Source organism: Granulosicoccus sp. 3-233 (genome assembly GCF_052681095.1).
This window is the reverse complement of sequence record NZ_JBQYLE010000003.1, coordinates 408913-466583: the sequence shown is the minus strand read 5'-3', so window position 1 is coordinate 466583 and position 57671 is coordinate 408913. Positions and strand designations below refer to the sequence as shown.

Sequence of the window (57671 nt, the reverse complement as noted above, 5' to 3'; positions counted from 1 at the left end):
TCGGCCGGCAGTTGCAGCGGCATCAATGCAGTCCTCAGGGCCGTCTGCAGTGACCCACAGGGTAACACTGACCGATCCGGAGCCGCGGGCCGTCGTTTGCAAGGAGCGTGATATTATTGCCGCCATGAACTCAGAGTCAGTCAACATCATGCGTTTCATCAAGAATACGGTATTGGCAGTAGCCGTTGTGTCATTGGCAAGCTGCACCACCATCAAGTACAACACACTTGAAAAGATCGGTATCCACAAGCGCGATCTGCTGGTCGGCAATGTCGAAGACACGCGCGATGCACAAAAGGATGCACAGAAGGAGTTCAAGGACGCGCTGGAACGTTTCGGCTCGGTGGTATCTCTGGAAAACACCAACCTGAAGAAGGCCTACGATCGTCTCAGTGACGAATACGATGACGCCAGAGATGCTGCCGATGAAGTGTCCGAGCAGATCGGAGAGGTGGAAGATGTTGCTGCCGACCTGTTCAAGGAGTGGCGTCAGGAAATCAAGACCTATTCCGATGAAGTGCTGCGTCGTGACAGTGAGAACAAGCTGCGTGACACCGAAGCGCGCTACAAGGAAATGCACAAGAGCATGAAGCAGGCCGAGGCCAGCATGCAGCCGGTGTTGTCATCGCTGCACGATAATGTGCTCTACCTCAAGCACAACCTGAATGCCCAGGCAGTGGGTTCCTTGCGATCCACCTTCAGCAACCTGCAGGGCGACATCGGCGTACTGGTCGAGCGCATGAACCAGTCGATCGCCCGTTCCGACGAATTCATCAAGCAGATGAAATAAGTGGTGTCGAATGAGCGTTAAGGACATGTCAAATAGTGACGATACGGCGCAGGAAGCAGACCTGTCGGAATCGCTGAACGGAGAGACAGCCATCATCGCCTGGTCGGAACTGGTCAGGCATTTTGCTCGCGGTGTCGTGATCCATGTCACCGCAGAACTCGATCTGGTGGAAACCGCTGCCAGTGTGGCCCGTGACGATACATCAGCGGTGCAAAGCTGGCTGGAGAGCGGGCTGATGCGTCGGGCCAGCGACGATGACGCGCGGGACTGGACAGAACGCGAACCGGATTTCTGGTGTGTGGTCACGGCACCATGGGTTCTGGTGCAGGAGAAGCAACCGGAAGCAGCAGACTCCACGCCTCGGGTAGTGCACTAGATACACCTGTGGAGCCATGCAGGGCCGTTGAGGCATGGTTGGTACCGAGATGTTGTTCAGCCTCTGCCATGCCGCTCAGGTTTCGGTTGGCTTCGCCAAGTATCTGTTATTGCGCCGTTACGGATCCTGCGTCATCAACTCCATCGCAGGGTTTGCTGTTCACGCCGTTCGATGAATTCTCCCGTGTCGATCATCTGTCGACGATGCTGGCGCACGTACTGCCAGAGCTGATCCAGCTCGACATCGATTCGTACGCTGCAGGCAACGGCCACCGGTATCCAGCTGCCGTGTGGTGACAGATCCGCGAGGGCTTGTTGATACGTTGCGGTGAGCTGGCTAGCAGGAGGCTCGCTGCTTCCGTCTGCCTTGATCACGGCAATGATATCGGCCATGGTCAGTGGGCTCTCCCGCATGTTCGGCGATTGATCGTCGACGACGGATGAAACCAGCACCAGACAACAGTCCACCATCTCGGAGACCAGGCTGTGGGTAGGATCGTCATCAGCGGTTTCCACCAACACCACATCGAATCCCGCAGCCTCGCATAACAGCAGCGATGTGCGCGTCACCCGAGTCACGCCAGCCGAACACCCGTCGCGCGCCGAACGGTGAACGAAGGCCTCATCTTGTGGCGACAAGTCCCTCATGTGTGTCTGCTGACTCGGCGTACTGCCACGGGGGTGCTGCCTGCCGGGATCGATTGCCAGGACGGCCACCCGGTGCCCCAGTTCGATCAGGCGCAAGCCCAGCGATTCGATGAAAGCGTTCCTGTTGGCACAATGGGTACCATTGACACTGATGCGTATGGCTTTGCCGGTGCGCGACAACAGACGCTGCACGGCGTCCTGTACCAGTGTCTGATGTGAGGCGCTAGCGGATTCGGCAAGGGTGATGGCGTGAGCGAGCATGGATCGGTCACGCGCCAGTACGCCATGCGCCAATGTCTCGCTGCTGACTTCGGGGTCCGTCATCAGGATACTGCAGCCTCAGGCAATACTCTCGTCATCTCGAGACTGCAATGCTTCAGCGGTGATGCTGTCGTGTTGATCATCGAATCGATCTCGAGTTTTCTGGTGGCGCAGTATACCGTTTGCCTATTTCACCGGCGTCCTGAAGGCGTAATCGATCCAGCATCCGAACTCTGACAACGGTGAACTCGGCCATTGCAAGCTCGAGTAGTCGGTTCGAATCAGCGCGTCACTCCCAGAAAGTGCTGGTGCAGTTGACCCTCCAGCTCGCGATTGAAGTGTTCTGCCGATTGCATGTGTTCGAGCATGAGTTGTCGGGCGGCAGCAGCATCCCTGGCGCGCAAAGCGTCGATCAGCTGCCTGTGATAGACCAGATTGGCGCAGGAGAATTCCCGCTGCTCGGGCAGTGCCGATTTCTTGAAGATGACCAGGTCGCGAATCATGTCATTGATGAACCGTCCGATGAAGGCCAGCATGGCGTTGCCACAGCGCTGTGCGAGCAATACATGGAAGTCGAGTTCGGCAATGCGCTGATCGATGCGCTCTTCCAGAGTTTCCGGAGTCACCTCGCAGCAGCGAACCAGCGCTTCCAGCGTTTCCAGATCGTCTTCGGTGATACGGGGGGTGGCGAGTGCGGCTATTTCCGGCTCTATCAGCGTGCGCAAGGCGTAGATCTCCGGTCCGGACGGCTGATCGAAGTGCAGGTAGTTGCGTAGCAGTTCGCTGGCTTTTTCGAAGGGCACCCGTTCGAGAATGGCGCCCCCATTGGGTCCGGTGCGAATGGTGACCAATCCCTGTACTTCCAGTGATTTCAAGGCCTCCCTGACCGTGCCTTTTGAACATTCGAACTGTTCCATCAACTCGCGCTCATTGGGCAGGCGTTCACCCGGTTCCATCCGGTTCAGCGCTACCCAGCTCTTCACTGACTCGACAATCTGGTCAGATCGCTTTATCCGCTTGGGAATCCGCAGGCTCTTGTCGTTCATCTGATGGGAGGGTCACCGGTTGAAGAGGCATTCTGCCATAAGGGAAATCGCTATCTTACTTTAGTTCAATCAACCTATTTATTATTATAAATAGTATGATTTATCGCCAGTCGGACTCGGATCCCTTGCGTTCGGCTCGTGGACACTCAAACGTCGGAGATTGGAAATGTCACACTCATCAGGTTTCAACTGGGATGACCCGCTGTTGCTCGATCAACAACTGAGCACGGAAGAGCGTCAGATCAGTGAGGCTGCCCGTGCCTACTGCCAGCAGCAGTTGCAGCCTCGTGTGCTGGCTGCCTATCGTGAAGAGCGCTTCGATCGCGAGATATTCGTTGAAATGGGTGAAATGGGATTGCTGGGTGCAACGGTGGCCGAGCAGTACGGTGGTGCGGGGCTCAATCACGTGGCCTACGGATTGATTGCCCGTGAGGTGGAACGGGTGGATTCCGGCTATCGTTCCGCCATGAGTGTGCAGTCTTCTCTGGTCATGTTTCCGATCGAGTCCTATGGCTCGGAAGAACAGAAGATGAAGTATCTGCCGCGCCTGGCCAGTGGCGAACTGGTAGGCTGTTTCGGTCTGACCGAGCCTGACCACGGCTCCGATCCCGGGTCGATGATCACGCGAGCCAGCAAGGTCGATGGCGGATATTCTCTGACCGGTCAGAAAATGTGGATCACCAACAGTCCGATTGCCGACCTTGCCATTGTCTGGGCGAAATCGGAGGCTCACGAAGGCAGGATTCGCGGCTTCATCGTCGAGCGTGGCGACAAGGGCTTCTCGACGCCCACGATTGAAGGCAAACTCAGCCTGCGCGCCTCCGTCACCGGTGAAATCGTGCTGGACAATGTCTTCGTGCCGGAAGAGAACCTGTTACCCGGTGCCAGCGGTCTGGCCGGTCCGTTCGGCTGCCTGAACAAGGCTCGCTTCGGCATTGCCTGGGGCACACTGGGTGCCGCTGAATTCTGCTGGCATGCAGCGCGTCAATACACTCTGGACAGAAAGCAGTTCGGTCGCCCGCTGGCGGCAAACCAGCTGGTGCAGCTCAAGCTGGCCAACATGCAGACAGACATTGCCCTTGGCTTGCAGGCGGCGTTGCAGGTGGGCCGCCTGATGGACAGTGGCAACTGGGCGCCGGAAATGGTGTCGCTGATCAAGCGTAACAACTGCGGCAAGGCGCTGGATATCGCCCGACTTGCTCGAGACATGCACGGTGGCAATGGCATCTCTGATGAATACGGCGTCATGAGGCATATGGTCAATCTGGAGACCGTCAATACCTATGAGGGTACCCACGATGTGCATGCGCTGATTCTCGGTCGCGCGCAGACCGGCATTCAGGCGTTTTGCTGATCGCCTGTATCAGGCTCTGGCGGTTACGCCCCGTCTGAGGTCACGGAGCCGGAAGCGCGCCGGGTTCAGCAGATCCGCCCAGTCGCTGTCGGCCTCCGGTTGTGTCGGTTCGTCGTCTTCCTGCATCAATCGGTCGGCGAGCCACTCGGCTGCCAGGGGGGCGGTGATGATGCCCCTGGAGCCCAGTCCGCCCAGCAGATAGAGACCGGAATGGCAGGGTAGCGAGGGGTAATGCGCAGGTGATCTGCCGTGTCGCAGGTCGGCATAGACTTTCTCTACACGGGGCAGATCCGGTGCAGGTCCTGCTACCGGCAGTCTGTCCGGTGTGGTTGTTCGCACACCGGCGCTGCCGGAAAGCGCCTTGTCGTGAACCCGGATGGCGGGGAGCATCGAGCGCAGTCCTGTCAGATTGTGCGCATGATCTTCGGCAAGAACGTGATCGTGGCAGATGTCGCGTTGGAAGCTGGCGCCTACTACAATAGTGTCACCGTCCGGGATCAGATAGTGCTTGCCGTTGATGACGCAGCGAGGGCGTGGCGAACCGTCACGCAGGGCAAAACGACTCAGCTGTCCGCGGGCAGGCACCAGTGGAAGTGATCGGGTCTGCTCGAAACCTTTCAGTGCGGTTCCGCAGGCCAGTACGAGGCGCCTTGTCCAGCAATGGCTGTCATCCTGCAAGCCGAGCCGCCACAGTGGATCGCCCGAGTGCACACCCTGGTTGCTGAATTCGAGTACCCGTGTGCCAAGCTCCAGGTCTATGTTCGGATGTGCGACCAGTGAGCGACACAGTTCCCCGGGATTCAACCAACCTCCGTCTGCGAAATGCAGGGCGGGACTGCCGACGGCAAACCCGGCCATACCCGTCACCTGATCGGCATTCAGGGACTGGTAGTGCGGTGAAGGAGGGTAGGCCTTGTTGACCAGTTGCAGTACACCGCATTCGGTCAATCGCCTTGTGCCGGACGCCGTTCGGGAAAGCCCGGTCAGCGTCTGCAGGTGTCGTCTCAGGCAGGTGTGCGCCTGTACATGGAAGTCCATGGCCCGGCAGGGGCTGCGCGTGACGTGGGGTTTGGCGATGCCTGCCGGGTTGCCGGAGGCGCCATTTGCCACGGTGTCGCCGGCTTCCAGCAGTCGGACGCGTATGCCACGTTCTGCCAGCAGTCGAGCCAGCCAGCAACCGGCCAGACCTGCTCCCAAGATGATCAGTGGATCGAGTTGTGCCCGAGGTCCGCGTTCGGGCAAGGGGCTTGTCTTGTCCGAGGCACGAAGAGCCGATGTCGCCGTGTGGAAACGGTTCCAGGGCTTGCATGTCGGCCTCACGGGCTGTCCGGGATGTTTCCCGGCAGGTCGTCAGGCACTCTCGCGCTGATAATTGCGCTTCACGTAGTCGTAGACGATCTGCTGGAATTCCTCGGCGATGTTGTCGCCCTTGAGGGTCATGGCCTTTTCGCCATCGATGTAGACAGGGGCAATGGGGCGCTCACCCGTGCCGGGCAGACTGATGCCGATGTTGGCGTGCTTGCTCTCCCCCGGACCGTTCACCACACAGCCCATGACAGCCACCGACATATCGGCAACTCCCGGGTGTTCCGCTTTCCAGTTGGGCATACTGTCACGCAGGTAGGTCTGAATGCGGCTGGCCAGCTCCTGGAAATAAGTGCTGCTGGTGCGCCCGCAACCGGGGCAGGCAGTGACCATGGGTGTGAAGGAGCGCAGGCCCATGGTCTGCAGGATTTCCTGACCCACCACGACTTCGCGGGTGCGGTCCCCGCCGGGCTCCGGAGTCAGCGAGATACGAATGGTATCGCCGATACCCTGTTGCAGCAGAATGGCCAGTGCCGCGGTGGAGGCCACGATGCCCTTGGAGCCCATGCCAGCCTCGGTCAGGCCCAGGTGCAGGGCGTAATCGCACTGAGAGGCCAGCGTCTCATAGACCTGAACCAGATCCTGCACTCGACTCATCTTGCACGACAGAATGATCTTGTCCTTCGGCAGGCCGAGTTCCACGGCGCGAGCAGCACTGTCCACTGCCGACTTGATGACCGCTTCGCGATTGATCTGTTCCAGCGGCTTGGGGTGGGGCTTCGCCGCGTTCTCGTCGAGCATGCGTGCCAGCAACTCCTGATCCATGCTGCCCCAGTTGGCACCGATGCGCACCGGCTTGTCGTTCCTGGCCGCAATCTCGATCATCTGGGCAAACTGCTCATCGCGCTTCGAGCCGCGTCCGACATTGCCCGGATTTATGCGGTATTTGGCCAGTGCAGTGGCACAATCAGGCACAGCCGACAGTAATTTGTGGCCATTGAAGTGAAAATCACCTACCAGTGGTACGTCGAGGTCCATGGCCAGCAGCCGGTCGCGAATCTCCGGCACGGCATTGGCTGCGGCTTCGGTATTGACGGTGATGCGCACCAGCTCGGAACCGGCACGATACAGGTCAGCCACCTGAGCGACGGTGCGTATGACGTCCTCGGTGTCGGTGTTCGTCATCGATTGAACCACGATCGGCGCGGTTCCTCCGACGGTGACTGGGCCGACTTGGACAGATCGTGTGGTTTTACGTGGCATTGGGGGAATTAAATGCTTGATCGGAAACCTGATGAGCCTTAGTTTATCGTTCTTGGTGCCATAGTGACGACTCTCGGGTACCCAATTGTCATATAGACCAGGAAAGCACTCTGAAGTGAGACAGATTTCATGACAGCCAACCCGGTGTATGAATTCACCGAGCGTGAACAGCACATACTGAAGCTGCTCGTCGATCACTATATCGAGCAGGGTACGCCTGTGGGATCAAGGACGATATCACGGCTTCCGGGTATCGATATCAGCGCTGCCTCGGTGCGTAACGTGATGGGTGATCTGGAACACATGGGCTTGTTGAAGTCTCCCCATACCTCGGCCGGCCGCGTGCCCACCTCCGCCGCCTTTCGTGTCTTTGTCGACAGCCTGCTGGAGGTCAAGCCGCCGGATGAAGGCACGGTCGAGCATATCCGCACCTTGCTGGATCCGTCCCTGAGCGATCAGGCTCTGGTCAAGATCGCCTCCAATTATCTGTCAGGATTCACTCGCATGGCGGGCATGGTGACGGTACCGCGGCGGGAGGAGAAGCCACTCAAGCAGGTGGAGTTCATGCCCCTGTCCGACAGGCGTGTTCTGGTGATACTGATCATCAGCGACGACGATATCCAGAACCGCATCATTCATGTGGAGCGGGATTATTCCAAGGATGAGCTCGCCGAGTTCGCGCGCGAGCTCAATGCCGTTTATCTGGGCCGTCCGCTGGTCGAGGTCAGGGATCGATTGCGCCAGGATCTGGAAAGTACCCGCAAGGACATGAGCAACTCCATGCAACGCATGATCGATGTTGCCGGGCAGGTCTTCGGGCCCGAAGAAGGTGATGACGACGAAGACAGCATGGTCATGGCTGGCGAGACCAATCTCATGGGACATGCCGATCTGGGGGATGTCGACAAGCTGCGCAGTCTGTTCGACGCGTTTCAGCAGAAGCGCGATATCTTCCATCTGCTCGAGCGCTGCATCTCGGCTGACGGCGTGCAGATATTCATTGGCCGTGAATCGGGCTATGACGCTCTCGGAGAATGCAGCGTGGTGACGGCACCGTATGAAATAAACGGTAAACTACTGGGTGTTCTCGGCGTTGTCGGCCCCAAGCGCATGTCCTATGCCCAGGTCATTCCAGTGGTGGATGTCACCTCCAGATTGCTCAGCGCCGCCTTGAACCTGCGCAATTAGCACCTACTATTGGCGCCAATACGTCCACTACTGCAAGAGAGTTTCAAATCAATGATGCCAGACAAGACTGAAGCGTCTGACAACGCGGTCAATGAATCGCTTGGCGACAAGGCAGCCGATATCAGCGACGACAGTGTGGTCAGTGAGCAGAATGGTGCTGCTTCCGTGGATAGTGATGCAACGGCAGCTGCCGACGCCGAGCAGGCGGCTTCCGGCAACGGCGAAGAACAGCCTGTCGGTGCCAATGCTGCAGACGAGAATGATCCCCTGGGTTTCGGTGATGAGCGCATGGGTACGCCGGAAGGCGAAGCCGACGACGAGCTCGGACAGTTGCGCGCCAGATTGGCCGAGGCGGAAGCTCAGGCTTCTGACCACTGGGACCGTCTGCTGCGTCTGCAGGCTGAAATGGAAAACCAGCGCAAGCGAGCTCAGAACGATGTGTCGAAAGCTCGCAAATTCGCCCTGGAAGGCATCGTCGGCGATCTGCTGCCGGTCAAGGACAGTCTGGAGATGGGACTGGCTGCGGCCCAGGCTGAAGATGCAGACCCCGAGGCCCTCATCAAGGGTGCGGATCTGACGCTGAAGATGCTCGCTCAGGTGTTCGAGAAGAACAACATCGTCGAGATCAATCCGGTTGACGAGAAATTCGACCCGGAATTTCATCAGGCGATGTCCATGCAGGAGATCGAAGGCAAGCCGTCCAACACGGTTACTTCGGTCATGCAGAAGGGCTACACATTGAACGAACGGCTGGTGCGACCGGCTCTGGTCATGGTGGCCAAGTAGCCACCGGCCAAAGGCTGTGGCAGATTGCCCGGCCTGCTCTGTAAGGTCCTGTTCCTGCAACAGAAAGTCAGCCCGGAACAGGGCTGTACAGGCGACCGGCTCAATGCCACTAATTGGTTGACAGCTATTGAATTTCGGTTCGGCCGCCACATCATGATTGCAACGAACAGAATGCCTCTCAGAGGGTTCTGGCTTTCCAAAAATCTGATCTTAAAGTAAAGGATTCAAAACATGGGTACCATTATCGGAATCGACCTTGGCACGACGAATTCGTGTGTCGCGGTCATGGAAGGGGGCAAGCCCCGAGTCATAGAAAACGCTGAAGGCGATCGTACTACGCCATCCATCGTGGCCTTCGCTGACGACGGCGAAGTCATTGTCGGTCAGCCCGCCAAACGTCAGGCGGTAACCAACCCCAACAACACGCTGTACGCGGTCAAGCGTCTGATCGGTCGTCGTTTCGATGAAGAGGCCGTGCAGAAGGATATCGAGCTTGTCCCGTACAAGATCATCAAGGCCGACAACGGCGACGCCTGGGTAGAAGCTGCCGGCAAGGGCATGGCTCCCCCGGAAGTCTCCGCACGCATCCTGATGAAAATGAAGCAGACGGCCGAAGAATACCTGGGTGAAACGGTCACTGAAGCCGTCATCACGGTGCCAGCCTATTTCAACGATTCGCAGCGCCAGGCTACCAAGGACGCCGGCCGTATCGCCGGGCTTGAAGTCAAGCGCATCATCAACGAGCCAACCGCAGCAGCCCTTGCCTATGGCATGGACAAGCAGCGCGGTAACAAGACGGTTGCGGTCTACGATCTGGGTGGCGGTACATTCGATATCTCCATCATCGAAATTGCAGAAGTCGATGGTGAACACCAGTTCGAAGTACTGTCAACCAATGGTGACACCTTCCTGGGTGGTGAGGATTTCGACAACCGTCTGATCGATTACCTCTCCGATGAATTCAAGAAGGAATCTGGTATCGATCTGCACAGCGATCCGCTGGCTCTGCAGCGTCTGAAGGAAGCCGCTGAAAAAGCCAAGATCGAACTGTCCAGCACTCAGCAGACCGACGTCAACCTGCCTTACATCACGGCTGACAGCTCCGGCCCCAAGCACCTGAACATCAAGGTGACTCGCGCCAAGCTGGAATCACTGGTCGAAGACCTGGTGCAGCGCACCATCGAGCCGTGCAAGCTGGCTCTGAAGGACGCCGGACTGTCTGCTTCCGAAATCCAGGATGTGATCATGGTCGGTGGCCAGACTCGCATGCCCAAGGTGCAGGAAACCGTCAAGAACTTCTTTGGCAAGGAACCTCGCAAGGACGTCAACCCTGACGAAGCCGTTGCCGTCGGTGCTGCCATCCAGGGTGGTGTACTGGGCGGACAGGTCAAGGACGTGCTGCTGCTCGACGTGACGCCTCTGTCTCTGGGTATCGAGACGCTGGGTGGTGTCATGACCAAGCTGATCGACAAGAACACGACCATTCCTACCAAGGCACAGCAGGTATTTTCCACTGCTGACGACAATCAGACAGCGGTTACCGTGCACGTGCTGCAGGGTGAGCGTGAAATCGCCAATGCCAACAAGTCTCTGGGTCGATTCGATCTGGCGGACATCCCACCGGCTCCACGGGGCGTACCGCAAATCGAGGTCATCTTCGACATCGACGCCAACGGCATCATGAATGTCTCGGCGAAGGACAAGGCAACCGGCAAGCAGCAGTCCATCGTGATCAAGGCGTCCAGTGGTCTGTCTGATGAAGAGATCGAGGCCATGGTGCGTGATGCTGAAGAGCACGCGGCTGACGATGCCAAGTTGCGCGGCCTGATCGACAAGCGCAACCAGGGTGAGCAGCTCATCCACGCGGCCGAGAAATCTCTGACCGATCTGGCCGATCAGATCGAAGAGAACGAGAAGAAGGACATCGAGGCCAAGATCAGCGAACTGCGTGAAGCCATTGCCGGTGATGATGAAGAAGTCATCGACACGAAACTGGCGGCACTGGGTGAGGCGACCGGGAAACTGGCAGAACGTGCCTACGCCAAGCAGAACGTCGATGGTGCGGCTGCTGAAGACGGCAAGCCGGCAGCGTCGAAGGATGGTGCTGACGATGCAGTCGATGCCGAATTCGAAGAAGTGAAGGAAGACAAAGCCTCGTGATGAGGGTCCAGATCACCACACCGTGATCCGGATGCTAGAAGGTCGGAAGTCTGATTGGTCGTTTTGAGAAAGTGCTCCGGCACCGATTGAACAGCTGATCATGACTTTCGACCTTTTTGTCGTTTATTCTTGTCAGTTTTTTGTTCCACTATTTTTCGGGCTCGGATGTTTCCTTCGAGTCCCGGTATCGTTACATCAGGTCGATAATTCATGGCGCAGCGGGATTACTACGAGGTTTTGGGCGTGTCGAAAGACGTGTCCGAAGCAGAACTGAAAAAGGCTTATCGCCGACTTGCGATGAAATTTCATCCCGATCGCAATCCGGACGATGAGGCAGCTACCGAGAAGTTCAAGGAAGCCAAGGAAGCCTTCGAGGTTCTGAAAGACAGAGAAAAACGAGCCGCTTACGATCAATTCGGTCATGCCGGGGTCAACAACCAGCCCGGCGGTGGTGGATTCGGCGGTGGCGCTGACATCAATGACATCTTCGGTGATGTCTTTGGCGATATCTTTGGTGGTGGGCGTCGAGGCGGCGGTGGCGCCCGTGTCTATCGTGGAGACGACCTGCAGTACAACCTGGAAATCAGTCTCGAAGAAGCGGTGTCCGGGACTTCCACCGAGATCAAGATTCCGACCATGGTCGGGTGTGATGTCTGTGACGGCAGCGGTGCCAAGCGTGGTACCTCCCCATCCACATGCTCTACCTGTCACGGTGTGGGTCAGGTTCGCATGCAACAGGGCTTTTTCTCCGTGCAACAGACCTGCCCGGCGTGCCGCGGCAAGGGAAAGGTCATTACCGATCCTTGTCCCAAATGCCGAGGTCAGGGCAGAATCCAGAAGGAAAAGACACTGTCCGTGAAGATTCCGGCAGGTGTCGACACCGGTGACAAGATACGTCTTTCCGGTGAGGGTGAGGCCAGTGACAGTGGTGGTCCGGCAGGCGATCTCTACGTGGCCATCGTGGTCAAGTCGCATCCGATATTCCAGCGCGATGGCGCTGATCTGCTCTGCACGGTGCCGATCAATTTTGCAACCGCGGCTATCGGCGGTGAACTCGAAGTGCCAACCCTGGATGGTCGCGTCAAGCTGAAGGTACCTGCCGGTACGCAGACCGAGAAGACATTCCGTTTGCGAGGCAAGGGTGTCAAGCCGGTGCGTGGAGGCGCCGTAGGTGATCTGCTGGCCAAGGTTCGGGTAGAAACCCCTGTGAATCTGAGCAAGGAGCAGAGTGATCTGCTGATGCAGTTCCATGACATGATCAGCGGTGACAATGCGAAAAAGCACAGTCCGCAGGCGCACAGCTGGCTGGGTGGCGTGAAGAAATTCTTCGACGAGCTTCGCGGTTGATTGCAGCCTCCAACGCTCCTGCAAGCAGTTCTCTCGAGCGGCTGACGCTCGAGAGAACTGTCTGGTCACAGAGGACAGTCTGATCGCGGAGGGATGTCAGGCAGCTTGCGTCTCGTTGATTCTCTCGCGATAGACGATGTACAAGCCGCTGCCGATGACGATGGTGGCCCCGATCGTCGTACTCATGGGTGGCGCGATCTGCCAGATGAGCAGATCAAAGGCGAGTGCCCACAGTACTGCCGTGTATTCAAAGGGCGCGATCAGCGATGCTTCGGCGAGGCTGACTGCGAGCGTCATCAGATGGTGACCCGACACGGCGAACAATGCCAGACACAGCAGCAGTCCATATTGTTCCAGAGGCTGCGGTTGCCAGAAGAATGGCAGCAGGCTCAGGCTCATCACGCCGACTGTCAGATTGAAGCTGAATACCAGGGATGACACCGATTCGGTCTCGGACAGATAGCGGCCGCAGATGAACAGAATGGCGTAGGCAAGGCTTCCCGTCAGAATCAGTGCATAGCCCAGCAGATCGCCGCCCCCCTTGGGGCCGATCACCACCATGACCCCGATGAATCCGGTCAGGATGGAAGCCCATCGATGGACGCCGACTTGCTCTCCGAGAAAGATGATGGACAGGATGGTGATGAGGAAGATGGCCGAAAAGGAAACCGTTACGGCATCCGTCAGCGGAACGAATTGAATACCCAGAAAAAAGGACAGTGGTGCGACGAAGCCTATCAGTCCCCGGCAGAGATGCCATAGCGGGCGAGTGGGTCTGAGTGAGCCCAGTTTTCCCCTGACGGCAAATACCGTCAGCAACAGGGGGATGATGATGAGGCTGCGCAGAGCCAGGATCTGAACCGCCGGCATGCCACCTTGCATCAATATCTTGGCGATGGCATCCATCCCGGATAACAGGCCGATGGCGATCAGCATGAGTGCGATTCCTTGCATCGGCTTTCCGAAGGGGCTGCGATCAGTGTTGCATCATATCAACAGTTCGAGCGGGGGGTCTGTTTACAATGCGCAACCCCGGTGTTCAGGGGGGACTGTTGTTCGATGGTCAGCGTTTTTCAATGCGCAACCCCGGTGCTCAGGGGGTCTGTTGTTCGATGGTCAGCGTTAGTTCATCGGTGTCCGCCACGAGGATTTCGGAGACTTCGCCAAACCAGTCCCCGCTTTGTGCCAGCGCATTGCCCGACGCTGAAACACGGGCCCCAACGGTGACGCTGGGATAGGACGACAGTGTCATGCCGGGAATCATTGCCATGGAATCGTCCAGCGTGATCGTGATGGGCAGGTCACTGACAGCGACTCGTCTTGCAGCCAGTGGCATGGGCGGGCCTTCGCTGGCACGTGCGTAGATGAAGACGGCACTGTCCGCCGAGACCGCATTCAAGGCAGCTTCACTCAGTGACACGCTGACGCGGATGCTGGCCTCGTTGTTGGTGGCTGTCGTGCCGTTGGTGGAATCGTCTGTAGACGCGGTCGATGGCGCATCGATCGTGCCTGCAGTGTCTGCAATGCCAGCTGTGCCTGATGTGCCTGATGTGCCTGTCTCGGAAGGAGCATCCGCGCCGACGGCCGGTGATTGCGTGTCGGTGTTTGCGGACAGCGCCGCGAGCGAACGGCTGCGCATCTGATCGATGGTGGCCAGAGCGTCAGGGTTGTCCCGAGACATGGCGGTCAGCCGATCAAAACCTTGCAGGGCTGCCTCATGATCGCCGGCTTGCTGCCGTGCGATGGCCAACAGCCAGAGTGTGTGCTCGTGGTCGGGGTCCAGGGCGTTGGCACGTTCGAGGTAGCTCAGCGGTTCACCGGCCAGATCACCGTCCTGTTGCATGGCGATCGACTCGGAGAGCTGAGCCAGAGTGGCGACGTCGTCTTCATCCAGGGCGAGGGCTCTTTCGAAGGCGCTGCGAGCCCGGGCGAATTCATTGACCGACAGATAACTGCGGCCAAGCAATCGCCAGCCTTCGATGTCATCGGGCGAGGTGGCCAGGCGTTGTTCGAGTTGTGGCAGCAGATCGGCCAATGCCGGCGCCTGTGCGTTCGCAGCCGGCTGCGGTGCATCAACCTGAGTGATCGCCGTCGGGTTGCCCAGTTGCAGGTACAGGGCACCCGCGGCCACCGGAACAAAGATGGCGACCACGACTGCAGCAGCGATATTGCCGGTCTTGCGCGTCGCCTTGCGTTCGCTCTCGAGCTTCAGGTCCGATGCCAGATCGTATTCGAGCTGCTCGCGTTCATAATCATGGCTCGCCTGGTCGATCGAGCCATCCGCCAATGCATCATCGAGCACCTGGCGTCGCTCGCGTGCCAGGGTGATATTGACTGCCTCCTGATCCGTGCTCGAATGGCCCGAACGGAACAGGCCGTACAGTAGCCATGCGAGGCATAACGCAACCAGCAGGGCTGCGGAGATGAAGAACATGATCATGCTGGGATCCGTACAGTCTCTGGCGGTGATCTGGGACGTGGGCCGAGGCCTTGACCGCAGATGCGATCAGGCAATTTTACAGCTTAATGCTCTGCAGGTGCCTCAGCGGTCACGGTGTGGAATACAGTGTGACATCAGGCAGGCTGTATAAGATCCCAGAGATTACCGTATAAATCCTGAAATACCGCTATGGTGCCGTAAACCTCTTCGCGCGGCTCTTCATTGAAGATGACGCCGGCTTTGCTCATGGCCTGGTAGTCTTGCCAGAAGTCGTCCGTATGCAGAAAGAACATGACACGCCCGCCGGCCTGATTGCCGACGGCCTGAATCTGCTTCTCGCCACTGGCCCTGGCCAGCAACAGCGTGGCACCGCCACCACGGCCGCTGCTTGCCGGTTCTGATGAACCCCCTCCCGGGCTGATCAGGACCCAGCGCTTGCCGTCATCGCCCAGAGCGCTGTCCTCCAGCAGGCTGAAGCCCAGTTTCCGAATATAGAAGGCAATGGCTTCATCGTAGTCGTGTACCAGCAGGCTGATGGTGTTGATCGAGCGCATCTACGGATATCCGGTGAGGGGAGGATGTGTCTGCCGTGAAGACGAGTGACGAAAAGTCATCCTTAGAAGTGCGGTTGATCAAGCCTCGGGCTTGACCTCTTCCAACTCGATCAGGGTACCGTGAAAGTCTCCCGGGTGCATGAACAGTACAGGGTTTCCATGCGCACCGATTTTGGGTTCACCATTGCCGAGAATGCGTGCCCCCTTGGCAATCAGATCATCGCGGGCCTCGACGATATCCTCGACTTCAAGGCAGATGTGATGCATGCCACCACCTACGTGCTTTTCCAGAAAACGGCTGACTGGGGAGCCGTCGCCGAGCGGTTCGAGCAATTCGATACGGGTGTTGGGCAGATCGATGAACACGACCGTCACGCCGTGCTCGGGCAGGGCTTGTGGCTCTGACAGTTGTGCACCCAGCATGTGTTGCCAGCTACTGCAGGCGGCGTCCAGGTCGGCGACGACCAGGGCCACGTGATTGAGTCTTCCTATCATGCTCGTTACGTCCTATTCGAATTCCATGATGACAGCGTCGACTGCCAGACTGTCGCCTATTCCGGCAACGATATCCGATACTGTGCCATCGACACTGGCCGTCAGGGTGTTTTCCATTTTCATGGCCTCGATGATGGCCAGGTCCTGACCGGCGGTGACCTTGTCCCCCTTTTCAACCAGAATCTTCATCAGCAATCCGGGCATGGGAGAGAGCAGATAGCGTGACAGATCCTGCGATTGCCTGACAGGCATGTGTTCCATCAGGTCGGCAATGTGTGGTTCAAGCACCATGAACTCCCGGACAGAACCTCCCTGACTCAATCGCCACCAGTTGCCGTCGCGCTCGACCCCGACACGGATGTCGATGTCATCAATGGAACCTTCGAACAACCAGTCTCCCGGCTGCCAGTGGGTGATGATACTCGTCAAGCGGTTCATCGACACATCATGGCGAACCTCGGCGGAGATGACCGAGAGTACTTCCTCCAGTTCGTCCGACGATTCGATGCGGGTTTCCAGGTCCTCACCCAGAGCCGTCATCACCGATGAACGTGACACCATGGGGGCGTCCACGACCTTGCGATCTCGCAGTCGACTGCGCCACTCGATCCAGGCAGCGACCATTGGCAGGATCTCGAAGGTCTCACCTTCATGCTTGCGACTGTCGAAACCTTCCGGGAAATGGTCGTCGATGAAGCGTGTTGTCAGATCGCCCGCCTGCAGGGCCGGGTGGGCAAACAGGGCTGCCAGGAAGGGCAGGTTGCTCTGAACCCCTCGAATGCGATAGCTGTCAATGGCTTGCTGCATGTGTTCGATGGCCTGCTGACGATCAGGTGCCCAGGTGACAAGCTTGGCAATCATCGGGTCGTAGAACATCGAGATCTCGCCGCCGGCGTCAATGCCGGTATCGACGCGAGTGTAGGCACCGTTCTCACGCACCCCGGTGTCCGGCGGGGCATAATGGGTGATACGCCCGGTGGATGGCAGGAAGCCGCGATCCGGATCTTCGGCATAGACACGCGCCTCGAACGACCAGCCATTGATCTGCACGTCTTCCTGCGTCAGAGGCAGAGGTTCTCCGGCGGCAACCTGAATCATCAGTTCTACAAGGTCGACACCGGTTATGCATTCGGTCACCGGGTGCTCTACCTGCAACCTTGTGTTCATTTCCAGAAAGTAGAAATTCTCCTGCGCATCAACGATGAATTCGACGGTGCCTGCGGAGCAATAGTCTACCGCTGCAGCCAGTGCGACTGCCTGCTCTCCCATGGCCTTGCGCGTTGCATCACTGATGAAGGACGAGGGAGCCTCTTCGATGACCTTCTGATGGCGTCTCTGTATGGAACATTCGCGCTCTCCCAGATAGATGCAATTGCCGTGAGCATCGGCGATCAGCTGGATTTCGATATGCCGTGGCTGTTCGATGAATTTCTCCACGAACACGCGATCATCGCCGAAGGCGTTGCGCGCCTCGTTCTGAGCGGCAATGAATCCGTCGCGTACCTCATCGAGGGTATTGGCAACCCGCATGCCCTTGCCGCCACCGCCAGCGGATGCCTTGAGCATGACCGGACAGCCGATCCGGGCCGCTACTTCATGGGCCTGGTCGGCATTGTCCATCGCATCGGGGTGCCCGGGCACCGTGTTGACACCGGCAGAATCAGCGAGCTTCTTCGACTCGATCTTGTCTCCCATGACCTCCATGGCCTTGACGCCGGGGCCGATGAAGATGATGCCAGCCTCTTCCAGTGCCGTGGCGAAACGGGCGTTTTCGGACAGGAAGCCGAATCCCGGGTGCACGGCATCGGCGCCGGTCTGCCTGACGGCATCGACAATGGCTTCGATACGCAGATAACTGTCCGCGGAGGCATTGCCACCGATGTGGACCGCTTCATCTGCCTGGCGTACATGCAGTGCCTTTGCATCGGCATCGGAGTAGACGGCAACGGTTGCGATGCCCAGACGCCTGGCTGTACGAATGACGCGACAGGCGATCTCGCCACGATTGGCGATGAGTATTTTCCGGATTTCAGTCTTCATCGCAATCGCCTCAGAGGGGAATGTTGTCGTGTTTCTTCCACGGATTGTCCAGCTGTTTGCTGCGCAGCATGTCCAGATCGCGGCAGATATGTGCACGGGTACTGTGCGGCATGATCACGTCATCGATGAATCCCAGTCTGCCGGCCACGAAGGGATTGGCAAATTTCTCGCGGTACTCGTTCGTACGTGCCTCGATGCGTTCGGGGTCGTTGCGATCGGCCCTGAAGATGATTTCCACCGCCCCCTTGGGGCCCATGACAGCTATCTCGGCAGTCGGGAAGGCATAGTTGATGTCACCGCGCAGGTGCTTGGATGACATGACGTCATAGGCGCCACCATAGGCCTTGCGTGTGATGACCGTGATCTTCGGCACGGTTGCCTCTCCATAGGCAAACAGCAGTTTGGCGCCATGCTTGATGATGCCACCGTATTCCTGGGCGGTGCCTGGCAGAAATCCCGGCACATCGACAAAGGTCACGATCGGAATCGAGAAGGCGTCGCAGAAACGCACGAAGCGTGCTGCCTTGCGGCTGGCATTGATATCCAGACATCCGGCAAGAATCATGGGCTGATTGGCCACGAAGCCCACGGTTTCGCCATTCATGCGGCCCAGGCCTATGACGATATTGGCGGCGAAATCGGCCTGTATTTCGAAGAAGTCCTCTTCGTCACAGACTCGACTGACCAGTTCCCGAATGTCATAGGGCAGGTTGGGGTTCTCGGGAACGAGTGTGTCCAGCGCGGGGATCTGACGTGCCGGATCGTCTCCGCTATCGCGTCTGGGCGCCGGTTCCCGATTGTTCGACGGCAGAAAATGCAGAAAGCGGCGCACTTGCAGTAATGCTTCGATGTCATTGTCGAAGGCTGCATCGGCCACCGAGCTCTTGCTGGTGTGTGTGCCGGCACCGCCAAGTTCTTCCTGAGTGACTTCTTCATGCGTTACGGTCTTGACCACCTCCGGTCCGGTGACGAACATGTAGGACGTATCGCGAACCATGAAGATGAAATCCGTCATGGCGGGGGAATAGACCGCGCCGCCAGCGCAGGGTCCCATGACCAGGGAGATCTGCGGAATCACACCGGATGCCAGGATGTTTTTCTGGAAGACATCGGCATACCCTCCCAGAGAAGCCACACCTTCCTGGATACGCGCACCACCGGAATCATTGATGCCGACTACCGGGGCCTGGACCTTCATGGCATGGTCCATCAGCTTGCAGATCTTGCGGGCATGCGCCGCCGACAGCGAGCCGCCGAGTACCGTGAAATCCTGACTGAAGGCGAATACCAGCCGTCCGTCGACACGGCCGTAGCCGATAACGACACCGTCACCGGGGACACGGTTGTCCTGCATGCCGAAATCGTGGCAATCGTGTTCGACGAACATGTCCCACTCGCGAAAGGTGTGGGCGTCGAACAGTACGGCCAATCGTTCGCGAGCCGTCAGCTTGCCCTTGGCGTGCTGCGCATCGACACGTTTCTCGCCACCACCGGCAAGAGCCGCTGCCCGCATGTGTTCAAGTCGTGAATGGATGGTGCTCATTGTGGTTTCCTTGCCAGTCCAAGCGAGCGCAGGCTCTGGGTGATGTCATCCAGCACGGTGGGGTCCTCTATGGTTGCGGGCATGTTCCAGTCGGTAGAGTCGGCGATGGCACGTAGCGTTCCTCGCAGGATCTTGCCGGAACGGGTCTTGGGTAGCCTGTCGACGATGGCGACGAGCTTGAAGGCGGCAACCGGTCCGATGTCGTTACGCACTTGCTGGATCAGTTCGGCACTCAGATCTTCGTGCGATCGGGTGCAGCCGTCGTTGAGTATGACCAGTCCCACGGGCAATTGTCCCTTGAGTTCATCACGGACTCCCATGACTGCACACTCGGCAACGTCCGGATGATTGGACAGGGCCTCTTCCATGGCACCGGTTGACAGACGATGACCGGCGACATTGATGACATCGTCGGTTCGCGCCATGACATACACATAGCCGTTCTCGTCGATGAAGCCTGCATCACCGGTTTCGTAATATCCGGGAAATCGATCGAAATAGGCTGAGCGGTATCGCTCTTCCGCCCCCCAGAGGTTGACGAAGGTTCCTGGTGGGAGGGGCAGTCTGACCACGATGGAGCCGATCTCGCCGTTGGGTACAGGCTGGGCATCGTTGTCCAGTATCTGTACGTCATAGCCGGGTACAGGCACGGACGGGGAGCCGGGTACGATCGGCAAGCGTTCGATTCCCTGGCAGTTGGCGCAGATGGAATAACCGGTTTCTGTCTGCCACCAGTGATCGATGACCGGAATACCCAGATTGCTGCCGGCCCAGTGCAGGGTGTCCGGGTCGCAGCGTTCACCGGCCAGAAAGAGCGTTTGCAGACTGGACAGGTCATGGTTTCCCATCAGTTCACCATTCGGATCGACGCGTTTTATTGCGCGAAAAGCCGTGGGGGCTGTAAACAGCACCTTGACGCGATGTTGTTCGATCACACGCCAGAAAGCAGCGGCGTCCGGTGTGCCCACCGGCTTGCCCTCATACATGACCGTCGTGCAGCCCATGAAAAGTGGGGCATAGATGATGTAGGAATGGCCAACGACCCAGCCGATGTCCGAGGCCGCCCAATAGACATCGCCGGGCTGAACATCGTAGATGGCTGACATGGTCCATTTGAGCGATACGACCGAGCCGCCTATGTCCTTGACGACACCCTTTGGCGATCCGGTGGTCCCGGAGGTGTACAGGATGTAGAGCGGGTCGGTGCTTTTCAGCGGTACGCAAGCTGCGGGGGTGGCGGACTCCATGGCAGCATGCCAGTCCTTGTCGCGACCATCCTGCATTTCCCAGTGAGCCTGCTCGCGCTGGAACACAATGCAACTGCTGACCGGCACGGAAGCCAGCTGAATGGCCTCGGAGACCAGTGGCTGATATTCCACCACCCGGCCGGGTTCGATGCCGCAGGATGCGCTGACGATTATTCCGGGGCTGCAGTCGTTGATACGCACTGCCAGCTCTCTGGCGGCAAAGCCGCCAAATACCACGCTGTGGATCGCACCGATTCGTGCGCAAGCCAGTACGGCGATGACCGCCTGCGGAATCATGGGCATGTAGATCAGTACCCGGTCACCGGGCTTGATGCCTTCGGATTGCAGGACACCGGCGAACTGCGCCACCTGATCACGCAATTGGCGATAGCTGAAGGTTGATTGGCTGTCCGTCAGGGGGCTGTCATGGATCAGGGCCGCCTGTTCGCCGCGACCGTTATCCACATGAACATCGAGTGCGTTGTAGCAGGCATTGATTTCGCCGTCGGCAAACCAGGTATTGAATGGTGACTGGCTGGTGTCGACGCCTTGCGTGGGCGCCTTGTACCAGTGAACATCCCGGGCTCGTTCCAGCCAGTAGGCGGATGGGTCTGTCAGCGAACGTTGATACTCTGCACGATAGTTGGCCATGGGGTGTAGCTTCCTCCAAGTCACCGGAACACGCTGTGGTGGGCAGCGATACGATCAGTATAAGTGCTCGTTTCGGAAAAGGCTCCCCCTGCACCCTCCCGCTACCGACCACCCTCGCGAGCGGCGGACTCGGGCATGCCAGCACGGGTTCTGCGTAGCAGCAGAGCCAGTGACCCAGCCAATACCATCAGCCAGCCGGCACTGCCTGCGCGGACAGCGACTTGAACATCATCGTTGTAGAAGGGCTCATCCGAACCGGGCCATTCATTCGTCGGTTCGTAGAAGCGGTCATCGTATTCGTTCGATTCCAGGGGCAAGGCGTGCAGATTGGAAAAATCGCTGGCATCGACCCTGTCCAGCGTCTGGTGGTTGTACGCATCGCGCAGTTCGATGATGAGATCGTAGTGATCTGGCACATGGTTGCTCAGCAGCTCGATGTCGATGCGGTATTCGTCGGCAGCTGATTGGCCGTAGAGCGGGAAGACGTGACTGATGTGCAGTCGTTCGACAGGATGCAAGGCCCGCTGCATATCGATTGACAGATAGACATCCGTATCGGTGTAGATGGAGTCGGCATCGACGCTCAGGCTGAAACCGGCAAAGTATGCGTCATCGTCCGCATCGTTGTACAGCAGCACACCGATGTCAGTGATCCAGGTGTCCTGAAGATACCAGTCATCCTGCAGGTGGCTGGCGGTCTGATTGGCGTTCTTGCGCCGAGTCAGGGCGGCGGCCGGGTCGGGTAGTGTGGGCAGGGACAAGGCTTCGCCGATCTGTGCCGCTGTCCATACCGGGCCTTCCTGACTGCGATAGGAACCGTCTGAAGCATCCGGCGCTGCCGTGTCGGCTACCGCGGGCTGCGCCAGGCCCAATGCAAGCAGCAGAGCACCGCTCAGGATTGTCAGTGAAGACCTCCTGGCATCGATGAGAGGATCCAGGGTGCGATTGGCAGCTGAAAGGGTATCTTGAATGCGAGTCATGGGGTCTGTTCCCGTGCGTTTGAGGCAGAATCGCAGGTTAATCAAGGCTCACTTAACCATGACTTAATGGGGCTCGGGTGCTGATGTACAGTGTGTTTCAGTGCTCGTCCGGGCACCAGTCATGCACATGTCATTGACACGACGCCGAGGTACAGGTCACAATCAGGGTTCTGTTCCCATACTGCCGAAGCCCTTGCGAGTCTGGAACCCGCACGGGCTTCTGCGTGAATAAGCACATCCCGTTAGGATATAAGAAATGGCGAAAGGGCAGTCTCTTCAGGAACCTTTCCTGAATACCTTGCGTAAAGAACGCATTCCCGTCTCGATCTACCTGGTTAACGGAATCAAGCTGCAAGGACAGATCGAGTCATTTGACCAATTCGTCGTTCTTCTCAAGAATACCGTCAATCAGATGGTCTACAAGCATGCCATTTCGACTGTCGTGCCCAGCCGGCCGGTGAAGATCGCCATGCCGGGCGATGAAGACAGCGACGAGTAACAGCCATCCGGGCGCTCTGCCATTTGTCAGGGGCCTAGCCCGGCAGAGGAGTCAGCCCCCGATTGTTTGATCGTCCCGACAGTGGAGACAATGCGCTCCTCGTACATATCGATATTGCGCAGTGGCGTAATGCCGCCGCGCGTTCCGGACACGGCCCCGTCGAACATGCGACGGATATCGACGACGAACGTGCGGAATTCATCGAGCTGGCAAGGTCTGCGGGTCTGAATGTCATGGATGTCGTGGTGGGGAGTCGTTCGAAGCCCTCTGCCCGCCATTTCATCGGTTCAGGCAAGATCGAGGAGATCAAGTTGCTGCTGGCCGAGCATGAGCCTGATGTCGTTCTGTTCGGCCAGACATTATCGCCCAGTCAGGAACGGAACCTCGAGAGCGAATTCAAGGTCAGAGTGCTGGATCGAAACAGTCTGATACTCGATATCTTTGCACAACGGGCGAGAACCTTCGAAGGCAAGTTGCAGGTCGAGCTGGCGCAACTGGTTCATCTGTCGACTCGGCTGGTTCGTGGCTGGACGCATCTGGAACGACAAAAGGGCGGTATCGGTCTGAGAGGGCCGGGTGAGACTCAGCTGGAAACCGATCGTCGTCTGCTCAATGAGCGGGTCAGGGTATTGAAGAAGCGGCTGGCGAAGGTCAGGCAGCAGCGAGAGCAGGGTCGCAGCAAGCGCGGCAAATCGGGCATTTCCACGGTTGCCCTGGTGGGTTACACGAACGCCGGTAAATCCACCTTGTTCAACCGGCTGACCGAGGAAACCGTCTATGCTGCCGATCAGCTGTTCGCGACGCTGGATCCGACGCTGAGGCGACTGGATCTGCCGGGTGGGGTCAGTGCGGTTCTGGCTGATACCGTCGGCTTCATTCGCGATCTGCCGCATGAGCTGGTGGATGCTTTTCGATCTACTTTGACCGAGACTCTTGAAGCTGATCTTTTACTGCATATTGTAGACGACAGCGATCCGGAACGAGAGCAGCGCAGGGATGACGTTGACAAGGTATTGCTCGGTATTGGTGCGGACAAGGTGCCGCAATTGATGGTGTTCAACAAGATTGATCTGTCGGGACATGCCGTACGTACCGAGCGATCGGAAAACAACATGACCCAGGCGGTCTGGCTGTCAGCTGCCACCGGCGAAGGGGTGGACGAGTTGATCACGGCAATCGGTGATCGGCTTTCCGTTCAGCGAACCAGCGGTTGGTTGCTGGTAGACCCATCGCAGGGGAGGCTCAGAGCGCAGCTGTATGCGGCGTCGGCTGTCCTGGAAGAGGTAACACAGGAAGATGGCAGCGTCAGTTTGCTGCTTGATATCGACACGACTGAATTTGCTCGAATTGCGCGCGAACATCAGTTGACAGACGAATCTATCGTGCCTGATAGCCGACCACTTGCGGTCAGTCATCGAGGTTAATAAAATCGCCGGCTAATCGGCTTTGGAGTAGAGAACCTTATGGCTTGGAATGAGCCAGGCGGAAACAACAATGACCCTTGGGGCAATCGCAACAAGGACTCAGGTGGACCGCCCGATCTGGATGAAGTATTCAAGAACCTGAAAAAATGGTTTGGTTCCGTTTCCGGCAACAAGGGCGGTAACGGCGGCTCTCCTCGTAGTGGTGGAGGTGGTGGACTGCCCGGTGGCAACATCGGCAGCAAGGGCATCGGGTTGATTCTGGGTATTGTCGGGATCGTCTGGCTGCTCTCCGGTATTTACGTCATTCAACCTGCGCAGGCGGGTGTCGTGACTCAGTTCGGGGCGTTTGTCAAAACCACCAATCCGGGTCCTCACTGGCGTCTGCCATGGCCTTTTCAGACCGTGGAAAAAGTTGAGGTCGAGGAGATTCGCAGCGCCAAGCTCACCAACCAGCAGATTCTGACGCAGGACGAGAACATCGTCGATATCGATCTGGCGGTGCAATACAACATCAAGAGCGCCGAGGACTATCTGTTCAATGTCCGTGGTCCGGACAGGACTCTGGAAGAGGTCGTCGAGAGTGCCCTGCGAGAAGTTGTCGGCTCTACCGTGCTCGAATCCGTGCTGACCACCGGTCGGGACGTCGTCTGGAATACCACACTCGACAATCTGCAGGCCGTGCTGGACTCCTATGAGGCCGGTATCTACATCACGGCAGTGAACCTCGAGCGCGCTCAGCCGCCAGAGGAAGTACAGGAAGCATTCTCCGATGCCATCAAGGCTCGAGAAGACAAGGAGCGATTCGTCAACGAGGCCCAGGCCTACAGTAACGAGGTTCTGCCGCGTGCTCGTGGTGACGCGCAGCGTGCCCTGGAAGAATCGGAAGCCTACAAATCACGTGTGGTGCAGGCAGCCATCGGTGAATCCGAACGTTTTCTGTCATTGCTGGGTGAATATACCAAGGCACCCGAGGTGACCCGGGAGCGACTGTATCTGGAAGCAATGGAAACCGTGTTCAGTCGAACCAACAAAGTGCTGATGGACGGTGGTGACGGCAACAGCCTGATGTATCTGCCGATTGATCAGCTGGTCAACAAATCACGCGATAATACCGATTCAGGTGCGCTTGGCGGAGAATCACCCTTGAACAGTCTGAGCAACGATTCTCCCCGTTTTTCAGACCTGCCAAATGAAATCAATCTGCCATCACGCGACGACATTCGATCACGTGATAGAGGGACTGTCCGATGAACCGTCTGGCCAATCCATTAGTACTCATTGGTATAGCGCTGTTGCTGCTGCTGGGCAGCTCGATGGTGTTTACCGTCGATGAGCGTGAGCGTGCCATCAAGCTGTTTCTGGGGGAAATCACCGAATCGGAATACGAGCCGGGTCTGCATTTCAAGATCCCGCTGGTCGAGCGCATCTACAAGTTCGATAGTCGAATACTGACTCTCGATGTGCAACCGGAACGCGTGCTGACCAACGAGAAGAAGAACCTGATCGTCGATTCCTTCATCAAGTGGCGTATCGAGGACACCGGCGTTTTCTATACGCGTCTGGGTGGTGTCGAGTCTCGGGCCAACAGCCGCCTCACTCAATTCGTTCGTGAAGGTGTCAAGGATGCCTTTGGTCAGCGAACCATCAAGGAAGTGGTGTCTTCGGCTCGTTCGAGCCTGCGTGAAGAGATACTGGCATCCGTGGATCGTCAGGCAGAAAACCTGGGTATCAAGATCGTCGATGTGCGCGTGAAGAAGGTGGAACTGCCGGGTGATGTTCGTGAATCCGTGTTCCGCAGAATGGAGCAGGATCGGGCCAAGATTGCCCGCGAGATTCGCTCTCAGGGTGAAGAGGAAGCCAAGAAGATTCGCGCTACCGCCGATCGTATTCGCGAAGAGTTGCTGGCGGAAGCCTATGCACGTGCCGAGCAGACCCGCGGTACGGGAGATGCGGAGTCGGCAAGAACCTATGCGGAAGCGTACACGAAGGACCCGGACTTCTACAGTCTGTATCGCAGTCTGAGCGCTTATCGTTCGGCATTCTCCGGCAGCGGGGATGTGATGCTGCTGAAGCCGGATTCCGAGTTCTTCAAGTACTTCAACGGTGCGACCATCACTCCTCCAACGGAGTGATAGCTGCCGAGACCAGCCTGACCGGTCTCCTGTCTGACCCCGTCCGCTGTCCGGCGACGGGGTCTTGCCTTGTCTGCCGTACCACTTTCATGCCATCGTAGTCATGCTTGTCGAGATACTCACTGCCGTCAGTCTGGTACTCGTACTCGAGGGCTTGCTGCCATTCATCAACCCGGCCGGATACAAGAACGCCATCCGTGTCATGCTGGAACAGCCCGATAGCCGCATGCGGATCATCGGCTTGTGCAGTATGATTGCGGGCGTCATCCTGCTAACACTAGTGCGCTGAGCTTTGAAAACCGCAAACGATCCGCGTACCGAACGCTGGCTGCTGCCCGATGGCGTCAATGAATTGATGCCGGAGGACGCCTGGCGCGTGGAAACCCTGCGCCGGCAGATCATGGACAACAACTATCGTTGGGGCTATGAGCTGGTAATGCCGCCGCTCATCGAGTATCTCGACAGTCTGTTGACCGGTACGGGTGAGACCCTGGATCTGGAGACCATCAAGTTCATTGATCAGCACAATGGACGTTCTCTGGGTGTTCGTGCCGACATGACGCCACAGGTTGCGCGTATCGACGCGCATGCCATGCGCAATGAATTGCCCAATCGGCTTTTCTATGTGGGAAGCGTCTTGCGCGCACGCAGCGACGGTGCCGGTGGCAGCCGTACACCTCTGCAGTTCGGTGCCGAACTGTTCGGGCATCCGGGGCCTGCCAGCGATGCGGAAATCATCCAGTTGATGCTCAACAATGTGTTGCTGTCAGGTGTAGGCAGCGAGGCGCTGCTGCTGGATCTGGGGCATGTCGGTGTCTTTCGTGGTCTGATTCAGGACACTGGCCTGGATGCAGAACTGTCGGAGGCACTGTTTCAGGTTCTGTTGCGTGGTTCCTTGCCGGAAATGCAGGAACTGCTCGAGGCTGCCAGCGTATCGGCAGAAGTGAGCCGCTATTTTCAGGATCTGGCAGGTCTTGCGGGGGAGAGTTCGGTCGTATTGCTCGAAGCCCGTGAGGCGCTGACGGGTGCCGGTTACGCGGTACAGGAGGCGCTCGACAACCTGCAGTCAGTAACCGATGCCGTCAAGGTCATCCATCCCGAGCTGGAGTTGCACATTGATCTGGCCGAGTTGCGTGGTTATCGGTACCATACCGGTATTGTCTTCACGCTCTACGACAAGGCCGGATTCGAGCTCGCCCGCGGTGGACGTTACGATGCCATTGGCGAGCTGTTTGGTCGCGCGCGACCTGCGACCGGATTCAGTGGTGATCTGATCAACCTGGCCTTGGCCGGGTACGCCAGAAGTGATGACATGGCCCCGGCAAACCGGGGCATCTGGGTGGATTCCACCATGGATCATGAATTATGGGTGCGGATTTGTCAGCTGAGGCAATCCGGAGAGCGGGTAGTGACGGCATTGGCGGGATCTTCCATGGCAGCCGTGGACTGCCAATGTGATCGCGTACTCGTTCATCGCGACGGAAGTTGGCAGATTGATGCCATCGAGTCGTGATTCAGCTTGCCTTGGTGATACGGTCGTGGGACGTATCGACATGTTCAGGCGGCGCAGCATTATCATAAACCCCATCAGTCAATAGAAATTCGAGACAGTAAGCTATGGCAAACAGTGTGCTCGTGCTTGGCACGCAATGGGGCGACGAAGGCAAAGGCAAATTTGTCGATGTCCTGACAGAACAGGCCTCTCTGGTGGTCCGCTTTCAGGGCGGTCACAACGCAGGACATACCCTGGTCATCGGTGAGGAGAAGACTGTCCTGCACCTGGTACCCAGTGGGGTATTGCGTGAAAACGTCATGTGTGTCATCGGTAATGGTGTGGTGGTATCACCGGAAGCACTGTTCAAGGAGATGGACATGCTGCGTGAGCGGGGTGTACCTGTCGAGAATCGCCTGCGAATCAGCGGTGCCTGTCCTCTGATCCTGCCGTATCACATCGCGCTGGACCAGGCGCGTGAGAAGGCGGCTGGCAAGCATGCCATTGGTACTACAGGGCGAGGTATCGGTCCGGCGTATGAAGACAAGGTCGCGCGGCGTGCCATTCGCGTACAGGATCTGCTGGTTCTCGAGCGGTTTGACGAAAAGGTGGACATTGCCTGTGCCTATCACAACGCCACACTGGTCGGGCATGGCATGCCGGAAGTGGATGCAGAAGCCATCAAGCGTGATGCGCGCGAGCAGGCTCGTCGCCTGGCTCCGCTGATTGACGACATACCGGGCATGATCGATTCACATCGTCGGGCAGGCAACCGCATCATGTTCGAAGGTGCGCAGGGAACCCTGCTGGATGTTGATCACGGCACCTACCCCTTTGTCACCTCATCCAACACGGTGGCCGGGGCCGCTTGCAGTGGTAGTGGGTGTGGCCCTGGCATGATCGATTACGTGCTGGGCATTACCAAGGCTTACACCACGCGTGTTGGCGCGGGTCCGTTCCCGACCGAGTTGTTCGATGACGTGGGCGAAGTGCTGGGTGAGCGAGGTAATGAATTCGGGGCCACCACGGGCAGACAGCGTCGGTGCGGCTGGTTTGATGCCGTGGCTGTACGCAGAGCGGCCATTCTCAATGGTGTCACGGGCTTGTGTCTGACCAAGCTGGATGTCATGGACACACTGGAGACCATCAGCATCTGTATCGGCTATGAACTCGATGGTCAGCAGATCGATCATCCTCCCATCGGCGCTGATGAATTCGATCGCTGCAAGCCGGTCTATGAATCCATGCCTGGCTGGAAATCGAACACCGAGGGTGCCACGGCCATGTCTGATCTGCCTGTCGAAGCGCAGAATTACATCCTGCGTCTGGAGGAGCTGACAGGAGTTCCGGTACATCTGGTATCAACAGGGCGCGAGCGTAACGAAAACATCGTGATCGAATGGCCCTACGGAGACCTGCCGGAATCGGTCTGATCGATCAGGCCTGATGTCGTTCCTGCAGCGCGTGTCGATGCGCTGCAGGAATGTATCACCTTGTGTTGTCCCTTCAGGCTTCTTCGACCTCTGTTCTGGGCGCAGTGGGTAGGGTCGAGAGAGCGTTGTCCAGCTGGCGCTTGACCTTGTCCAGGTCCTTCTCGAGTCGCTGCCGTTCGGCTCGTTCGCGACGCGCGATCTTTTCCGCAATTCTCTGTCCATGTCGCGCATGGCGCATTACCGATATTGCGTCCTTGACCACGACCTTCGTTCTGTCGTGTGCCTGTTTCTCGGCGTCGATAACCGCCTTTTGTGCAATGACAAGCTTCTGCAGCTTCATCTTGTCGGACCGCAGCCTGACAACCATCTCGGCCAGTTCCGCGCTGCTTCTGGCTGGCAGGTTTTCGCGTGAATAGTCCCGGATGGCAGGTTCTTCCAGAATTCCCTCTCGGGCTATGGCGATGGCCTTCTCCAGTGGATTGAAAGCCTCTCCGGGTGAACTGCCCGAGTTGGAAGAATATTCTTCGTTGCCGATATCGTGAAAGTCGACGAGCTCGTCGAGCGTCTCCAGTTGTTCTCCGACGCTGAGAGTCTGGTCGAGCGCCGACTCATTGCTCTCGCTTTCCTGACTGTGCAGGCTGGTGGCCGCCATTGCGTTGTTGTCCTGCAGTGTCTTCTCGCGGCCTGGCAAGTCGCCTGTCGCTTCTGTGGTCGTGTCTTTGGTCTCTGCAGAGTGTTCATGCCGCTCATCATCCGCGTGAGACTGTTTGCTGCTGCCAGAGGTCAGGCGCACATACAGTGCGTAGATTGCAAACGGAATCATCAGGGCGGTGGCAATGAGGACTCCCTGAACCAGAGAAGGTAGTCCGGGTAGTGGCCAGAACCTGGTGATTGCCGTTGCCACAAGCAGACTGACGACGAGAGCGCGAAAGAACAGCACTCGACTTCGTATCCGTCGCTGAAAGCGTCTGGATCTGTATTGGAGATTGCCTCTGACTGTGACGAGTGATCCTTGCAGCAGAATCACGAAAGCCAGAGCCGGTAGCAAATACAAGGCAGAAAACGTCATGTTCAGATGTCCCTGTTCTGAATCGGTGGCGCATGGACCCCGACAGAACGATCTGCAGAATAGGGCCCTCGGACAGCCATGCATCAGATGGATCGATTGGCAAGGATCCAGATGTTACATTCGAGGGGTCAGGCTGCGATTGTAGCGCCTGTTGACGTGAAGGTGTGGGAGTTGAGACCTGATGGTCAATTTCAGGCTGTTGATTACCTGATGCACGCTCCTTGATGAAGAGCGTGGTGCCGAGAAGAGGACTTGAACCTCCACATCCAAAGGATACATGCACCTGAAGCATGCGCGTCTACCAATTCCGCCACCTCGGCCCGAAGTGTCGCCCAACTCGTCGTTGGGAAGCGCGTAATTTACACAAGCTTTTTGCTTTAGTCAACAACCCTGGCAAAACAATTACAGTGGATGCCTACTTGAACATGACGCTTTGGCGTACCCTTGGACACATCATGACTTTACATCGAGCACAATGAGTACAAAAAAACGCGGTAGATCAAGGGCTGACAACGATCCACACCGTTCTCGCGAGCAGTCTCGCTACGACTCTCCGATCGCGAGTCGTGAATTCATCACAACTGTTTTGAAGGAAGAGAAAGGACCAATCGATTACGAAACACTGGCAGAGAAGCTTTCTCTGACCGGCGATGCGGATGCGATGGAGGCACTGCGTCGTCGAGTGGGTGCCATGTTGCGTGACGGGCAGTTGATCCAGAACCGCAAGCGTGGGCTGGTGCCGGTGGACACCGAGGCCTTGATCGCCGGACGCATCAGCGCTCATCCCGATGGTTTCGGTTTTCTGATCACCGATGACGATGACAAGGATGTCTATCTCAATGGCAAACAGATGCGACAGGTGCTGCATGGTGATCGCGTGGTGGTTTGCATAACTGGTACCGATCAGCGCGGACGCCGCGAGGGTCGTATCGTCGATGTGGTGGAGCGCGCCAACAAGACACTGGTCGGACGGCTTTCCATCGACAGGGGCACAGTTGTAGTGTCTCCGGACAACAAGCGTATTCATCAGGACCTGCTGATCGCAGCGGGGGAGTTGTCCGATGCCGTACACGGCGACATGGTGGTTGCCGAGATCATCGAGCAGCCAACGAGACGTCATCAACCGGTAGGTCGAGTGGTGGAAGTGCTGGGACAGCATCTTCGGCCCGGAATGGAGATCGATGTGGCCCTGCACAGCCATGGCATACCATCGGAATGGCCGGAGGCGGTGGTCGAGCAGGCATCGGCGTTCTCCGCGACGGTCAACGAACATGCGGCGGGCAATCGCAAGGATGTTCGACAGCTGTCACTGATTACCATTGATGGGGCGGATGCGCGGGACTTCGATGATGCTGTCTGGTGCGAAAGACTGGACAAGGGTTGGCGCCTGATCGTGGCGATTGCCGATGTCGCCCATTATGTCGATCCCGGATCACCGCTTGATCAGGAAGCCATCGACCGCGGTACCTCTGTCTATTTCCCCGGTCGCGTCGTGCCGATGCTGCCGGAGGTACTGTCCAACGGTCTGTGTTCGTTGAATCCGAACGTCGATCGACTTTGCATGCTGTGCGAGATGACGCTGGATGAAGAGGCCGTCGTGACGAAGACTCGTTTTCACAATGGCATCATGCGCTCTCATGCCAGACTGACTTATGACCAGGTCAGTGAAATGCTGAGCGAACCGGCTTCCCCGCTGCGCGACAAGCATCAGCCTCTGGTGCCGATGATCGAGGAGTTGCATCGGCTGTACAAGGCGTTGGCGCAAAAGCGCAGGAAGCGAGGAGCCATCGAATTCGATTCCAATGAGACTCACATCATTTTCGATGAGAACAAGAAGATCAGAGAGATTGTGCCCATCCAGAGAAACGATGCACACAAGCTGATCGAAGAATGCATGATTCTGGCGAATATCGAGGCTGCGGCATTTCTCGAAAAGCATGAAATTCCGGCCTTGTATCGCGTGCACGCTGGTCCCAAGGCCGAGCGCCTGGTTGACTTGCGAGCCTTTCTGGCGCTGCGTGGTCTGACGCTGGGTGGCGGCGAGTCGCCTACCGCTCTTGACTACGCTGCGCTGGCAGAAGATATCCGGGATCTGCCCGATCGCAGTGTCATCCAGACCGTGATGCTCAGGTCGATGCAGCAGGCGGTGTACCAGCCAGCCAATGAAGGCCATTTCGGTCTGGCGCTGGAACAGTATGCTCACTTCACGTCGCCGATTCGCCGCTACCCGGATCTGCTGGTGCATCGAGCCATCAAGCATCTGATATCACGTCGCAAGGTGAGCGATTACCGCTACTCTCGCGAGGCCATGCAGGCCCTGGGTGAGAGTTGCTCGATGACGGAACGACGCGCCGAAGAGGCGTCTCGCGAGGTGGTTGCCTGGCTGAAGTGCGAGTACATGCAGGAACATGTCGGCAGTGAGTTCAAGGGTGTCATTTCTGCCGTGACCTCCTTCGGCCTGTTTGTCGAGCTGACAGGTATACATGTCGAGGGTCTGGTGCATATCACGAACCTGTCCCGTGACTACTACCGCTTCGACCAGGCAGCGCAGTCTCTGACGGGTGAAAGAACCGGCAGGCAATACCATCTGGGGGATGCCATCGTCGTTCGCGTGGCTGCCGTGAATCTCGAGGATCGCAAGATCGACTTCAATGAGGTCGAGCACCGGTCATCCCGCGGCAAGGCGGCGAGGCGCAAGGCGCCTGTCAATGCCGTGCAGTCGAGCGCCGTGCAGCCGAGTATTGCGGCGGCTGGGCAGGCAGCAGAAGGTCAGCAGCCGAAGAAGATCAAGTCAGCCGAGCAGCGGCGCAAGGAGAAGCGACGTCGCAAGCAGAAACGACGCGACCTGAAGCGAGCCGAGCAGCGGGCGGCGAACAGGGCTGCGGCGTCTGCGCAAGGTCAAGCCGAGGCAATGACCGGCGCACCGGAAACGGTGCCACAGGGCAAGGCATCGCTCATTGACCCGGTCATCACCAATACCACGGGCAGACAGAAGGGCAAGATGGCCGAGAACGATTCGGCACGAGAGCTTCACATGGAGACGGAGCAGAAGGCAGCCAGCAGTGCGGTGTCGAAGAAGACCACGACCCGGCAGGCAGCGGCGAAACAGGCAGTGTCGAAGAAAGCGGTGGCGAAGAAAGCTGCGGCGAAGGAGGTGGTCTCGAAGACAGCCGCGACGCCGGTTGCCGTATCGAAGAAGACTGCCGCGAAAAAGGCCATCACCAGAAAGGCTACCTCGAAAAAGGCTGTTGCGAAGAAGGCCGCAGCGAGTATGGCTGTTGCAGAGGAGGCCGTGTCCTCGCAAGTCGCTGCTTCAGACACGGTATCGAGTACAACCGCTGCCGCCAGCACGGTGGTCGCAGGGAAAACGGTGACGAAGAAGTCGGTGGCGAAAAAAGCCGCTACGAAGAAGGTGGCTACGAAGAAATCTACGGCGAAAAAGTCCGCCGCGAAGAAGGCCGTCACGAAAAAGGCTGCGGCGAAGAAGGCGGTTGCGAAGAAGGTGGCTACGAAGAAAGCTGCGGCGAAGAAGGCAGTCGCCAAAAAAGCCGTGACGAAGAAGGCTGTTGCGAAGAAGGCAGTCGCCAAAAAAGCCATCACGAAGAAGGCTGTTGCGAAAAAGGCAGTCGCCAGAAAAGCCATCACGAAGAAGGCTGCGGCAAAAGGGGCTGTTGTCAGAAAGGCCGTCGCGAAGAAAGCAGCCGGCAAGAAGGCCGTGGCGAAGAAGGCGGTCACGAAAAAATCCGTGTCGAAGAAGGCTGCAGGAAAGGCGGTATCGAAAAAGGTGGCGACCAGAAAGAGCGCTGCCAGCAAGGCTGTAACCGGCAAGGTGACGTCGAAGAAGGTCGCGGCCGGCAAGGCAGTTGCGAAGAAGGCTTCAGCAGGCGGGCGTCACGGCGAGTCGAGCGCCGGTCGCAAGAAATCGGCATCGCGCGGCAAGGCGACTGCGGGCAAGACATCCGGAGACGCATCCTGATGAGGTGTTCGGATTCATGACTGAGCAATATGTGGGTGGCCTGCACAGCGTGAAGGCTGCTTTGAAGAGCTCCGCTGGCGAAATCGATTGCCTTTTCGTGCAGAAAGGGCGTCGTGATACCCGGTTACGGGATCTTCAGGTTCTGGCTGGCAAGCACGCCATCGAGGTGCAGGAGGTCAATCGGGCGACGCTCAATGAGCTGGTTGCCGACGTTCAGCACCAGGGGGTTGTCGCTCGGCTCAAGGGCAGCTCTGCAGGAGTTCGCCGGAATCTGGGTGAATTCGTGCAGCAGTTGTTGTTCGAGGAGCGGGACAGCAGTCTCTTGTTGCTGGTGCTGGATGAGGTGCAGGATCCACACAATCTGGGAGCCTGTTTGCGCAGTGCAGACGCCGCGGGGGTTGATGCTGTGGTGGTTCCTGCCGATAACAGTGTCGGCCTGACGCCCGTGGTACGAAAAGTGGCTTCGGGAGCTGCCGAATCGGTGCCGTTGTTCCAGGTCAGCAATCTGCAGCGAGCGCTGAGCGAGCTGCAGGATCTGGGGGTCTGGGTGTTTGGGGCTGCCGGTGAAGCCAGTGACAGTCTGTTTGATCTGGATCTGACCGGTCATGTTGCACTGGTGATGGGGGCGGAAGGGCGTGGAATGCGTCGTTTGACTCGAGAGCGCTGCGATCAGCTGTACCAATTGCCCATGAAGGGGGCGGTCAGCAGTCTGAATGTGTCAGTGGCTGCAGGTATCAGTCTTTTCGAGGTCGTTCGGCAGCGGGGTTGATCCGGCCGCAATTCGCGTTACGACAGGGCAGGCGAGTGGCGTGATCCGCTACTCGATTGCTTGTCACGTATTGAAAAACAAGTTATGATTGAAAGGCTTTGTCAACCGGCAAGGTAAACTTCCTCGTCCAGTCCTGTATCTCCTCGGTATCGGGGCGGGCGTTAATCCACAGGGAGCAATAATGCGCCATTACGAAATCGTGTTTCTGGTCCACCCTGACCAGAGCGAGCAGGTGCCTGCGATGATCGAAAGATATCGCGGAATCATCGAAGCTCAGGACGGTGTCATTCATCGTCAGGAAGATTGGGGACGTCGTCAGCTCGCGTATCCCATCAACAAGATCTACAAGGCCCATTACACACTCATGAACATCGAGTGTGGACAGCAGGCGCTGGACGAACTGACCAGTGCATTCAAATTCAATGACGCCGTCATCCGCCACATGGTTCTGTTGCGTGACGAAGCGATCACGGAAGCCTCACACCTGATCAAGAAAGAAGAATCTCGTGGTGACGAAGAGCGTCGCGCACGCAGCAGCGACGATGATTCCGGTAGCTCGGATGCAGAGACTGCAGCACCTGCCGCTGCAGCTACTGACGCCGCCAACTGATCCCACCAGGAGAATTCATCATGTCACGTTATTTTCGTCGCCGTAAATACTGCCGTTTCACTGCCGAAGGCATCACTGAAATCGACTACAAGGATCTTGAACTGCTCAAGGGTTTCGTTACCGAAACCGGCAAGATCGTTCCCAGTCGCATCACGGGTACCAAGGCTCGCTATCAGCGTCAGCTGGCCACGGCCATCAAGCGCGCACGATACGTTGCCCTGCTGCCCTATACCGATCAGCACTAGAACTTTCGAATCTGGCGGCAAGTCGGAATGCATGTCTCCGATGGTGAGTCCGTTCAGCTGCCAACGAGCAGCTGGACCGGTTTTTTCGGAGATTCCGACTGACGCAACAGGGGTGACGTCGATGAGGTCGTTCAACAGGGTTGGCAGATCATGATAGGTCTGGCCAGAATTGCCGATCGAGGGCCGTTTGTCGCGGCCGCTCTGGCAGCTGCCCTGTTGCTGGCGGCCTTGTGGCTGCCTGCATTGGTTGCAGCTGGCAATATGTCAGGAATGCTGATACTGGCGAGCATGGCTTCCATGTTCTTCCTGATCGCCAGTGCGGCGGTAGTGGCCTTTGTCGCGTTGCGACACGGGGAACTTTCCGCGATTCAGGTGGTGGGCGGTTGTCTTGTCATGCTGATCGTGGTGTCCATCGTGTTGTACCAGTCGCCGATCCATGTACCGCTGGTGGCCAGTGTGTTCTGGTTGCCGGCAATACTGGCGGGCATGGTGCTGGCGCGTTCGGTGAAGCTCGATTATGCCGTTCTGACCATCGTCGCCTGTGGTGTGGTGGTCGTCATCGGTCTGAGCCTGATCACCGGCGACAGCACCGAGTTCTGGCGTTCCCAGTTCGGTAGTGCGGTCGTGATGGAGGAGGATGCAGCCGCGCTGAGTGTCGAGCAGCAGGAAGCCTTCATGACCACCATGGCCAGAATGATGACAGGGGCTCTGGGTGTTTCTGTGGTCAGTATCGCGCTGGGTGCATTGTTTCTGGCGCGTTCCTGGCAGGCGGGTCTGTTCAATCCGGGCGGATTCCAGAAGGAGTTTCACGCACTATCGCTGGGCCGCAATGCAGCCTTCGCATGTGTCCTGATCGTTGCTCTGGCCATCATGATGGGTGGGCAACTGGCCGGGGCCATCGCAATGGTCGTGATATTCGCTTTTTTCGTACAAGGGCTGGCCGTGACTCACGCGTTGGTCAAACAACGCGGCATGCACCGCTACTGGCTGCACGGAATCTACGTGCTGCTGCTGCTGCCGCATACTTTGCTTTTACTGGCAGCGCTGGGTCTGGCGGATAATCTGTTCAGCCTGCGGCGCTCCAAGAATGTCTGATTGGAGAATTTATAATGCAAGTCATACTGCTTGAGAAAATCGACAAGGTCGGTCTGCTGGGTGATTTGGTAGATGTGAAGGCCGGTTACGCACGGAACTTCCTGCTGCCACAGGGCAAGGCTGAAATGGCCACACCTGACAACCTTGAAGCATTCAAGCAACGCCGTGCCGAGCTGGAAAAGCAGCAGGAAGAGGCGCTGTCCGAGGCGAATTCTCGCAAGGCCGCTCTCGAAGGCACTACCGTGAGCATCACGTCACGTGCCGGAACAGAAGGCAAGCTGTTCGGTTCCATCGGAACCGAGGAAATTCGTGCGGCGTTCGAAACAGCTGGCCAGACTGTCGAGAAGAAGGAAATTCGTCTGCCTGAAGGTCCGCTGCGCAACGTCGGTGAGCATCCCGTCACACTGCATCTTCATGCTGATGTGGATGTTGAAGTCATCGTCAACGTGGTTGGCGAAGAAGTCTGATTCTAATCTGTCGGTCCCGGATGACGATCATCTGATCGTCGCCGGTGATACCCTGTGGTGGGATGCCGGGGTGTTGGATGCAAGATTGCGTCAGGCTCGCAGTGTACGATGCCAAGCGTGTCTGACCATGTGACACTCGCATGGGAAATGGGCGGATAATCCTGATCTGTTCGGGGATTGAGTGCCCTTCAGTCACCTGATTATCAGCGCCAAGCCGGAGTAACTTGCAGATGGTTCATACGCCCGAAGATTTTGGTTTTCCTACGGCGATGGAGCAGGATGAGTACGGTGCGCCTCTGGATGCGTCACCGGAGGATTTTGGTGTGGATCTGGCGGCTTTTGGCCCCCCGGAAGCACCCCCCAACCCCCATCCGGGGTATGGTGGCGCGCAGAACGATAACTGGCAGGGCGGCGGTTCACGTTCCGGCAAGCGTTCCACGAAACAGTTGATGGAGCAGCTGGCCAAGCGTCGCAACAACGAGCCACCTCAATCACTTGAAGCGGAACAGGCGGTTCTGGGTTGCCTGATGCTGGAGGCCAACGAAGCCTTCGACAAGGTGTCGGAAACGGTCAGTGAATCCGACTTCTATCAGTTCAATCATCGCCTGATATTCCGTGCAGTCTCGGCACTGGCCATCGAAGGGCGGCATCCCGACGTGGTGACCGTGACCGGCTGGCTGCAGACACAAGGGGATCTTGAAGATGCCGGTGGCCTGAACTATATCGGTGCACTGGTGGAAGTGACTCCCAGTGCCAGCAACATCAAGGCCTACGCCGAGATCGTGCGTGAACGATCAGTGCTCCGACAGTTGATTGCGGTGGCCAACGAGATCGCAGACAGTGCCTATGATGCGGGCGGCAGAAGCTCGAAGGACCTGCTGGACGAGGCCGAGACCAAGGTGTTCGCGATTGCCGATCAGACGGCCAGGGGCGGCGGCGGCTTTCATGACATCAAGAGCGTCCTGTCGGGCGCCATCGAACGCATCAACATGCTGTTCGAATCCGATGACGCGATCACTGGCTTGTCGACCGGATTCACCGAGCTGGACGAGAAGACCAGCGGATTGCAGAAATCGGATCTGATCATCGTCGCGGGGCGTCCTTCCATGGGAAAGACAACATTCGCGATGAATCTTGCGGAAAATGCGGCCATGGTGTCGGATGCACCGGTTGCCATCTTCAGCATGGAAATGCCGGCCGAGCAACTGGGCATGAGGATGATCTCCTCGCTTGGGCGGGTGGAGTTGCAAAAGCTGAGAACCGGCAAGCTGATGGAGCAGGATTGGCCAAGGATCACCTCGGCCATCACCTTGTTGAACCAGAAACGCAATGTCTACATCGATGATACGCCAGCCCTGACGCCAACCGATCTGCGCGCTCGCTGTCGGCGTCTGGCGCGTGAGCATGGCATCAGCCTGATTGTCATCGACTATCTGCAGTTGATGCAGATTGCCGACAGCAAGGAGAACCGAACCAGTGAAATATCGGAAATCTCTCGCTCTCTCAAGGCACTGGCCAAGGAATTGCAAGTTCCTGTCATTGCATTGTCCCAGCTCAATCGAAGTCTGGAGCAACGTCCGGACAAGCGCCCCGTCATGTCCGATCTGCGCGAGTCCGGCGCCATCGAGCAGGATGCCGATGTCATCATGTTCATCTATCGCGATGAGGTGTACAACCCCGAAGATGAAGCCAGCAAGGGGCGGGCGGAAATACTGATCAGAAAGCAGCGAAATGGACCGGTCGGGACAGTGCATCTTACCTTTCTGGGGCAATATACCCGTTTCGAGAACTATTCTCCGGAAGTCATGACAGGTGAATTTTCCTGATGGGTGGTAACGTTTGATGGCACATGAATTCATGGCTTCACGCGAATTGGGTCAAGGGTCCGCGGACTTGAACAGACGGTCGGTCACCATCACGGTCAATCTGCCGGCCTTGCGTCAGAATCTGGCCACAGCCCGACGACTGAGCGGCGGTTGCCGGCAGTTTGCCACCATCAAGGCCGATGCCTATGGGCACGGAGCGGTGGCCGTCGCACATGCATTGTCACCGCGAGCCTCGAAGCGTCAGTACAGTGAACCGGCATCGGCGACCAATGAGCCAACCGTCGCAGTGGCTGATGGCTTTGCCGTCGTGACACTGGAAGAGGCGCTCGAACTTCGTCAGTCCGGCATTCGTCAGGCGATACTGGTTCTGCAAGGGCCGCAGAACGGGGAATCCGCATCGCAGATGAAGCGGCATCAGTTCTGGCCAGTGATACATGATCGGCATCAGTACGAATGGTTCCGGCAACATCCCGATTGCGGTGAATTGCGCGCCTGGTTGAAGGTCGACAGCGGTATGGGTCGCCTGGGTTTCCAGCCGGAGGAGGCCGCTCGCATTCTGGCTTCAGACGACAAGGTGTTCTGGTCAGGTTTGATGACCCACTTTGCCTGTGCTGATGAAACCGGCAATCCGTTCACCGAGCAACAGGTCAGCCGGTTCAACGGCGTGCAGCCGCCCATGGCGCTGCAACGCTCCATGGCCAATTCCGCAGCCGTACTGGCATGGCCGATCAGTCGAGCCGACTGGGCGCGGCCAGGTATCATGCTGTACGGATGCAATCCGCTGGATCGTGAGCTGGCCAATGACGTTGTGCTGCATCCGGTCATGACCGTGGAGGCGCCATTGATCTCCGTGAAACTCATGAAGCGAGGAGCCGGCATCGGGTATGCGCAGGCATGGCGGTGCCCGGAAGACATGCCCATCGGTTACGTGGCAGCGGGTTATCGAGATGGCATCCCCAGGGTTCTGGATGAATCTGCCCGTGTGAGCATTGCCGGATGCCAATGCCCTGTGGTCGGACGGGTATCGATGGATTCGTTTGCTGTTGATCTGCGCCAGGTTCCGGAGGCGCGAGTGGGCGACGCAGTGGAGTTGTGGGGAAAGAACAATCCGATCGATGAACTGGCCAGAGCCGCCGGTACCATCAGCTATGAATTGCTGACATCGATTCGTGGCAAGCGCATCTATATCGATAGGTGACCAGAGTTCAGTACTGTTTTTTACTTTTTTGCAACACCCTGCTCATGAAACTCTGGGTATCCTAACCTTCGTTGTCGTGACAGTCGGACCTGAATCGCTCCCGTTCCAGCTTCGGGTACCTTCTGAGCCTCAACTCTGACTGCCCGTGGAACGTGTCATGCACGTAACGGGCAGATGATAGGGATAGCTGAAAACAGTCAGGCTGTATGGATCAACGCTCCAGATATTGCAATTTGTCGGTCTTGCCCTCCCACTCCTTCGCATCTGCCGGAGGATCTTTCTGTACAGTGATGACCGGCCATACGGCCGATAGTTCGGCATTGAGCGCCAGAAAGGGCTCATCTTCGGGTTTCATGTCCTCTTCGGCAACGATGGCGTCAATCGGGCATTCAGGCTCGCACAATGAGCAGTCGATGCACTCTTCGGGATCGATGACCAGAAAATTGGGACCTTCATGGAAACAGTCGACAGGGCAGACTTCCACGCAATCGGTGTACTTGCACTTGATGCAGTTTTCGGTAACCACGAAGGTCATGAGCAGGTCTCTTTTTTTGGCTTGACTGTTGCAAATATTAGCAAATTCGCGGGTTTTGGTATGACCCACGTGTGTTGCTCCTTAACACCCGATGATACCGTAGGGACACCAGGGCAGTCATCGGAATGGATCTATAAAACATTATGAAAGCGATCAAGAAGGCAGTATTTCCGGTAGCAGGCATGGGCACGCGTTTTCTGCCGGCAACCAAGGCCAATCCGAAGGAAATGTTGCCGGTAGTGGACAAACCTCTCATCCAGTATGCGGCAGAGGAAGCAGTAGCTGCGGGTGTCGACACGCTCATCTTCGTTACGGGCCGCAACAAGCGCTCGATCGAGGATCATTTCGACACGGCCTACGAGCTGGAGCGCGAGCTCGAAGCCAAATCCAAGGACAAGATGCTCGAGGTACTGCGCAGCATTCTGCCGAGTCATGTCAATTGTGTATTCATACGTCAATCGCAGGCGCTGGGCCTGGGCCATGCGGTGTTGTGCGCACGCCCCGTGGTGAATGACGAGCCCTTTGCCGTCATCCTGGCGGATGATCTGATCAATGCCGGTGACAACGAAAAGCCTTGTCTCAGCCAGATGGTGGACCTGTTCAATTTTCAGCATTGCTCCATTCTGGGTACCGAACAGGTGCCGAAGGAAGACGTCAGCTCCTACGGTATCGTGGACGGCGTGGTGGTCAAGCCGGGCCTCATGGAAGTGTCGGGCATCATCGAAAAACCTCCGGTGGACAAGGCGCCCAGCAATCAGGCTGTCGTGGGACGCTACATTCTGACGCCGCGAATTTTCGAATTGTTGGAAAATACCAAGCGCGGTGCCGGTAACGAGATTCAACTGACTGATGCGATTGCCGATCTGCTCAAGGAGCAGCGCGTACTGTCGTACAACTTCAAGGGTCGCCGCTTCGACTGTGGCAGCAAGCTCGGTTATCTGAAAGCGCAGGTGGAATTTGCTCTGGAGCATGAGGAAGTCGGCGTTGAATTTCGCGAATTCCTGAATACGCTCAGTGCTCGCGAAGACCAGAAGGTTGTCGCCCTCAAGAAGTGATGAACAAGCGGGTCGTCACGGCGATCACGGCGACGGTTTGCTGATTCAGGACAGAACCCGTCCGATCCTGCTTCGCAGTCACAAGCTCGGATTGTGACTGCGAAGTCGTCAAGAGAGTATGCTGCGGGGCCTCGTCGTCTCTTCTGGCACGTTTTCCATGCAGTCGCGCAAGGCCTCTCTGGCCATCTTCGGTGTGTTTTTCTTCGAGTCCTCGGTCCTCGGTCAGTGGATTCCGCGCATACCTGATATCAAGAACGCACTCGGTCTGTCGGATGGCAGTCTGGGGCTGGCGCTTCTGATGATGCCATTGGGCACACTGATCGGATTCTCCGTGGCAGGGCGTATTGTCGAGTGGTCCGGACTGCGCAATGCCTGTCGGATTTTCCTGCCCCTGTGGGCCATTCTCTTCGTGGGACCGGCTCTGGCCGCCACATTCCTGCAACTCAGTGTGGCGCTGATTCTGAGCGGGCTGGCAATCGGCATGATCGAAACGGCGATGAATACCGAGGCAGCGCGAATCGAACGCGTGGCAGGCAAGCGCCTGATGTCCCGGTGTCATGGATTCTGGAGTCTGGGGACCATGTTCGGTGCCCTGATGGGTGGAGCACTGGCGCAAGCCGGTTTTTCCGTGTCCATGCATTTTCTGTTGGTCATGCCGCTGATCGCGCTTTGCGGATACCTGGCCGCTACCGCCTTGCCCCGTCTTGGCGGTCGCCCGTATGGGGTGTCAGCCGAGGATGCTGCGTGGACAGGCGATCAGGACCGTCTTGCCGAGGCAGCACTGGCAGAGGAAAGTGGATTGACGCCGAAGGAGCCACGCCTGCCGGAACTGGCCGATGATGGCGCTGGCGCAGGTCTGTTCACCTTGCCATCTTCTGCCATGGTGCTGCTGTGTCTCATGCCACTGGGCATCATGATGGTGGAGGGGGCCTTCATCGACTGGTCTGCCGTATTCATGCGTGACGTGCTGGCCGCCGGACCTCTGGTCATTGCCGTGGCCTACTCGTCCTTCTCGCTGGTCATGGCCGCGGTACGTCTCTCCGGAGACTGGCTGGCGACTCGTTACGGGGATGAATTGATCGTGAAGGTGTCAGGACTGGCAGCTTGTGTGGGGATCACGATGTTCGCTCTGGCACCGTCTACACCCTGGGCCTTTGTCGCCGCAGCGTTGTCCGGAGCGGGGGTTGCCATCGTGTTTCCTCTGGCGGTGAGTGCTGCGGCCAATCGCCCTGGCAGGTCTTCGGCAGGGAATGTGGCCTCGCTGAACATGATTTCCTTCAGTGCCTTTCTGGTCGCGCCACCCGTGATCGGTTTTGTTTCCGAACTGCTCGGCTTGCGAATCGCGCTGCTGTGTCTGGCTCCGCTGGCATTTCTGACATTTCTGTTGGCAGGTGAGGTTGCCGGGAAACGGCCTCAGACTTCTATCAGGTGATTCGGCAGTTCATCCGGATTGCCCTCGGGGGCGGGGAAGTGTTCCCATAACAGCGTCTGGCACTGATCAAGCGCACCATCAAAGCCGGCAGCGATATCACCTCGTTGCACCTGCGCGATGAAACCCTGCACGATTGCCTCCCAGCGCTGATTGTCGATCACTTCGGCCACGCCGGTATCGACGATGATCTCGACATAGTGCTCGGCGACCGATACGAATATCAATACTCCGGTGCGTTCTCGAGTCAGATGCAGTTTCTGCAGAAAGAACTGCTCACGAGCGTGGCGAGCCGCTCGTTGTTGCTTGACGGAGCGAGGAATCATCCAGAGCCTTGCCTGAGGCAACTGGAACAGCACCCCCAGACCGAGAAAGGTCAGAACCTGTGCCGGATAGAGCCAGGTCCAGGTAGCGGAGGCAAGGTCGGAATCCTGAACCGTCCAGGCGCTGCCGGCAATGCTGTTCCAGAGGTAATGCAACCCCGGAACACTCAGGGCGAGCAATGCAGCCCACAGCATGGGAATGTATCGGTAACCGTCGCTCTGTTGTGCAATGACGGTCACGACTTCGGCATGGGTACGCGATTCTGTCTGCCGGATCTTGTCGGCCAGTCTCTCTTTTTCCGCATCGTTCAGAAACGCCATGTCAGCTGTTCTCCACACTCACGCCTACCATCCCCCGGATGCACCGCCGCCGCCAAAGCTGCCACCACCACCACTGAAACCGCCGCCTCCCAGGCTGCCGCCACCACGAAAGCCGCCGCCTCCGATATGCCCGGTACGGCGGGTTCTGCCGGTACCGCCACCGCCCTTGCCAGAGCCCATGAAGTAGACAAAGAGAAAGGCGACAACCGCTGCCGCCAGGCCGATCAGAAGGTTGCCCGAGCCCAGTGTGACCGCCAGTCCCGCAAAACCTGCCGGAAAGGCGCCGTTGGCAGCCTTGCGATGGCCCGTCTTGCGGAGCAGGTGCGGGACTCCCACCATGGCAATGAATATCAGTGGTATGAAATTACCGATCTGACGACTGACGGAGTCGGATCGACGTTGCTTGCCACCACTCTCCGCGGCAGTGTATTCGCCCCGGATTGCCTGCAATATGGCATCGACACCTTGCTGGATGCCGGTCGAAAAGCTGCCCTGGCGGAAGGCGGGCAGTATCTCGCGCTGGATGATGATGCTGGACAGGGAATCGGTCAGGGCTCCTTCCAGTCCGTAACCGACCTCGATGCGCACCTTGCGTTCATTCGGGGCCACCAGCAGCAATACGCCGTTGTCATTCTCGGATGTGCCGATCTGCCAGAAACGGCCCAGGCGGTTGGCATAGTCCGCGATGTCTCGACCATCGAGTGATGTGATGGTTGCGATGACCAGCTGATTACCGGTTTCCTGCTCATGTGCTTCGAGTTGGGCGGTCAGCGAAGTCTCTTCCGAAGCATTCAGCAGCTCTGCCTGATCCACGACTCGACCGGTCAGCACTGGAAAATCGGCCTGCGCCTGCACCAGGCCGGCAAGACACAGCAGGTAAAGCGCAAGCAGCAGACGGACCGGGCTTGCGAAATTCGTACTCGTGGTGGAAGTGATCGAGATTGCAGCCATGTCTATCTGCCCGAGCCGGAAGGAGGCGGCGTGTGCTGCCGAAATCAGTTGCTGTTGAATTCAACTGTCGGATTGACGGCATCAGCTTCGCTGATCGTGAAATTCTCCTTGGGCTGCATGTCCGAATACATGAAACGATGCCACCAGCGACCGGGGATCGTGCGCAGCTCCGTATTGTAGGTCTGTACCGCCTGGATGTAGTCTCGTCGAGCGACACTGATCCGGTTCTCCGTGCCTTCCAGCTGTTGTTGAAGTGCCAGAAAATTCTCGTTCGACTTCAGGTCGGGGTAGGCTTCAACGACCACCATCAGACGTTGCAGGGCAGAGCTCAGTGCGCCCTGATTGGCCTGGAACTGCTGGAAGGCTTCCGGGTTTGTCAGAATTTCCGGAGAGATGTTCATCTGTGAAACACGCGTGCGGGCCTCGGTGACTTCGGTGAGCACATCGCGCTCCTGAGAGGCAAACCCTTCAACGGTATTGACCAGGTTGGGAATCAGGTCTGCACGTCGCTTGTACTGGTTCTGGACTTCGCTCCAGCGACCGTTGACCGCTTCGTCATAGGTGGGGATGTTGTTGATACCGCAACCGCTGAGCATGACCAGGGCTGTCAGGACACAAAGGGTTCGAAAGGACTTGCTGATCACGATAATGTTCTCCGGTGTGATGCTGCGGATGATAGCAGAAGCGTTGTCGGGCCCCGCGTGAGGTAGCGGGACAGCGCCTTTGTCGTCGGTGAAACATCGTGTCATGGAACGCTTCAGCAAACGAATGAGTCCTTGCGGCTCAGGAGTGCGTAAAATGCGGGCATGCTCAGTTTCAATGATGTCGCCTGTAGACGCGACGGTAAACGCCTGTTCGGCGATGTCGACTTCGTGATACATGCTGGCCAGAAAGTCGGCTTGACCGGCGCCAATGGCACAGGCAAATCGAGCCTGTTCGCGATGATACGTGGCGGCCTCGAGCCGGACACCGGCAGCATCAGTCTGCAGCAACAGGTGGGTATCACGCATGTAGCGCAGGAAACGCCGTCCTCCGATCGTTCTGCACTGGACTATGTCATCGACGGCGATGAGCGTATCCGCTCCCTGCAGTCTGCCATCGAGGCTTGTCCGGATGACCAGGGTGAGCGCCTGGCGAGCCTGTTGGCAGATCTTGAACAGGCCGGAGGCTATACCGTGCATTCCCGTGCCGGCGCATTGCTCAACGGTCTGGGTTTTGCCACACAGCAGCACCAGTGGCCGGTATCGCGATTTTCAGGCGGATGGCGCATGCGGCTCAACCTCGGGCAGGCACTGATGAGCCCCAATGAGCTGTTGCTGCTGGATGAGCCAACCAACCATCTGGATCTGGATGCCGTGTTGTGGCTGGAAAGCTGGCTGCGGCAACGAGAGGGAACGCTCATTCTGGTATCTCACGATCGTGAATTTCTCGATGCCGTAACCAACATGACCCTGCATATCGAATCCGGGGAAGTGACACTGGTCAGCGGCAATTACACCGCCTTCGAGCGCTGGCGTGCTGCGCGTCTCGTCAACCAGCAGGCCGCCCATGAGAAGGCGCAGGCGCGACGTCGCGAGTTGCAGGGGTTTGTCGATCGCTTCCGCGCCAAGGCCAGCAAGGCGCGACAGGCGCAAAGTCGCCTGAAGATGCTCGAGCGGCTGGGTGAAACCCAGGCCGTACGTCCCGACTCGCCGTTCACCTTCGGATTTCGCACGCCCGATACCATGCCGAGTCCGTTGGTGGTGCTGCAGAAGGCCGATCTGGGTTATGCAGAGACCACGGTACTGAACAAGGTCAACCTGACCGTGCAGAGCGGTGATCGCATCGGATTGCTGGGCGTGAATGGCGCGGGTAAATCCACTCTGGTAAAGGCTCTGGTCGGTTCCCTGGCATTGCAATCGGGAAATCGTGTGCCGGCACAGAAGCTGCGAATCGGCTATTTCGCACAGCATCAGGTCGATCAGCTGCGCGGCGATCAGACGCCGCTGCAGGCGCTGATGAGTCATGATCCGACGTTGAGTGAAACCCAGGCTCGGACTTTTCTCGGCACATTCGGCTTTTCCGGCGAACGTGCCTTGCAGATTACCGGCACACTGTCAGGTGGTGAACGTGCCCGCCTGGCGCTGTCTTTGATCGTTCAGTCACGACCGAATCTGCTGCTGCTGGATGAACCTACCAATCATCTCGACATTGTCATGCGACAGGCCCTGGCCGATGCACTGGTGGCTTTCGAAGGTGCCTTGCTGGTGATATCACACGACAGAACGATGCTGCGGGCAGTGGTCGACGACTTGTGGCTGGTGGCAGGCGGTGAGTTGAAGCCCTTTGATGATGATCTTGATGGCTATGCCCGCTGGCTTGCCAATCAACGGCAGAGTATGGCTTCAGAGTCGGATCAGGTGTCAGAGACCGACGCCGGTTCATCCGCCACAGGTCAAGCAGGCAACGCCGTGGCAGTCAATGCACCTGCGGTTCCGGATCGGCGTACGCAGAAGCGCCTGGAGGCGGAACGTCGAACGCGACTGGCACCCTTGAGCCGTGCCGTTGCCGATAGCGAAAGAATCCTGGACAAGGCGAGTAACCGTCTGGCAATGGTGCGTGAGAAGCTGTCCGATGAAGGACTATACAATGAGGACAGGAAAGCGGAATTGACCGACCTGCTCGCAGAAGAGCTTGCTGCGCGACAGGAAGTGGACAATGCGGAAGAGAAATTGCTTGAGAGCATGGAATTACTCGAATCAGCCAGCCAGGCATCAGAGGAAAAACAATGACTTTCACGAATTCACGCAAGACGGTAACCGGTGCCACACTGGTGCTGGGCTCGATGATGATGGTGCCCGGTGTACTCCAGGCTGACTCACTGGGGGCGCTGGGTAATCTGGATCAGACACGTTTCGAAGAGCTGGCAGAAAATCTCGGGGCAGCCACGCACTACAAGAGCGTCACACCTGCCGAAGGACTGGGCATCATCGGTTTCGATGTGGGATTCAGTCTGTCGAGCTCGGATATCGACAGTGAGCTGTTCGATGACGCCAGTGAAGGTTCATTCGACGCCAGCGATTTCAACCTGGCGCGCGTTCAGGTTCACAAGGGTTTGCCCTTCGGCCTGGATATCGGTGCGTCGATCGCCAGAGGTATCGATAACGATGCGACAGTGCTGGGGGCGGAATTGCGCTACGCATTGCTCGATGGCGGGATCGTTTCGCCAGCAGTCGGGCTGCGCGCCAGTTACAGCCAGATGGAGGGAATCGATGATCTTGACGTGAACAATGCGGCGCTGGAATTGAGTATTTCCAAGGGTTTTCTGGTACTCACGCCCTATGCCGGAATCGGGATCGTGCGAACGAAGGCAGATCCGGCGGCAGAGACCGGCCTGATGGAGGAGTCGGTGGATCTGGAAAAGCTGTATGTAGGTCTTACCATCAATCTGGGCCTTGCGGTAACGCTGGAAGCCGATCAGACTGGTGATATCAACACCTACACTGCCAAGGCAGGAATACGTTTCTAGACGTCAGGATGGCCGCCGCATGCGGCGGCTGCAACTGGCTGGAGAAGATGATTCAGATGACAGATGCACATGACCCGTCAGCTACTGCACCGACACCTGACGCTGTTCCGGCGTCGAGGCAGGAGGAGCAATCTGCCGCGCGTACCGGAACCGGGTTCTGGCAAATTGCCCAGAGCGTGGGGGCAGGTCTGATCGGTGTTCAGTCAAGAAAGAATCGCGAGCGTGATTTCACCCAGGGCAAGCCGATTCATTTTCTGATTGGCGGTGTGATCGGTACTGCGCTGTTTCTGCTGTGTGTCTGGCTGCTGGTTCAATACCTGCTGGCGACGAGCTGAAGCGCGACGCTGCGCGTTCGGGGAACTTGCGGCGCGTCGCCGCATTCGCCGTGTTGTCAGGGCTCGAGCCATGGCTCTTTCAAGCGATACGATGCAATGATGGATGGGCTCTGATGGGTCACACGCGCTGCCCATGGGGTACAGCGCGTGTGTGACATTGGCCTCTGCCTACATGGCAGCAATGCGTTCCCGTTGTTGCTCCAGCTGCTGCAATGAAGCCTTGGCATCATCCAGCTTGCGTTGCTCGCCTTCCACCACACTGGCTGGCGCCTTGGCCGTAAAGCCGGGATTGCTCAGTTTGCCAGTCAGACTGGTGACCAGTTTCGTCAGCTTGTCGATCTCTCGTGTCAATCGAGTCAGTTCGGCTTCCTTGTCGATCAGACCGGCCATCGGAATCAGCAGCTTCAGCTGATCGACCAGTGCAACCGCCGATTCCGGAGCTTCGGCATCGGCATCCAGTACCGTGATCGTGTCGAGTCTGGCCAGGAATGTCAGCAGCTCGGAATGCCGTTCCAGCCGTTCCTTGTCGACGGCAGAGGATTCTGCCAGATACAGCGGCAGGCGTTTGCCCGGATTGATGTTCATTTCGGCGCGGATGCGTCGAACGCCCATGACTACCTGTTTGACCCACTCGATTTCATCAAGCGCCTGTTCATCCACCAGCTGGCTGTCGCTGATCGGGTAGGGCTGCAGTGAAATGGTAGGTCCGGACTTGTCTGCCAGTGGCGCGACCTGCTGCCACAGTTCTTCGGTAATGAACGGCATGATCGGGTGGGCCAGCCGCAGAGTGGTTTCCAGCACACGAACCAGGGTAGTGCGAGTGGCCTGCTTCTGCGCCTCGCCGGTTTCACCATTGAGGACAGGTTTGGCCATTTCCAGGTACCAGTCGCAGTATTCGTTCCAGATGAACTCGTACAGCGCCGTGGCGGCCAGATCGAAGCGATATTCCTCGATATGCGTGGCCACAGCCGCCTCGGTATGTTGCAGCTGACTGATGATCCAGCGATCGATGGGATTGAGTTCAGCCGGGACGTCACTGGCATCCATGCCTTCCGTGTTCATCAGTACATAGCGCGTGGCATTGAACAGCTTGTTGCAGAAGTTGCGGTAACCCTCCACGCGTTTCAGGTCGAAACGGATATCACGTCCGTTGGAGGCCAGAGAGGCGAAGGTGAACCGAAGTGCATCGGTACCGTAGCTCGGGATGCCGTCGGCAAATTCCTTGCGCGTCTGCGCCTCGATGGCCTTTGCCTTGTGATCCTGCATGAGGTTGGCAGTGCGCTTCTCCACCAGGGCTTCCAGCTCGATCCCGTCGATGATATCCAGCGGGTCGAGTACGTTGCCCTTGGACTTCGACATCTTCTGTCCGGCGGAGTCCCTAACCAGTCCATGCATGTAGACATCGCGGAACGGTACCTCGCCATCCATGAAATAGGTGCCGAACATGACCATGCGGGCCACCCAGAAGAAGATGATGTCAAAGCCCGTGACCAGCACGGTGCCGGGGTAGAAGGTCTGCAGTCGTTCGGTTTTTTCCGGCCAGCCCAGAGTGGCGAAAGGCCACAGGGCCGAGGAGAACCAGGTGTCCAGCACATCGTCGTCCTGGCGCAGAGGCAGGTCGGCGGCCAGGGAATACTTGGTACGAACCGCCGCTTCGCTTTCGGCCACATAGATGTTGCCGGCGTCGTCATACCAGGCAGGTATGCGATGCCCCCACCAGATCTGTCGACTGATGCACCAGTCTTCGATGTTTTCCAGCCACTGGTTGTAGGTACGAGACCAGTTACCGGGTACGAAATCGATACGTCCGCTGGCCACGGCGTCCAGTGAAGGCTTGATGATGGCCGTGTGTCCACCCGGGCGACCGTCCGGCTGGACGTCTCGTGTCAGGTCGACGTACCACTGGTCGGTCAGGTAAGGCTCGACCACGGCACCGGAGCGGTCACCGCGCGGAACCATCAGCTTGTGGGCCTTGGTCTCGACCAGCAGACCGGCTGCCTCCATATCCGCAATGATTCGCTTGCGAGCTTCGTAACGGTCCAGACCGCGATAGGCTTCGGGCACCGAATCGTTCATGGCGGCGTCGTCGGTCAGCACGTTGATGACTTCAAGCTTGTGGCGCAGGCCGAGTGCATGGTCATTGAAGTCGTGGGCCGGGGTTATCTTGACGCAGCCGGAACCGAATTCCGGGTCGACATAGTCATCGGCAACGATGGGAATCTCGCGGCCTACCAGTGGCAGCGTGATGGTCTTGCCCACCAGATGACTGAAACGTTCGTCATCGGGGTGAACCGCAACAGCGGTATCGCCCAGTAGCGTTTCAGGGCGAGTGGTGGCAATGATCAGAGAACCGCTGCCATCGGTGAGTGGGTAACGGAAATGCCAGAGATTGCCGTCTTCCTCTTCACTGAGCACTTCCAGGTCAGACAGGGCGGTGTGCAGAACCGGGTCCCAGTTGACCAGACGTTTGCCACGATAGATCAGGCCATCGTCGTGCAGGCGGATGAACACTTCCTGTACGGCTCTGGACATGCCTTCGTCCATGGTGAAGCGTTCCGCCTGCCAATCCGGAGAGGCGCCGAGGCGACGCAGCTGGCGCGTGATGTTGCCACCGGATTCTTCCTTCCACTGCCAGACCCTGTCCAGGAAGGCGTCACGGCCCAGATCGTGGCGCGTCTTGCCTTCCTTGTTGATCTGTCGTTCGACCAGCATCTGCGTGGCGATACCGGCGTGATCGCAACCTGGCTGCCATAATGTGTTGTCGCCGAGCATGCGATGGTAGCGAATCAGCGCATCCATGATCGTGTCCTGGAATGCGTGGCCCATGTGCAGGGTTCCAGTCACATTGGGTGGCGGGATCATGATGCAGTAGGGATTGCCTTCCCCCCGGGGAGCAAAGTAGCCCTTGTCTTCCCAGGTGCTGTACCAACGCTCTTCGATGGCTTGCGGGTTGTATGTCTTGTCCATCGGGATAGTCTACTTCTTCGGTTGTGTCTGAGGGCTGTGTAGCAATGGCACAAGTCAGTTCACGATAGCCATGGTGCAGAGCGCTATCGGCTGTCCGGCCGAGCTTGGAGTATAAAGGCAGTTGGTCAGGATCACTGAATCTTGTGGTGGTGCAGCGGGTAACCGCGCTGCTGGTAGAAACGATAACGCAGACGACCGGCACTTTGAACCTCTGCCTGCTCATTGACAACTTCCAGCGTGCGTTCGAAGCGCGAGAAGAACGGGGGAACGTCGCTGGCCAGATTGATCAGCAGATTGCGGTCGCTGGCCGGTTCGCCGGTAGACAGATGCACCGGATCGTTGTCGCTGCTGCTGGCTACATGATCGGCAGCCAGTCGCTGATGGGCAATGAAGCTCATGGCGCGAAAATCCCACAAGCATGCATCCAGTTGTTCGAGTTGCAATTCCGAGTCACTGTAGATGAAGACCTTCTGGCGGACGCCAATGGCCTTTTCGGCCAGCTTGCAGACCAGATGAAGCCGTGCAAGCGGGTCATCACCCGCCAGCACGTAGAAATCGATTCGGGTCACGCTGTCAGTCCAGTCGATTGAACAGGTAGTTCATCAACAGGGGGACTGGACGACCGCTTGCTCCCTTGTCCTTGCCACTGGTCCAGGCGATACCTGCGATATCCAGATGCGCCCAGTTGAACTGAGTGGCAAATCGCGACAGGAAGCAGGCCGCCGTGATGGTGCCGGCAGGGCGACCTCCGATATTGGCCATGTCGGCAAAGTTCGAATCCAGCTGAGTCTGATAATCGTCCCACAGAGGCAGCGACCAGCATCTGTCACCACTGCGTTCACCCGCTGCTACCAGTGCATCGATCGTTTCCTGGTGATTGCCGAGCACCGCGCTGGCAACATGACCCAGAGCGATGATGCAGGCTCCGGTGAGTGTGGCCATGTCGATGACCGTGTCCGGCTTGAAACGTTCGGCATACGTCAAGGCATCGCACAGCACCAGTCGGCCTTCTGCATCGGTATTGAGAATCTCGATACTCTGACCGGACAGCGAGGTCACGACATCGCCGGGTCGGGCGGCATTGCCGTCGGGCATGTTCTCGGCAGCGGCAACGATGCCGATGACATTCAGAGGCAATTGCAGACTTGCCACTGCATGCATGACACCGAAGACACTGGCGGCACCGCACATGTCGTACTTCATCTCATCCATGGACTCGGATGGTTTGATCGAGATACCACCGGTGTCGAAGGTAACGCCCTTGCCGACAAGCACGATCGGTTTGCCTGCGCGCTTCTGCCCCTGATGTTCCATGACGATGAGCTTGCCGGCTTGCTGACTGCCGCGCGATACCGCGAGGAAAGCACCCATGCCCATGGCTTCCATCGCTTCTTCGTCGACAATGGTGGTTGTCAGGGAAGCATGCTCGGTAGCCAGTGCCTCGGCCCGTTCGGCCAGGTATGACGGTGTGCAGATATTGGGTGCAAGATTTCCCAGATCCCGAGTGAGATGCATGCCTGTTGCCGTCGAGGTGCCACGCTGCACCGCTGTTGCGGTCTCTTCAAGCTGCGATCTGTCAACGCTCAGGACACATTCTTCCAGTGCAGGGGACGACGGTGTGTCACGCCGCGGGTGCAGATCGAAAACGTAGGCACTGTTGATCAGATCGCACGCCAGTTGCTCGGCCAGATCCGCAGCCGACAGGGTTTCATCCGAGATCGTGTTCAGGCTGTCGCTGATGAGTTGTGTGGCCGGAGTTGCCAGCACGGCCTTGCTGGCAGCCTTGCTGGATGCTCGCCACACATTCGCTGAAAATGTCTTGCGTTCTCCGAGACCGACCAGCAGGATTCGCGAGGCGGTAGTGCCAGGCATCGCATGCAACAGCAGCGTTTCGGCTTTTTCACCTTTGAAATCGCCGTTGGCGTACAGGGCCTTGAGTTGTCCATCGGACTCCTTGTCGATCTTGCGAGCCGCTCCTTTCAAGCGACCATCGGCAAACAGGAAAAGCAGTTGGCAGGCGTTGTCGGTGGTTCGAGGCAGGCGGTTGGCGACATTGATTTGCATGGTGTCAGGAAATTTCCGAGTATCTGTTCTCCACTAGTGTACTGCAGCTTATGAAGTACACTTGTCATTGGCAACCGTGAGTCACACGTTGTCGGAGATGCTTGAGCTCGTGAAGACAGGCTGAACGTCCACCGCCTGTACCTGGATACGCTGCAAACTATGCGAATACTGGATCGCTACCTGATGAAGGAGATGCTGGTCACGTGGCTGGCAGTACTGGTTGTACTGCTCGTCATCATGATCGGCAATGTACTGGGGCGCAGTCTGTCCAGTGTCACCGACGGTGCCATTCAGGCAGACATGCTGCTGATTCTGGTGGGTGTGAAATCCATCAGTCTGCTGGTAACCCTCATACCGCTGGGGCTGTATCTGGGAATACTGCTGGCGCACGGGCGCTTCTATCGCGACAACGAGATGTCGGTCATGCAGGCCTGCGGTGTCGGCTGGCTTGATCTGATGCGACCGACTGCCGTGATCGGATTGCTGGGAGTCATCTTCATTTCCATACTGACCGTCTTTGCCTCTCCCTGGGCTGCACGTTATGAACAGCAACTCAAGCAGACCATCCGGGATCAATCAGCCTTGAGTCTGGTTACTCCGGGCAAATTCATCGAGTCCAGTGATGGCAATACGGTGTTCTTTGCCCGTCAGAGCAATCCCGAGAGAACCCAGTTCAACGATGTCTTCATGTATCGACAGAAAGGGGAGGGCATCCCGGCGGTCGACTCGGCCCGGGTTGCCTCCTATCAGGTAGATCCGGAAACCGGCGATGAATACCTGGTATTCACCGATGGGCAGACCAGTGTCGGCAAGCCGGGGGATGATGAATACACCGTTACCGATTTCAAGCGTCAGGGGATTCTGCGACCCCGAGAAGAAGCCGGAGAGCCTCGTCTGATCATCAAGGGCAAGCGTCTGTCGCAATTGTGGGGTACCGGTGATGCTGCCGATCAGGCCGAGCTGCAATGGCGTATCTCCATTCCGCTGGCAGCGTTGTTGTTGGCTCTGCTGGCCGTTCCACTGAGTTATACCTCGCCACGCGAGGGGCGTTTCGGCAAGATCGCGATAGCCATACTCATCTACATTCCCTACGCCAATCTGCTGGTGCTGATGCGCAAGTGGATAGCGGCGGGAACCGTGCCCGCCTGGGTTGGCTTGTGGCCGGTTCACATGGCTGTGGCCTGTCTCATTCTGTTCTTGCTGGCCAGACGCGTTGGCTGGTCATGGTTGTCAGGTCGTTATCTCTCGGGTTCGTCTTCCGTCAAGGTACAGGGGACTGCATGATGTTCGGCATACTGGACAGATACATCGGTCGTTCCATACTGCTGACCAGCCTGCTGGTCCTGATGACACTGGTTGCATTGGCAAGTATCTTCGCTTTCATCAGCGAGCTCGATGATGTCGGCAAGGGCAGCTATTCGGTATCGGACGCAGCACAGTATGTCTTTCTGACCATACCGGGCAAGGCGTATACGCTGTTTTCACCGGCTGTTCTGCTGGGTAGTCTGCTGGGGCTCGGTGCACTGGCATCCAACAGTGAGTTGACCGTGATGCGCGCGGCTGGCGTCTCGGGTGGGCGCATCATACGGGCCGTTGTCGTGACCGGCGTCGGTCTGATGTTGCTGATCGCCCTGTTGGGCGAGACCATCATGCCGCGTGCTGAACAGATCGCCGAGGAACTCAGGCTGACCGCTTTGGAAAAAAGACTCTCGGTAAAAGGCAGCAGAGGTCTGTGGCTCAAATCGGCAGATCAGTTTGTCAACGTCGGAACCGTGATGCCGGATTTCACACTGCTTGATGTCAGTGTGCATCGCTTCGAGGGCAACTCCCTGAGTATGGCAATGAGTGCTGCACGAGCGCGTTTGCTGAATGATGACTGGTTGCTTGAAGATGTGAAAATGACAAACCTGGGGTCCGATGAAATCTCCAGCGAGCATCTGGACAGCGTTTCCTGGAAGGCGTTTGTCCGTCGAAATACTGTCACATCGGACGATAACGTCAAAAATACTGACGTGCCAGACTTGGTTAGTGCCGATGTTCTGAAAAGTATTTCGGTCTCTCCGGAGAGTCTTTCCGCCAGCAATCTGCATGATCAGGTGCAGTATCTGAAAGCGAATCAACTGGACAGTCGACTGATCGAACTGGCCTTCTGGGTAAAGATCGCTAGCCCCTTGTCGACACTGGTCATGCTCATGCTCTCCTTGCCCTTCGTGTTCGCTTCGCAGCGTTCCGGAGGAGCGGGTCAGAAGATCTTCATCGGCATCATGCTGGGCATCATCTATGTGTTGCTGAACAAGCTCCTTACGCAACTTGCATTGGCGAACGGCTTGTCGCCAATGCTCAGTGCAGCCTTGCCGCTGGTGGTATTTCTGCTCGTCGCCCTGATCGGAATCAAACGCACCACCTGACTGCCTGAGCCGGCCTGTCCGTTTGCCAGGCTCTTGAGTTCGGAGGGTTTGTAACTACTTGTAATACAATACAATTCTAGTCTTGCTGAGCTTGTCGTGCAGGGCTGTATTGTCATCGTTGAACAACATGTAGAACAAGGTGAAGATGAACAGCAGGCTGCCTGAAAGGTAGCGAATCAGGGACTGCTGGAACGAGATGGATTCGTGTTGTCTGCCTTCAACCCTGATGCGCCATGCACTCATGCCGAGTGTCTGTCCTCCATGTCGCCAGAACCAGTCGAAGAACAGAAAACCCACCAGGTACAGAGCGAAATAATAGGCTGGGCTCTGGATGGCTTCGCCATGATTGAAGGCAATGGCAATGGCCGTGATGATGAAGAACAGGGCAATCAACAACAGGCAATCATAAAGAAAGGAGGCGCTGCGTCGAAACATCAAGGAGAAGGTTGATGAAATGTTATGCATTCTGGTTTTCTTGGTCGTGAAACTACACGAAGTTTGAATCGATTATTAAAGCAGGCATGACACATGCGATACCGGTGTAGTTTTTGAATTGCATACAAATCGCACAGCTTTCGTTATAGTTTTGCAAGGGTTTCATTTTTTCATTTGTACGTTGCAGTTGAAATAGTTTTGCATCATGTAGACAATGCGGCCACACGGCATGAGTTGTTAAGGCTTTCGGTTCGTGTTCGAAGTGATGTTTGGCTAGCCAGATTTCAATGTGCATCAAGGTGTTCGATCATGATGGTCCATGGCTTGAGTTTCACCACCAGTGAGTCAGGGAACGGAAGATCGAATGAATGTTGGCAGTCAGTTGGCTGTTCCGGGAGTCTGGCGTCATGGCTCCTGTATTTGATTTTCTACTCAATGGTCAGGAGTTGAACCATGGCACGAATCAGTAAACCGGCTGCAGCCAAGCCTGCTAATGCCACGAAGAAGACTAGCAGCAAAAAGCGCGCTACCAAGAAAAAGGCAACCGGAAAAAAGAAGGCTGCCGGCAAGAAGAAGGCGGTAAGCAAGAAAAAGGCAGTCGGCAAGAAGAAAGCCGTGAGCAAGAAAAAGGC

At 57.5% G+C, this 57671-nt stretch carries 50 protein-coding genes and 1 tRNA gene; 29 read left to right on the top strand and 22 right to left on the bottom strand.

Annotation, left to right across the window (positions count from 1 at the left end):
• The first annotated feature begins 124 nt into the window (after positions 1 to 124).
• On the top strand, positions 125 to 790 hold the full coding sequence (locus ACUNV4_RS11375; protein WP_430878661.1) for a DUF2959 domain-containing protein: 666 nt from the start codon (positions 125 to 127) through the stop codon (positions 788 to 790).
• Between the two features lie 25 nt (positions 791 to 815).
• Complete coding sequence (locus ACUNV4_RS11370) at positions 816 to 1166, top strand: DUF2288 domain-containing protein (RefSeq protein ID WP_430878660.1); 351 nt, start codon at positions 816 to 818, stop codon at positions 1164 to 1166.
• A gap of 134 nt (positions 1167 to 1300) precedes the next feature.
• On the opposite strand, the gene ACUNV4_RS11365 is transcribed toward ACUNV4_RS11370, so the two are convergent.
• Entirely contained in the window at positions 1301 to 2137 is an 837-nt protein-coding gene (locus tag ACUNV4_RS11365) for a hypothetical protein (protein WP_430878659.1), read from the bottom strand.
• 218 nt (positions 2138 to 2355) lie between these two features.
• On the bottom strand, positions 2356 to 3120 hold the full coding sequence (locus ACUNV4_RS11360; protein ID WP_430878658.1) for a FadR/GntR family transcriptional regulator: 765 nt from the start codon (positions 3118 to 3120) through the stop codon (positions 2356 to 2358).
• A gap of 166 nt (positions 3121 to 3286) precedes the next feature.
• Here ACUNV4_RS11360 and ACUNV4_RS11355 point away from each other — a divergent pair, with 166 nt between their 5' ends.
• Positions 3287 to 4474, top strand: a complete 1188-nt coding sequence (locus tag ACUNV4_RS11355) for an acyl-CoA dehydrogenase (RefSeq protein ID WP_430878657.1) — start codon at positions 3287 to 3289, stop codon at positions 4472 to 4474.
• A 9-nt stretch (positions 4475 to 4483) separates the two neighbouring features.
• On the opposite strand, the gene mnmC is transcribed toward ACUNV4_RS11355, so the two are convergent.
• Positions 4484 to 5794: an FAD-dependent 5-carboxymethylaminomethyl-2-thiouridine(34) oxidoreductase MnmC gene (mnmC, locus tag ACUNV4_RS11350; RefSeq protein ID WP_430878656.1), complete on the bottom strand. Its 1311-nt coding sequence runs from the start codon at positions 5792 to 5794 to the stop codon at positions 4484 to 4486.
• Positions 5795 to 5824: 30 nt separating this feature from the next.
• On the bottom strand, positions 5825 to 7042 hold the full coding sequence (gene ispG, locus ACUNV4_RS11345; protein ID WP_430878655.1) for a flavodoxin-dependent (E)-4-hydroxy-3-methylbut-2-enyl-diphosphate synthase: 1218 nt from the start codon (positions 7040 to 7042) through the stop codon (positions 5825 to 5827).
• A gap of 129 nt (positions 7043 to 7171) precedes the next feature.
• Here ispG and hrcA point away from each other — a divergent pair, with 129 nt between their 5' ends.
• From hrcA to dnaJ, 4 genes are all read left to right on the top strand, one after another.
• Entirely contained in the window at positions 7172 to 8230 is a 1059-nt protein-coding gene (hrcA, locus tag ACUNV4_RS11340; RefSeq protein WP_430878654.1) for a heat-inducible transcriptional repressor HrcA, read from the top strand.
• Positions 8231 to 8281: 51 nt separating this feature from the next.
• Positions 8282 to 9016: a nucleotide exchange factor GrpE gene (grpE, locus tag ACUNV4_RS11335; RefSeq protein WP_430878653.1), complete on the top strand. Its 735-nt coding sequence runs from the start codon at positions 8282 to 8284 to the stop codon at positions 9014 to 9016.
• 231 nt (positions 9017 to 9247) lie between these two features.
• Positions 9248 to 11176: a molecular chaperone DnaK gene (gene dnaK, locus ACUNV4_RS11330; protein ID WP_430878652.1), complete on the top strand. Its 1929-nt coding sequence runs from the start codon at positions 9248 to 9250 to the stop codon at positions 11174 to 11176.
• 210 nt (positions 11177 to 11386) lie between these two features.
• Positions 11387 to 12523, top strand: a complete 1137-nt coding sequence (gene dnaJ, locus ACUNV4_RS11325) for a molecular chaperone DnaJ (RefSeq protein ID WP_430878651.1) — start codon at positions 11387 to 11389, stop codon at positions 12521 to 12523.
• A 96-nt stretch (positions 12524 to 12619) separates the two neighbouring features.
• Here dnaJ and ACUNV4_RS11320 read toward each other — a convergent pair whose 3' ends face one another.
• From ACUNV4_RS11320 to ACUNV4_RS11285, 8 genes are all read right to left on the bottom strand, one after another.
• Positions 12620 to 13477 (bottom strand): DMT family transporter, encoded by an 858-nt coding sequence (locus ACUNV4_RS11320; RefSeq protein WP_430878650.1) that lies wholly within the window; start codon positions 13475 to 13477, stop codon positions 12620 to 12622.
• 139 nt (positions 13478 to 13616) lie between these two features.
• The gene (gene ccmI, locus ACUNV4_RS11315) at positions 13617 to 14963 is read right to left on the bottom strand and encodes a c-type cytochrome biogenesis protein CcmI (protein ID WP_430878649.1); all 1347 of its coding nucleotides are present in this window, start codon (positions 14961 to 14963) and stop codon (positions 13617 to 13619) included.
• A gap of 134 nt (positions 14964 to 15097) precedes the next feature.
• Positions 15098 to 15517 carry a VOC family protein gene (locus ACUNV4_RS11310; protein WP_430878648.1) on the bottom strand — a complete coding sequence of 140 codons (420 nt, stop codon included), beginning with the start codon at positions 15515 to 15517 and terminating at the stop codon, positions 15098 to 15100.
• 78 nt (positions 15518 to 15595) lie between these two features.
• Positions 15596 to 16012 (bottom strand): methylmalonyl-CoA epimerase, encoded by a 417-nt coding sequence (gene mce, locus ACUNV4_RS11305; RefSeq protein ID WP_430878647.1) that lies wholly within the window; start codon positions 16010 to 16012, stop codon positions 15596 to 15598.
• 12 nt (positions 16013 to 16024) lie between these two features.
• Complete coding sequence (locus tag ACUNV4_RS11300; protein WP_430878646.1) at positions 16025 to 18052, bottom strand: acetyl-CoA carboxylase biotin carboxylase subunit; 2028 nt, start codon at positions 18050 to 18052, stop codon at positions 16025 to 16027.
• A 10-nt stretch (positions 18053 to 18062) separates the two neighbouring features.
• Positions 18063 to 19595 carry an acyl-CoA carboxylase subunit beta gene (locus tag ACUNV4_RS11295; protein ID WP_430878645.1) on the bottom strand — a complete coding sequence of 511 codons (1533 nt, stop codon included), beginning with the start codon at positions 19593 to 19595 and terminating at the stop codon, positions 18063 to 18065.
• Entirely contained in the window at positions 19592 to 21493 is a 1902-nt protein-coding gene (locus ACUNV4_RS11290) for a propionyl-CoA synthetase (RefSeq protein ID WP_430878644.1), read from the bottom strand. The genes ACUNV4_RS11295 and ACUNV4_RS11290 overlap by 4 nt, the downstream gene beginning before the upstream one ends.
• Before the next feature lie 101 nt (positions 21494 to 21594).
• The gene (locus ACUNV4_RS11285) at positions 21595 to 22473 is read right to left on the bottom strand and encodes a choice-of-anchor H family protein (RefSeq protein ID WP_430878643.1); all 879 of its coding nucleotides are present in this window, start codon (positions 22471 to 22473) and stop codon (positions 21595 to 21597) included.
• Between the two features lie 256 nt (positions 22474 to 22729).
• On the opposite strand from ACUNV4_RS11285, the gene hfq reads away from it, so the two are divergent.
• The 7 genes from hfq (at position 22730) to ACUNV4_RS11250 (ending at position 29453) form a co-directional block, all read left to right on the top strand.
• Positions 22730 to 22972, top strand: coding sequence for an RNA chaperone Hfq (gene hfq, locus ACUNV4_RS11280; RefSeq protein WP_430878642.1), 243 nt, complete (start codon positions 22730 to 22732; stop codon positions 22970 to 22972).
• Positions 22973 to 23034: 62 nt separating this feature from the next.
• Positions 23035 to 24396, top strand: coding sequence for a ribosome rescue GTPase HflX (hflX, locus tag ACUNV4_RS11275; RefSeq protein ID WP_430878641.1), 1362 nt, complete (start codon positions 23035 to 23037; stop codon positions 24394 to 24396).
• Between the two features lie 39 nt (positions 24397 to 24435).
• On the top strand, positions 24436 to 25647 hold the full coding sequence (gene hflK / locus ACUNV4_RS11270) for an FtsH protease activity modulator HflK (protein ID WP_430878640.1): 1212 nt from the start codon (positions 24436 to 24438) through the stop codon (positions 25645 to 25647).
• Positions 25644 to 26528, top strand: a complete 885-nt coding sequence (gene hflC, locus ACUNV4_RS11265) for a protease modulator HflC (RefSeq protein WP_430878639.1) — start codon at positions 25644 to 25646, stop codon at positions 26526 to 26528. Before hflK ends, hflC begins: the two co-directional genes overlap by 4 nt.
• A 103-nt stretch (positions 26529 to 26631) precedes the next feature.
• The gene (locus ACUNV4_RS11260; protein WP_430878638.1) at positions 26632 to 26817 is read left to right on the top strand and encodes a DUF2065 domain-containing protein; all 186 of its coding nucleotides are present in this window, start codon (positions 26632 to 26634) and stop codon (positions 26815 to 26817) included.
• 3 nt (positions 26818 to 26820) lie between these two features.
• Entirely contained in the window at positions 26821 to 28041 is a 1221-nt protein-coding gene (locus tag ACUNV4_RS11255) for an ATP phosphoribosyltransferase regulatory subunit (RefSeq protein WP_430878637.1), read from the top strand.
• Positions 28042 to 28145: 104 nt separating this feature from the next.
• Entirely contained in the window at positions 28146 to 29453 is a 1308-nt protein-coding gene (locus ACUNV4_RS11250; protein ID WP_430878636.1) for an adenylosuccinate synthase, read from the top strand.
• Positions 29454 to 29526: 73 nt separating this feature from the next.
• Here ACUNV4_RS11250 and ACUNV4_RS11245 read toward each other — a convergent pair whose 3' ends face one another.
• Complete coding sequence (locus tag ACUNV4_RS11245; protein ID WP_430878635.1) at positions 29527 to 30522, bottom strand: hypothetical protein; 996 nt, start codon at positions 30520 to 30522, stop codon at positions 29527 to 29529.
• 234 nt (positions 30523 to 30756) lie between these two features.
• Positions 30757 to 30842: transfer RNA gene (locus ACUNV4_RS11240), tRNA-Leu, on the bottom strand.
• A gap of 155 nt (positions 30843 to 30997) precedes the next feature.
• Here ACUNV4_RS11240 and rnr point away from each other — a divergent pair.
• The 8 genes from rnr to alr all read left to right on the top strand — a co-directional run bounded on the left by rnr (position 30998) and on the right by alr (position 40708).
• On the top strand, positions 30998 to 34498 hold the full coding sequence (gene rnr, locus ACUNV4_RS11235; RefSeq protein ID WP_430878634.1) for a ribonuclease R: 3501 nt from the start codon (positions 30998 to 31000) through the stop codon (positions 34496 to 34498).
• Positions 34499 to 34514: 16 nt separating this feature from the next.
• Positions 34515 to 35267 (top strand): 23S rRNA (guanosine(2251)-2'-O)-methyltransferase RlmB, encoded by a 753-nt coding sequence (gene rlmB, locus ACUNV4_RS11230; RefSeq protein ID WP_430878633.1) that lies wholly within the window; start codon positions 34515 to 34517, stop codon positions 35265 to 35267.
• 181 nt (positions 35268 to 35448) lie between these two features.
• A complete protein-coding gene (gene rpsF / locus ACUNV4_RS11225; RefSeq protein WP_430878632.1) occupies positions 35449 to 35877 on the top strand; it encodes a 30S ribosomal protein S6 in 429 nt (142 codons plus the stop codon).
• A 20-nt stretch (positions 35878 to 35897) separates the two neighbouring features.
• Complete coding sequence (rpsR, locus tag ACUNV4_RS11220; RefSeq protein ID WP_088920025.1) at positions 35898 to 36122, top strand: 30S ribosomal protein S18; 225 nt, start codon at positions 35898 to 35900, stop codon at positions 36120 to 36122.
• 150 nt (positions 36123 to 36272) lie between these two features.
• Positions 36273 to 37217, top strand: coding sequence for a hypothetical protein (locus tag ACUNV4_RS11215; protein WP_430878631.1), 945 nt, complete (start codon positions 36273 to 36275; stop codon positions 37215 to 37217).
• A 14-nt stretch (positions 37218 to 37231) separates the two neighbouring features.
• Positions 37232 to 37684, top strand: coding sequence for a 50S ribosomal protein L9 (rplI, locus tag ACUNV4_RS11210; RefSeq protein ID WP_430878630.1), 453 nt, complete (start codon positions 37232 to 37234; stop codon positions 37682 to 37684).
• Positions 37685 to 38133: 449 nt separating this feature from the next.
• Positions 38134 to 39510: a replicative DNA helicase gene (dnaB, locus tag ACUNV4_RS11205; protein ID WP_430878779.1), complete on the top strand. Its 1377-nt coding sequence runs from the start codon at positions 38134 to 38136 to the stop codon at positions 39508 to 39510.
• A gap of 67 nt (positions 39511 to 39577) precedes the next feature.
• The gene (gene alr / locus ACUNV4_RS11200) at positions 39578 to 40708 is read left to right on the top strand and encodes an alanine racemase (RefSeq protein WP_430878629.1); all 1131 of its coding nucleotides are present in this window, start codon (positions 39578 to 39580) and stop codon (positions 40706 to 40708) included.
• A gap of 211 nt (positions 40709 to 40919) precedes the next feature.
• Here the strand turns inward: alr and fdxA are convergent, their stop codons facing one another.
• Positions 40920 to 41243, bottom strand: coding sequence for a ferredoxin FdxA (fdxA, locus tag ACUNV4_RS11195; RefSeq protein WP_430878628.1), 324 nt, complete (start codon positions 41241 to 41243; stop codon positions 40920 to 40922).
• A gap of 143 nt (positions 41244 to 41386) precedes the next feature.
• Between fdxA and galU the strand changes: the two genes are divergently transcribed.
• Together galU and ACUNV4_RS11185 are read left to right on the top strand one after the other, a co-directional pair.
• Positions 41387 to 42298, top strand: coding sequence for a UTP--glucose-1-phosphate uridylyltransferase GalU (gene galU / locus ACUNV4_RS11190; RefSeq protein WP_430878627.1), 912 nt, complete (start codon positions 41387 to 41389; stop codon positions 42296 to 42298).
• 157 nt (positions 42299 to 42455) lie between these two features.
• Positions 42456 to 43730, top strand: coding sequence for an MFS transporter (locus ACUNV4_RS11185; RefSeq protein WP_430878626.1), 1275 nt, complete (start codon positions 42456 to 42458; stop codon positions 43728 to 43730).
• Here ACUNV4_RS11185 and ACUNV4_RS11180 read toward each other — a convergent pair.
• The 3 genes from ACUNV4_RS11180 to ACUNV4_RS11170 are packed head-to-tail and all read right to left on the bottom strand — an operon-like array spanning position 43712 to position 45966.
• Positions 43712 to 44371: a TPM domain-containing protein gene (locus tag ACUNV4_RS11180; protein ID WP_430878625.1), complete on the bottom strand. Its 660-nt coding sequence runs from the start codon at positions 44369 to 44371 to the stop codon at positions 43712 to 43714. The two genes, ACUNV4_RS11185 and ACUNV4_RS11180, sit on opposite strands and share 19 nt — an antisense overlap.
• 24 nt (positions 44372 to 44395) lie before the next feature.
• The gene (locus ACUNV4_RS11175; protein WP_430878624.1) at positions 44396 to 45322 is read right to left on the bottom strand and encodes a TPM domain-containing protein; all 927 of its coding nucleotides are present in this window, start codon (positions 45320 to 45322) and stop codon (positions 44396 to 44398) included.
• A gap of 44 nt (positions 45323 to 45366) precedes the next feature.
• Positions 45367 to 45966, bottom strand: coding sequence for a LemA family protein (locus tag ACUNV4_RS11170; protein WP_430878623.1), 600 nt, complete (start codon positions 45964 to 45966; stop codon positions 45367 to 45369).
• Between the two features lie 162 nt (positions 45967 to 46128).
• On the opposite strand from ACUNV4_RS11170, the gene ACUNV4_RS11165 reads away from it, so the two are divergent.
• Genes ACUNV4_RS11165 through ACUNV4_RS11155 form a run of 3 tightly spaced genes read left to right on the top strand, consistent with a single transcriptional unit; the run spans position 46129 to position 49165 of the window.
• On the top strand, positions 46129 to 48093 hold the full coding sequence (locus ACUNV4_RS11165) for an ATP-binding cassette domain-containing protein (RefSeq protein ID WP_430878622.1): 1965 nt from the start codon (positions 46129 to 46131) through the stop codon (positions 48091 to 48093).
• Positions 48090 to 48830: a hypothetical protein gene (locus ACUNV4_RS11160; protein ID WP_430878621.1), complete on the top strand. Its 741-nt coding sequence runs from the start codon at positions 48090 to 48092 to the stop codon at positions 48828 to 48830. Before ACUNV4_RS11165 ends, ACUNV4_RS11160 begins: the two co-directional genes overlap by 4 nt.
• 56 nt (positions 48831 to 48886) lie before the next feature.
• A complete protein-coding gene (locus ACUNV4_RS11155; protein ID WP_430878620.1) occupies positions 48887 to 49165 on the top strand; it encodes a DUF2970 domain-containing protein in 279 nt (92 codons plus the stop codon).
• A gap of 168 nt (positions 49166 to 49333) precedes the next feature.
• Here the strand turns inward: ACUNV4_RS11155 and ACUNV4_RS11150 are convergent, their stop codons facing one another.
• The 3 genes from ACUNV4_RS11150 to ACUNV4_RS11140 form a co-directional block, all read right to left on the bottom strand.
• The gene (locus ACUNV4_RS11150) at positions 49334 to 52132 is read right to left on the bottom strand and encodes a valine--tRNA ligase (protein WP_430878619.1); all 2799 of its coding nucleotides are present in this window, start codon (positions 52130 to 52132) and stop codon (positions 49334 to 49336) included.
• A gap of 131 nt (positions 52133 to 52263) precedes the next feature.
• Positions 52264 to 52701 (bottom strand): DNA polymerase III subunit chi, encoded by a 438-nt coding sequence (locus ACUNV4_RS11145; protein ID WP_430878618.1) that lies wholly within the window; start codon positions 52699 to 52701, stop codon positions 52264 to 52266.
• A 4-nt stretch (positions 52702 to 52705) separates the two neighbouring features.
• Positions 52706 to 54196, bottom strand: a complete 1491-nt coding sequence (locus ACUNV4_RS11140) for a leucyl aminopeptidase (protein ID WP_430878617.1) — start codon at positions 54194 to 54196, stop codon at positions 52706 to 52708.
• Between the two features lie 159 nt (positions 54197 to 54355).
• Here ACUNV4_RS11140 and lptF point away from each other — a divergent pair, with 159 nt between their 5' ends.
• The gene (gene lptF, locus ACUNV4_RS11135) at positions 54356 to 55480 is read left to right on the top strand and encodes an LPS export ABC transporter permease LptF (protein ID WP_430878616.1); all 1125 of its coding nucleotides are present in this window, start codon (positions 54356 to 54358) and stop codon (positions 55478 to 55480) included.
• Complete coding sequence (lptG, locus tag ACUNV4_RS11130) at positions 55477 to 56604, top strand: LPS export ABC transporter permease LptG (RefSeq protein WP_430878615.1); 1128 nt, start codon at positions 55477 to 55479, stop codon at positions 56602 to 56604. The genes lptF and lptG overlap by 4 nt, the downstream gene beginning before the upstream one ends.
• A 54-nt stretch (positions 56605 to 56658) precedes the next feature.
• On the opposite strand, the gene ACUNV4_RS11125 is transcribed toward lptG, so the two are convergent.
• Positions 56659 to 57069, bottom strand: coding sequence for an RDD family protein (locus tag ACUNV4_RS11125; protein WP_430878614.1), 411 nt, complete (start codon positions 57067 to 57069; stop codon positions 56659 to 56661).
• Positions 57070 to 57671: the final 602 nt, after the last annotated feature.

Bases quoted from the DNA above. Each gene is read 5' to 3' on its own strand.
- ACUNV4_RS11375 (WP_430878661.1), top strand. From the start codon at position 125: ATGAACTCAGAGTCAGTCAACATCATGCGTTTCATCAAGAATACGGTA.
- ACUNV4_RS11370 (WP_430878660.1), top strand. From the start codon at position 816: ATGTCAAATAGTGACGATACGGCGCAGGAAGCAGACCTGTCGGAATCG.
- ACUNV4_RS11365 (WP_430878659.1), bottom strand. From the start codon at position 2,137: ATGACGGACCCCGAAGTCAGCAGCGAGACATTGGCGCATGGCGTACTG.
- ACUNV4_RS11360 (WP_430878658.1), bottom strand. From the start codon at position 3,120: ATGAACGACAAGAGCCTGCGGATTCCCAAGCGGATAAAGCGATCTGAC.
- ACUNV4_RS11355 (WP_430878657.1), top strand. From the start codon at position 3,287: ATGTCACACTCATCAGGTTTCAACTGGGATGACCCGCTGTTGCTCGAT.
- ispG (WP_430878655.1), bottom strand. From the start codon at position 7,042: ATGCCACGTAAAACCACACGATCTGTCCAAGTCGGCCCAGTCACCGTC.
- hrcA (WP_430878654.1), top strand. From the start codon at position 7,172: ATGACAGCCAACCCGGTGTATGAATTCACCGAGCGTGAACAGCACATA.
- grpE (WP_430878653.1), top strand. From the start codon at position 8,282: ATGATGCCAGACAAGACTGAAGCGTCTGACAACGCGGTCAATGAATCG.
- dnaK (WP_430878652.1), top strand. From the start codon at position 9,248: ATGGGTACCATTATCGGAATCGACCTTGGCACGACGAATTCGTGTGTC.
- dnaJ (WP_430878651.1), top strand. From the start codon at position 11,387: ATGGCGCAGCGGGATTACTACGAGGTTTTGGGCGTGTCGAAAGACGTG.
- ACUNV4_RS11320 (WP_430878650.1), bottom strand. From the start codon at position 13,477: ATGCAAGGAATCGCACTCATGCTGATCGCCATCGGCCTGTTATCCGGG.
- ccmI (WP_430878649.1), bottom strand. From the start codon at position 14,963: ATGATCATGTTCTTCATCTCCGCAGCCCTGCTGGTTGCGTTATGCCTC.
- ACUNV4_RS11310 (WP_430878648.1), bottom strand. From the start codon at position 15,517: ATGCGCTCGATCAACACCATCAGCCTGCTGGTACACGACTACGATGAA.
- mce (WP_430878647.1), bottom strand. From the start codon at position 16,012: ATGATAGGAAGACTCAATCACGTGGCCCTGGTCGTCGCCGACCTGGAC.
- ACUNV4_RS11300 (WP_430878646.1), bottom strand. From the start codon at position 18,052: ATGAAGACTGAAATCCGGAAAATACTCATCGCCAATCGTGGCGAGATC.
- ACUNV4_RS11295 (WP_430878645.1), bottom strand. From the start codon at position 19,595: ATGAGCACCATCCATTCACGACTTGAACACATGCGGGCAGCGGCTCTT.
- ACUNV4_RS11290 (WP_430878644.1), bottom strand. From the start codon at position 21,493: ATGGCCAACTATCGTGCAGAGTATCAACGTTCGCTGACAGACCCATCC.
- ACUNV4_RS11285 (WP_430878643.1), bottom strand. From the start codon at position 22,473: ATGACTCGCATTCAAGATACCCTTTCAGCTGCCAATCGCACCCTGGAT.
- hfq (WP_430878642.1), top strand. From the start codon at position 22,730: ATGGCGAAAGGGCAGTCTCTTCAGGAACCTTTCCTGAATACCTTGCGT.
- hflK (WP_430878640.1), top strand. From the start codon at position 24,436: ATGGCTTGGAATGAGCCAGGCGGAAACAACAATGACCCTTGGGGCAAT.
- hflC (WP_430878639.1), top strand. From the start codon at position 25,644: ATGAACCGTCTGGCCAATCCATTAGTACTCATTGGTATAGCGCTGTTG.
- ACUNV4_RS11260 (WP_430878638.1), top strand. From the start codon at position 26,632: ATGCTTGTCGAGATACTCACTGCCGTCAGTCTGGTACTCGTACTCGAG.
- ACUNV4_RS11250 (WP_430878636.1), top strand. From the start codon at position 28,146: ATGGCAAACAGTGTGCTCGTGCTTGGCACGCAATGGGGCGACGAAGGC.
- ACUNV4_RS11245 (WP_430878635.1), bottom strand. From the start codon at position 30,522: ATGACGTTTTCTGCCTTGTATTTGCTACCGGCTCTGGCTTTCGTGATT.
- rnr (WP_430878634.1), top strand. From the start codon at position 30,998: ATGAGTACAAAAAAACGCGGTAGATCAAGGGCTGACAACGATCCACAC.
- rlmB (WP_430878633.1), top strand. From the start codon at position 34,515: ATGACTGAGCAATATGTGGGTGGCCTGCACAGCGTGAAGGCTGCTTTG.
- rpsF (WP_430878632.1), top strand. From the start codon at position 35,449: ATGCGCCATTACGAAATCGTGTTTCTGGTCCACCCTGACCAGAGCGAG.
- rpsR (WP_088920025.1), top strand. From the start codon at position 35,898: ATGTCACGTTATTTTCGTCGCCGTAAATACTGCCGTTTCACTGCCGAA.
- ACUNV4_RS11215 (WP_430878631.1), top strand. From the start codon at position 36,273: ATGATAGGTCTGGCCAGAATTGCCGATCGAGGGCCGTTTGTCGCGGCC.
- rplI (WP_430878630.1), top strand. From the start codon at position 37,232: ATGCAAGTCATACTGCTTGAGAAAATCGACAAGGTCGGTCTGCTGGGT.
- dnaB (WP_430878779.1), top strand. From the start codon at position 38,134: ATGGAGCAGCTGGCCAAGCGTCGCAACAACGAGCCACCTCAATCACTT.
- fdxA (WP_430878628.1), bottom strand. From the start codon at position 41,243: ATGACCTTCGTGGTTACCGAAAACTGCATCAAGTGCAAGTACACCGAT.
- galU (WP_430878627.1), top strand. From the start codon at position 41,387: ATGAAAGCGATCAAGAAGGCAGTATTTCCGGTAGCAGGCATGGGCACG.
- ACUNV4_RS11185 (WP_430878626.1), top strand. From the start codon at position 42,456: ATGCAGTCGCGCAAGGCCTCTCTGGCCATCTTCGGTGTGTTTTTCTTC.
- ACUNV4_RS11180 (WP_430878625.1), bottom strand. From the start codon at position 44,371: ATGGCGTTTCTGAACGATGCGGAAAAAGAGAGACTGGCCGACAAGATC.
- ACUNV4_RS11175 (WP_430878624.1), bottom strand. From the start codon at position 45,322: ATGGCTGCAATCTCGATCACTTCCACCACGAGTACGAATTTCGCAAGC.
- ACUNV4_RS11165 (WP_430878622.1), top strand. From the start codon at position 46,129: ATGCTCAGTTTCAATGATGTCGCCTGTAGACGCGACGGTAAACGCCTG.
- ACUNV4_RS11160 (WP_430878621.1), top strand. From the start codon at position 48,090: ATGACTTTCACGAATTCACGCAAGACGGTAACCGGTGCCACACTGGTG.
- ACUNV4_RS11155 (WP_430878620.1), top strand. From the start codon at position 48,887: ATGACAGATGCACATGACCCGTCAGCTACTGCACCGACACCTGACGCT.
- ACUNV4_RS11150 (WP_430878619.1), bottom strand. From the start codon at position 52,132: ATGGACAAGACATACAACCCGCAAGCCATCGAAGAGCGTTGGTACAGC.
- ACUNV4_RS11140 (WP_430878617.1), bottom strand. From the start codon at position 54,196: ATGCAAATCAATGTCGCCAACCGCCTGCCTCGAACCACCGACAACGCC.
- lptF (WP_430878616.1), top strand. From the start codon at position 54,356: ATGCGAATACTGGATCGCTACCTGATGAAGGAGATGCTGGTCACGTGG.
- lptG (WP_430878615.1), top strand. From the start codon at position 55,477: ATGATGTTCGGCATACTGGACAGATACATCGGTCGTTCCATACTGCTG.
- ACUNV4_RS11125 (WP_430878614.1), bottom strand. From the start codon at position 57,069: ATGCATAACATTTCATCAACCTTCTCCTTGATGTTTCGACGCAGCGCC.